The following is a 57,671-nucleotide window of genomic DNA, read 5'->3' on the forward strand; positions in this document are numbered from 1 at the left end:
CATTATACAAAAAAATATCCATCCTCTGGAATGCCCATATCCAAATTATTTTTAACAATTATATGGGCAATATGCCATTTTGCTTTCTTCTTTATCCAACAAGTCGCTGAAATTTTTGCCCCTCTTTTGCTCCTCATCGGTATTGTCTGGAAAATATTACCCAGCTTGCTGCGCTCTGCGGTTGGCATGGTCGATGCAGCAGACCCCCAAATACGGGATATGGTTGGGCGCGGCACAGAATTGATCCCATCCTCCTTAACCGTTGCAGGTCATACAATTTCTGCATCCTCTTTGATTTTTGATGGTTTTTTGCTTATTGGTTTGACTGCACTTTGTGCAACCATTACAGCCTTTTTGGGAAGACGTTTATAAGTTCTCTGATCTTAAAACAAAAAGAAAATTAAAGCATAGCGAATGATTCAACTTGATGGCGTCAGTTTAAACTATAAAAACGATATTACTTTGTTGGATAATGTTGATTTACATATTCCTCAGGGGGGTTTCTGCTGGCTGACAGGTCCATCAGGGGTTGGAAAATCGACCTTGCTACGGTTGTTGCACCTTGAAAAAAAACCAAATGCAGGTCTGGTAACAATTTTGGACACGCCCACTAATCATGCACGCAGATCAACAATCTGTCGGTTAAAGCAACGCATCGGGATAGTCTATCAAGATTTTAGACTTATTCCGAATTTAACGGTTTTTGATAATATCGCACTGCCTCTACGCTTACAAAATATCAATGAAAATACTGTCCAACGTTCAAATGCGCGCATATTAGAATGGATTGGGCTAGAACATAAAAAATACACCTATCCCAAAACGTTATCAGGGGGCGAACAGCAACGCGTTGCGATTGCGCGGGCTGTCATCCATAGACCTGATTTATTGCTTGCTGACGAACCCACAAACGCTTTGGATGAGTACCAAGTCAAGCGTCTTATGGATCTGTTTTATGATTTGAATGATTTAGGGTGCACAATTATCATGGCAACCCACAATGACGCATTAATTCGCCAATTTCCTGCGACACGTTTGAAATTGGAAAATGGACAATTATGGATCAGTGATGCTGTTTAAATATAAAACATCAGATGGCTTAAAGCTGCACCGTGCATTGCCAGGTCAATTTTTAATTCCCCTAGTTGCGGCAATGACTTTCCTTGCGGCTTTATCGATCGCTGGGGCATATGCCAGCCAACAGCTTGCCAAAAGATGGAGTGCTGGAGCAGCATCGACGATTATTTTACAAATACCAATGCCAAATGAGGCATTATCTTTATCTTCTAGCGATCAAATACCCCCACAACCCGCACTCGCAGCAAAGACGAAAATACAAAGCATTCTTGCATTATTATCAACCTCTAAAGAACTTAATTCATTTCATCAAATGACTGACAAAGAAATTGATGAATTACTCGCCCCTTGGTTACACGAAACTATTCAATCATTTGCTTTGCCTATTCCAGCAATTATTGAACTGCATTTAAAACATGATCCCCCGCTATCACCCAAATTGGAACAAACTTTAAAACAAACTGTTCCTGATATTTCAATCGAGCAAAGTAATTTTTGGAACCAACGATTAAATGCTTTGGCTAACAGTTTACAAACAAGTGCTTTTTTATCCTTAATCATTGTTATTTCAGTCGCAGCAACGGTCATTGCATTATCGACCAAAACTGGATTGATGCAATGTAAACAAACCATTGAAATTCTGCATAATCTTGGCGCATCAGATGCTTATATTTCTTTTCGATTTGCAAATAGAAGTGCTTTTTTGGCGAGTGTTGGTGGAACAATAGGCAGCCTTTTCTCTGTTCCTTTATTGTTATTTTTAACCTATCTATGTTTACCTTTTAGCAGTGATCCCAATTGGCAAGCCCTATCCAATGCCAGTTGGTTTTATTTTCTAATCACAACACCTTTTCAACTTTTTGGGCTTTTTATTCTACTGCCAATATGCAATTATTTGATCGGATGGATGACCACTACTATGATCGTTTACTTTTGGCTAAGGCGTTTAACGTAAAACATGGATAAGCCACGCTTGCAATCAAAATGGATTATTGTATGGGGAATCGTAGGAATTTTTCTTGTCTGGGGCTTTGGTTTTATTGTTTTTGTGATTGATACATTGACGTATAATCCTTCTATCCCCAATGCACAAGGAATCGTTGTCTTAACTGGTGGGGCAAAACGCATTGAAAACGCAATTAAATTATTACAATCCAACCATGGCAAATATTTATTAATATCTGGGGTACCCCCCACGACCCATCTGGATGATATAGAGAGAATCCTGCCGTTCTCTTTAACGCAACATGACCGCGATCACATTACATTGGGACATAATGCGACCTCTACGATGGGGAATGCAATTGAAACCGCAGCTTGGGCGCATTATTACCATCTCGATTCTCTTATTATTGTAACCTCTAGCTATCATATTCGCCGTGCAATCGTAGAAATGCAAAGTTTATTAGAAAATGTTAAACTATATCCTTATGTTGCTCGCAATGATAAAAAAGAAACTTTATCTCACCTACACTCTATGAGATTACTATTTCTTGAATATAATAAATTTCTTGCTGCCTATACAGGTCTGATACATACAACACGTCCCAAAGAAGATTTCTTGAAAAATACTCCATAAAAAGCTGATTTTTGATGATTTTAATTCGTTCTTTTCTTTTTTCTATCTATTTTATCACATTAACCATTTTCATGGGCATTATTGCTTTTGCTATTCGTTTTATAGCAAAGAGACATGCGTTGGTGTATGCTCAATTATGGACACGCCTTTCTTTGGGCGGACTGGAAAAAATCTGTAAGATTTCCACTCAAATTATAGGTCGAGAAAACCTTCCCCAGGACAAATCCTTTTTGATCGCCTCTCAACATCAATCAGCATTTGATACATTTATATGGATGAATCTGCTAGACCGCCCCGCATATATTATGAAAAGAGAACTCACTCGTATTCCTTTGGTGGGTCCGATGTTATTGTTATCGGGAATGATCCCGCTGGATCGACAAGGTGGCGTCAAGGCTTTAAAAAACTTAATCCAAGATTGCCAAAAAGCTGTTAATGATTTCAGACAAATCATCATCTTTCCAGAAGGAACCCGCACCGCCGTTGGTGAAAAAGTAAAACTACACGCAGGCACCGTTGCAATCGCAAACCAATTAAATTTAAAAATTGTTCCTGTCAGTCTTGACTCAGGTTATTGCTGGCCAAGAAATTCATTTTTTAAATATCCAGGAACAATCCACATTGTCATTCATCCCGCCATTACCGATACAAGCAATCGTAAAGAAACGTTGGCTGCTATTGAACGCAGTTGGTCTAGGTTGGAATCGCAGTGAGTAACCCTGTGGATAACTTTGTGGGTCTTTTAATAAAGATTCTGAAACTCAGAGTCGTCGGCTAATTCAATCGATTCTATACAACCCTTGATTTTCTCTCATTTTACAACAGTCAACAAAAAAAAATATTTATTTATTTTCTTGATTTTTTACGAATCTCTCTTGTGGATTTTTTAAAAGATCGAATCTATTATTTATAAAATTTTGAATTTCATATGATTAATCACAGTAAACGACATTTATTCATCCATAAAAAAACATTCTATAGAAAACTGTTTTTTCTGGGGATAATATCTCTTTTCTTTTTATTTACATATGTATCTTTACAAACCTATTTAAAACAAACAATAAACCAATATTTAATCGATCAACAAAATATTTTAAAAAAACGAGGATTATTATTGAAGTTTCAGCCTGCCACTGTCTCTAAATGGACAATATGGCCACAAGTAATGATTGATTATCCAACGATACAAAAAGATATTTCCTCCCCTTCGCCACCAATTCTTTGGCAAGCCAGACAAGCAAATATTTCATATTCTTTATTACATCCTTCAAGCATTTCAATCCATCTTGATGGAGAACAGCTTATTTGCACCTTTGATAATTCAAACCAATGTTTTCAAATTCATAGTACGACTTGGAATATCTATACACCTATCTTAGGAAAGAGTTCACAAAGTTCATTTTCCTTACAATGTGATGACATCTTTTACACCAGCCCCTCATTATCCTCAGAAATAATTCAATCTCTACAATTTAAAAATTTACGATCCCAGTTGCATTGGAATGTTCAAACGACACCTCAAGAAAGTCTGGCTTTCTTAACACTTGATATTCAAGAAATTACTGCAACTATTACCAACTTACCCTCACAAAAACTGCAAAATACGCATATTCAAGCAGCACTTGTTCAAGAATCCAATCATTTATACAAATTACTTGTTCAAAATGCTGATTTAAGTTGGAATCATTTATCCATCAATTCCACAGGAAAATTCTATTTACCCTTACCTCAAATCCTTCCAACGGGGGAGTTATCACTTTATTTAAATGGCATTAATCAAGCAATTTACGAACAATTATCCTTTTTAAAATGTTGTGCTAAATTACAACAAGAACTCTCCCAAACTTCACTCCCATCACAAATTCATTTAACACTCTTGATTCGTGATGGTGTGTTGTATCTGGGAGCCATTCCTTTACATGCAAATTGGTATAATGATCTAAAGATGCTCATCGACCATTATACAAAATGATCTTTTGCCTTACGAAACATCGTAAATTCATCAACATTTTTTGCCAATAAAAAGGGATTCGTTTTCTTTTCTTCCAACAGCGAGATGGGTAATGTAGGCAAATATTGAGATCTGAGTTGTTTTACCTTCTCTACCCTATTTTTCAACGCTATGTTTTCAGAGATCACTGAGGTCGCAAAACGTCCATTATCAGCAGTATATTCATGCGCACAATATACCAAAGTATCCTCTGGTAAATTCACCAACTTTGCCAGACTATGATACATTTGTTGAGGGCTTCCCTCGAATAAGCGTCCACATCCCATACTAAATAATGTATCACCTGTGAATATCACTTTTAAATCAGGAATATAATAACAAATTGAACCCAGTGTGTGACCGGGGGTTTCTATAACCCGAATGTCATCTATCCCATCCAAAGAAATAACGTCTCCGTCTTGGACCGTTCGATCGACATTTGGTATTTTACTGACCTCTTTCAAAGGGGCATATATTTTACAGTGGTACTTATCTTTTAACGCCGCAATGCCGCCAATATGATCGTCGTGAAAATGGGTAATTAAAATCGCTTGTAACGATAAATCTCGCTCTTGCAAAAATTTTAAAACAGGATTTGCATCGCCTGGATCAACAACAATTGCTTTTTTGCTCTTTTCATCAATCATCAACCATGCATAATTTGACTCATAGAAAGAAATGGGTTCAATAATAATAGACATGCTTTCTCCTTATTTTAACCATTATCCTTTTTTAAACTAAAATTCACTCTTCAGGAAAAGGTTGCAATGACCTACGACTTTAATTCTATTCTAACCGATCCATGTCAAAAAAAACAAGGAATTGCAATCTATCTTCAATACAAATTATCTCTATTATGGCCTAATTTATATGGCTTATCCCTCTTTACATTGGGACAAACCCCCTCTTTGATCCCAACGAATGCTTGGTATCCTCAGTATCATATTCATGGGATATTAGATTCTTTTCCCTCTAAGAATTTAAAATCTCTATATAATCAAAATCAAAATATATGTCATTTATCTATTGATTCGTTTCCTTTACAAGCATGCAGTATCAACCGTATTTTGTATGTACATGATGCCAGAATGTCCAAGGAACAGTTTGGTTTGCTCCTGCGCTCATGCTGGGAAACCTTGGAAGATCATGGAAAGATTATATTACTCTTACCAAATAAACTTGGATGGTGGTCGGTTATTGATAATATTTCTTTTCGATACAGAAATGCTTTTTTTGTTCAAAAATTAAATATTGTCTTAAAACAACATATGTTTCGTATTAATCATTATGAACGTGTTTTATATTTCCCCCCTAAAATAATGAATTCTGTTTCGTTAAGAACAAACAAAATACTTGAATTTACAGGATTATTCTTTGTTCCTTTCTTGGGGGGGTATCATTTGATTGAAATTGAAAAAAATCTTTATGCACCAATTACAGTGGCACCTTTGAAAAAAAACTATATACTACAAAGCAAATCATCGAAATCCAGTTTGAATTTAAAAACTTCTAACTGATTTAAGAATATCACGTCCAAAAGGTTACGTTTACATGTCTATTTTAAAATCGATTCAATCCAGTATGTGCAAACCACATCCTGCCAGCCACCCTTTCCTCATCATAGCAGCCACTGTATCTATCTTGGGTCGTTTGACAAAATGGCGCCTTACCCGTTTCATTGGTAAGCTTGGCTTACTTTGTTTTGGATTTGTTTGGTATTTTTTCCGTAATCCAAAGCGGGTCATCCCTACCGAAGAAAATGTAATTATATCCCCTGCGGATGGTACTGTATCAGCAATCGATTGTATCATGCCCCCTGCGAATCTGGGAATGCCGGAAAAGCCTGTTTGGCGTGTTTCTATTTTCTTATCTGTATTAAACGTACATTTACAACGTATTCCAGCCAAAGGCACCGTGACTAGCCGGGTATATATCAAGGGGAAATTTTTCAATGCCTCTTTGGACAAAGCATCTGAACATAACGAGCGTAATGCTATTTGTATGACATTACCGAATGGTCAACAATTAATTGTTGTTCAAATTGCAGGGCTTATCGCACGTCGAATCGTTTGTAATGCCAATGTTGAAAACCAATATGAAGCAGGCGAAATTTATGGGTTAATCCGTTTTGGATCTCGTGTTGATTTATATTTACCTGAAAACTGCATACCAACCGTGCAAGTTGGGCAAACTATGATTGGTGGTGAAACCATTGTCTCTAAATTCTAAAACACCCAAATCATTATCTCTACGTGCGCGACGTAATTTAATATTACGTCAAAAAATACGCCCCAGAGTCAAAGGAATATCCTTTAACCGTATCATTCCTAACCTTTTGACAATGCTGGGATTATGCGCAGGTCTAATTGGTATCCGCAGTGCGATTCATGGCGATTTTGACAAAGCGGTCATTGCTATTGTAATCGCTGCTTGCTTTGATGGTTTAGATGGGCGTATCGCGCGTTTATTACGAGGAACCAGTCGCTTTGGTGCAGAGCTGGACAGTTTAGCTGACTTTTTATCTTTTGGTATCTCGCCTTGCTTTATTTTATATATGTGGGCATTACAAGATATAAAAAGTGGTTATGCTTTTGTCCCTTGTGCAATGTTTGCCGCTTGTATGGCATTAAGACTGGCTCGTTTCAATGCATCCTTGGAAGACAAAGACAATCCAAAATATGCCAGTAATTTTTTCACAGGTGTCCCTGCACCTGCGGGTGCTGGAATTGTTTTATTCCCTGTATTCCTCGGGCTTGAGGCAAATAAGCTGCAATGGGATTTTTTGATTCATATTGCACATTCTGAAATCTTAACCATTATTATGCTGGTCACCACTTCTTTCTTATTGATTTCGACCATTCCTATTTGGTCATTTAAGAATTTCAAAGTTCCCACAGCCTATGTCTTACCATTATTCTTGGGAACATCAATTTATGCAACCGTATTGGTTGCAGACCCGTGGGGTACTTTTGCATTTAGTGGCTTACTCTATTTATGCACTATCCCTTTGAGCTATCGGAGTTTTCGTCTATTAAGGGCGGATGCCGAGGCTCTTCATAAAGAGGCGAGTGAGGAGGACGAGGAAGATTCGACTCAGACTGCGGACGAAGCCCCAACACCCCCAATAACCCCACCATAATCTGTTGAGGTGCTGGGGGGCAACCTTCGATTTTCAAGATACAATCTTCCCCTCCAGTACTTTCTTTTAAAACCGTATAATTTTCTTTAAACACATTCCTATTCATTGCACAAGCACCAACCGTAACAATTGCTTTTGGCTCTGGCATTAATTCCCAATTTTTCTCTAAATACGGGATCATAGAACGGGTTAACACACCAGTAATCAATAAAATATTCGCAATGGCTGGATGATCGACAAAGGCTAGTCCGCTGGCTGAAATATCAAATGCTGCCCCTCGTAGTGCATTTATCTCTAGAATACAACCATTACAATCCCCACAAGGCACCGGAAAAAGATGTAAAATCTGATTGGTATGACCTGTTTTTTGATCTAAAGGTTTTATTTTTCCAAAAACAGAGTCAAATAATGCACGTATAACAGCCATTTCTTAACCTTTTATAGATCAACACCCGTTGATAAAATCCCAAAAGAGGATCGAATAATAGATTGGTTTTCCCAGAGTTCATCTTGCAAAATATTTTGTAATACATAGGCTTGATTAGCAGCTGGATCACGAATAAATATATCCTTAATAATCCCAGCCTCTACTTTGATATAGTACCACAAATCCCCTTGCACACCTTCGCATACTCCTATTCCCTCACCATATAATGTTTCAACAATGATGTGCTTATCTTGAACAGGAACATCTTCTTCAACATCTTGCAGAATGGTTTCAATAATTTGTAAGGCATTATCAATTTCTTGAAAACGTAATTGCATGCGTGCATAAACATCCCCACTGGTAAAAGTACGAGGCGACAACCATTCCAAACGATATTCAGGCATATATCGACGAATATCGACATCACGCCCAGACGCACGACCGATAACCCCGCCAATATTAAACTGAATGGCTTGTTCTGTACTTAATACTCCAACATCTTGCAAGCTCTCTATTAATCCTGGAAAACCATGCATCAATTTATGCGCTTCATTGCATAAATATTTCACTTTTTGTGGCAAGGTTTCTGCTGCTTCGCCCTCCATCTCATCAATCGAACGAACTGCACCAGGAAATACACAATCCATTAACCACCGATGCCCATAATAATGCGCACTCCAACGCATTAATAATTCGCGTGCAATCTCACATCGAGATGCAATTATTCCAATACCTAATTGACGAAATAATTGAGATAAATAGAGCAAATATGCAAGGATTTTAGAAAGCTCTGATAAAATTACCCGTTTGCGTAATACCCTGACTGTTGGCATAAATTGTGCCATATCTTCAATAGCATGTGCAAATGCAATTTGATGTGCGATACTATCGACCGCGTTAATACGACTAATTTGCGGTAAAACATCCAAGACATTTTTATTAATCAAATTGGATAAAATACTACGATGGGTATAACCATATAAAGATTCTGCTTTTATAATTTTTTCACCCATCATTGCAAAACGCCACAAAGACGGTGAAAAACCATGACAGGAAGAAGGATCAATCGTTGCAAATTCTCCACCTTGTTCAATAATATCAGTCGGCAGCTCGTAATCATATTGCTCTGGTGGCCAACTTGTTGGGGCATGTTTAGAAGATAACGGCCAAGTATGTTTCCACATTCCACGATCTAACCATGGACGCAAATCAACTGCATTCATTGCTTCTTTGCCCCATAATTCCCAAATCATACGTTCATAAATAATCGCTGCTGGGCGAATTTGAGAGATTGCTAAATAACGATCGATTGAAAAAGCAACCCTGACCCCCAAAGGACGAAACCCATTCTCAAGAAACAAAATATTGATATCATTACCACTGCACCACATCGCAAGGAAAATTAAACGATCCAGTGGGAGTTTTAAAACAACTTCCCTCCATTCATCTTCTTCTACTCGAAAAAAAAATTTACTCTCTCTTTTGTGCTTTTTAATTAAATCCGCAGCTTTGGTATGCGTCATTAACGGTGGATCAGATTCACTCATAACCCACCATGATGTTTGATAAATTCAAACGAAATTTGATAAAGCCAACTTGATGTCAAGAAAGGAAGTATCAATGTTTGCACAATAATAATGCTCAGAATTAATTGTATTTCTTTATTAAACATTTCTGGAGAAAAAAATATAGTTCTGCCTTTTTGAAACAAAATATATCCTCTGATCAAAAACAACCCAATAATAATTACCCCAACAACTGGCATCGTTTGCATTAAATAAGCAAATAACACCACACAAGCCAAAAAAATACCAATAGGAGGCAATCCAGATAATGCCAACATTACCCACCCCTCACATGCTTCCTGATTATTTCTTTGCTTTTGGCTCATCATATATCCCAACGGTGCAAAAATAACCAATGCCATCATAAATAAGCAAGCGCTGTAAAACCCCTCAACATGATTAGCAAAAATACCTCCTAAAATACTCATGGCAATTAAGAATATAGAACTAAGGCACAAAGAAGATCGTTGACGGTTTTGTTCATTAATGATTACGAAACATAAACTAATGACTACTAAAATAATTAACAAATTTGCAGAAGGTTGATAATTAGGAAGCTGATATAATCTTAAAAAAGTAGCAATCGTTGACACAGAAAGAATAAAAGACCCAATGCCTCCCAAGATCAAAGGCAGTTCCATAGTCAACCCTAGAAAAAACATAGACATTGGAAATAAGCCTGCAATCAAAACAAGGCTTAAACTTAATAAGACACTGCTAAATTGTGCCAAATAAGGTGCATTATCAATTGGAACCGACGCAAGTAAAAATGCTGAAACCACAGCCATCATTGCAAATAATAATACTAAACGAAAATATCCCCAACCTGCTTTGACGCTGCTGCCACCTTGTATCAGCATACATCCCAACATTAACAACGCTGCCAATACGACAATGAACAATAAAGCAATAAAAAGATTATTAACCCCAACTGCTAACATCGAGACCGCAATTAACGAATGGAATAATAATAAATTCCACAATGATCTTTTATCTTCTTTGGCAAAGAAAAGACTTCTGGGTGCCCAAAATTTTAATAAAATCGTTGATATCCCAGCACCAATCGCAATAATAAAACGTAAAAAGCGAGTTAACCCGTCACTGCTCCAAACAACAGATAGGAAAAAATCATCTACCAAGCAAGCCGAAGCTGCTGTGATAAAAACTAAAATAATTGAAATAACAAAATGGCATTTTGCTCTAGTAGCTTGACCTTCACATGCAAAAATACCCGCCATTCCAACCAAAGGCCAAATGACGCAACCCCAATATAATAATTTTGCAAGATCATTTATTGTTTCCACAATTAGAACCGCCCTAATCTAGAAACAACAATACAAGACATTAGTAAAAAAACACTGTAAAACAGAGCCAATGCAATAAAAGCCATTCCTTGTCCATTCAAACCAACAACCAAAGATAATGCATTTAATGCACATGCTACTCCCATAATTTGTCCACCAACTGTTTTCCCTAAAACACTATACACCATACCTATTAAAATAATGGATAAAACAATACCATATTCCAACCGTGGTAAAGACGGAGGTAAAATATATACAATCAATGAAACCATTAAAATAACAAAAAACAGCCCTGCAAATAACTCTTTAAAAGAGCGAGGAAAAGATTGTCGCCTTAAAATAATACTTAAAACAACTCCAGACACAAATGATAAGACCATACATCCTAGAGTAATTTGGGGATCAAGCGCGTTTTCTTTTCCTGCCAATAAGCAAAAAATCGTTAATATTGCGTGAGAAAAACTTTGAGCAGAAGGATGAGATACGCCACCAATTGTTGCCAGTAATAAAATACTTATAAATAAGGAAAGCCACATGTTTACTCTCCACTTAAACCAGCAAAATATAAAATAATAGCCAAGAAACTTAAGACAACTGCAATACCAACACGATAAATACCACTTGAAAACAGCAATAAGCTACGCATCATTGCCAATACAAAACACTCAGCAACAATTTTAGTAACCCAAGCTAGAAATCCAAAAGGAACGGCACGCAACCAATTCTCAAAATAATGATCGCCAAATTGCAAAATAGCCAAACTTTGTGGCCATAGAAATAGTGCTATTAAGGATAACCAAACCAAAAATTGCACATCATTCGTATAAAGCAGCAATCCTCTATCTGCACCACCAAATCCATCCATCCCTTCTCTTTGGGAAAAATTAGGCATATCCCAAACAACAAATAACAAAGAAAAAGCCACAACCAGCAAGGGACAATACGCCATCAAAGGAATTTCACCAAATTGATGGAAAAAGATCACCACAACATCCAAAAATGTGCTGCCTGTAATAAAACGAATAATCGTTAAAACAAAAAACAACACGGGAAGAAATAATAAATTATCAACCAGCGTTGTTTGTAATAATTTCAAGCTCTTCAAAGAATCATATCGCAAAGACACTAAGAAAAAGGATACAGGGATCATCATTAATAAAGCAATAATTAATAAAAAATCAGAAAAAGAAGCAGTTACCATCCCTACCGTAAAAGTAGGCACCATCAAAGCTGCAATAATCACTGCCCCTAGCGCTATAAAAGGTAATAAAGAAGTGTATGAATAAGTAATGGTTAAAAAACTGGATAAACGTTTGATATTAACAGAATAGATTTCACCCCAATAAAACCAAAAAGGAACAACAGGCAACCCTTGTATCTTTGCCTCTAACCATTTTTGAAACCCCATTACCGAGGGAGCCAAAAATAAAACCATCAATAAATGCAACAAAGTGACAACAAAAGTTAATAACCAAAACATCATTGTAATCACCGTGCAATCATACCAATAGAAATAAGAATAATTGCGATCATCATCAACATAAACATATTTTGATATTGCCAAACAAAAAGATTAATATGATGCACACGTCTCAAACAAATTTTCTTTAATCGTAGCCAGTTTTTACAAATTGTATAATTAATAACAGAAAAGTAATGTATAAATAAAAAACGTCTTTCTAACATTGCTTGAAAACTTGCTTGTCCAAATGAAAAACTCGTTTCCTCTACAATAATGGGACGATTTATATTAGGTCGTGAATTAGAATCCCTTAATAATAAGGTTGGTGCTTTTCTTCTTTCTTTACGTGCAACCCACCCTATCATTAATACAATACCAATAAATACCCCTGCAACCAGCCAAGGCGTGAATGAAATATGGGATGTAGAAATCGTGAAAGTAAAAAAATTATCAGATGCCTCAGAGACACCCATGACATTGCTTACAACAGAACGTGCCAAGATAAAAACGCAGCCTGGTAGTAACGAAATCATAAATAAAGCAGCAATACCTATTTTTATCTCTGCAAACGATTTTAATGAAAAATAATTTGATAATTCCAATAAAGATTTTTGTAAAGACTGCACACCACCTGTTAAAATTAATCGTATCCATCCCAATAAAGAAACAATTAATATAACGGCATTTAACCCAAGAATACCTGTTGTTAATAGCGTATTCGTTAAATGATGCCCTGCTGGCATGGTTAATAATAATTGCAGATTGCCCCACAATATTGCAAAACCAGCAAATGGAGGAAAACCTGATAACAAAAAACTTAAAAGTAATAAAGAGATCAAAATTGATGAAGGAATAGATTGTTTTTCCAACTGTGTTCTTTGATAATCTTTTAAAAAACCCGATAATAAAAAAACAAAACTAAATCCTATAAACTGAATAAATAAGCCAAAATACAGCACATCATTAGAAAATGGAATCCATTGTTGTTGTCCAGGAACCATAAAAGACGTGATAATTCCGACGGTTTGCACAAGAACAGCATTACCCAATATGTATAAACAGCTAATACGTTCTTGCAAACTTTTGACAACCAAACTTTGCCACCCAGCATAACAGGCTGCAATAACGCCCATCATTATTACAAGAAAGGATAACCAAAAAGTTTCACTTTTTCTACCTAAATCAATATAAAATCGTAATAATAAATACATCCCTGCCATCGATAATAACAGATGCATAAAATTATAAACGACATCTCCTTTTCCTTGCCGCGCAACATTCATACGCCACTGGCTCAAAGGGGCAAATCCCATAAAAACGCTACCTACTAATAATACAAAAAATAATATAATAGGGGGGAAGCTAATCTGTCGTAATATTTCAAAGGATAAATAAACAAAATTCCCCTGTACTCCTACTTGCACAGGCAATAAAACAATTACAATACATAAACTGGCTAGTCCAATAAAAGGAACAATGGTTTTCCCTATTGAAAGACCATAAGTCATCATCATTAAAATGGATAAAAGACCTATAAATAAATATAGATTTCCTGTTAACAGCAACAATAACGTATTCACATAAGGCAACAGAAAATAATGAGAAACGCCTAGCTCTCGCCTAAAAAAAACAAACAATCCACCGCATAAAAAAAGGCAAAATAAACAAAAAGAATTTAATGAATCAAGATAAAAACTAAAACCAAATATTTTATTAATAATTGGCAAAGATAAATTTGTTGTGGATAAATAAAAAACTGAATAAATAAAAGTAAGGATACAACCCACAAAAGATCCTATCAAAGGAACATTCTCTAAACCTGTTAAAGAATACCCTCGATAATATCGTTTAGCGGCGATCCCACCCTGTAATCCCATCAACATGACGATTAACAATAATAAACAAAGAATAAAAATTGACAGGATCTTATTCCTTTATCATGGATAAGCGATAATTTGATATAAATATAAAATGAAGTGTTTATTCACTAGCGTAAAATACCAAAGAAAGAAACAAAAAAGCACAAAATACTATTTTCCGCCTTGTTCCCATCCTTTATCGGTTTGCTTCCAATAGGTCAGCTCATGACCTTCTTGCTTTAAAAACCGCCACCGCTCTCGTGCTTGTTGCACTGCGTGTTCGTCATTACCATCAAATAAATCAAAAACACGTTTAAAAGAAGATAGTGAAATAGAGGACTGCCCTTTTACAATAAATAAAAAAGCAGCTTCATTAAGATTTTCTTCGGACACCGTTAACCATATTGGTTGCCACTCAGGAGAAATATCTTGATGTCTAGAAGTTTGACACCCATGCGGCAGCCACACAGGATGCGTAATACGCCATAAAGCCTCTGTTAGGTTTTTAATCTGTTGGTCATCTTTACACAACACCAACCCATGCTCTTTCACCTGCATCGTACGTGTTAACAAAGCAGGTAATGCTTGTTCCACACTGGTCTTGGTTAAATGATAAAAGCCAACAGAGGCCATATTAATAATCCTTAGGCTTCGTAATGTTCTTTAATCAATTGGTTTAACAAACATACACCAAAAGAGGTTGCACCTTTGGGACCATTATCTGTTCCTTTGCCAGTATAAGCTGTGCCAGCAATATCCAAATGCACCCAAGGAGTTTTATTTACAAAGCGTTGTAAGAATTGAGCTGCGGTAATAGAACCACCATCACGACCACCTATATTTTGCATATCTGCGAATTGTGCATCAAGAGCTTTATCATAAGCTGGTCCCATTGGCATACGCCATACTTTCTCACCAATATCATTCCCAATGGTTGATAGGCGTTCTGAAAGCTCGTCATTATTAGAGAATAAACCAGCATATTCATATCCTAATGCCACAACAATCGCACCAGTCAATGTTGCAAGATTAATCATAAAGCGAGGTTTGAAACGATCTTGAGTATACCAAAGAATATCTGCCAATACCAAACGTCCTTCGGCATCTGTATTTAACACTTCAATCGTTTGACCAGAAGCACTGGTGACAATATCGCCTGGACGTTGTGCGTTGCCAGACAACATATTTTCAACCAAACCAACAACCCCAATAACATTCGCTTTGGCTTTACGTGTCGCCAAGGTTTTCATTAACCCAACAACTGTCGCAGCTCCAGCCATATCCATCTTCATGTCTTCCATACCGCCTGCTGGCTTAATAGAAATTCCACCAGAATCAAAAGTAACCCCTTTTCCTAAGAATGCTACTGGAGCCTCTTTATCTTCTGGATTACCTTTCCATTGCATAATAACGGTTTGAGGTTCAGCATCACTGCCCTGAGCCACACCTAATAATGCACCAAAACCTAGCTCTTCCATTTTCGCTCTATTTAGGATTTCAATAGAGACACCTAAGGCTTCTAACTCTTTAATACGTTTAGCAAATTCAGGAGGTGTTAAATGATTAGCAGGTTCATTCACCAAATTTCTGGTTAAATAAGATCCTTCTGCCACCGCAGAAATATTACTCCAATCTTTTTGCGCTGCCTCAAAATCAGAGGTTAATATTTGAATTTCTTTTAAATGTTTTGCATCGGTCTTTTTATTTTTTTCAGTGCAATATTTATTAAATTCATACACGCTTAATAATGCACCCAAAGCAAAATAAGTCGAATATTCAGTAAAATCCCAATCGGTCATCATTGTTAAAGCAGTGGTTTTATGTTGCAATGTTTTTGCTGCCACACCGCCAGCTTGACGCGCTTTGGCAATAGAGAAATCACCTTGCTCGCCCAAACCAACAATCACAACATGGCTATATTCTGCACCTGGGGCAACCAATTTACAAACTTGCCCTAACTTCCCTTTATATTCCTCTGCTGCGATCGCACGTGTTAATGCATCACCCAACGCTTTGTTTATCACACGAAAAGAATCACTTTGTTCACCATTTTCAAACGTAAAAAGAACAATATCCCCTTTTTCGGGTTTCTTTAAACTGGCAAAGCTAACTGTTGGTATCATCATTATAATTCCTTTATTTTTAAAAAATATACTTGATTAAATTAATATCGATTATGCCCACTATAACAAAAATATCCAACATGGAAATTAAAGAGCAAAAAAAATTACCTTTCTTTTAATCGTCCAATATTGAAACAAGATCGGTCATATAAAAAACTACCATTATAAAATGGTAGTTTTACGTCATAAAAATCATATAAAATCATAAGATCAAATGAACTTATACACCATATTTAGCTGTAAAGTCAGCATCAGACATACTGATGTAAATAATGCCTTCGATGAATCCCACAATCAACGGAATACCAGTCCAACAAAACAGTAAATACAAAATCCCCAACCCCACTTGTCCTAAATAAAATTTATGAATACCAAGACCTCCCAAGAAAAAAGCAAACAAAGCAGCTGCCAATCTTTTTTGCGACATTCCTGCGATATTGGGATTCGTATTCACATTTATATTGCTAGGATTAGAGTTTGAAGTAACATTTGGATTGACATTATTGCTTATTACTTTTTGTGCTGCACCGCAATGAGGGCAAAAAGAATCACTTTCGTAAATTTGTTTTCCACAACCTCTACAATAAACCATATCATTATCCGTCATTAACCCACTTCCCTGTAATTTTTATTGAAAATACATTTATTTATATTATCATTTTATTTATATTTTTAAGCAAAACAAAAATATCGAACCTGCTATTTCTAAATTTTAAATTTAGCGTTCTACCAACGAACTATATAACCAATTTGAAGCATTTATACGCCTACAAACTTATATTCACATACACAGATGGAAAATCCACGTGCACGAGAGAAGACAACAGCTTCACCTAATCTAATATTCATTTATAATAGTAACCTAATCAAATGCAGTTTCTTTATATAAACAGATTTCACATCTAGCAATAATATCTATGCAGAAAAGTTATTTAACTTTGTTGCATCCTATAAATATCTACTCACAGTGATATTTTTGATATATTCTCTAAATGCTAATTGAATTATAAAAATAGAATCCACTTTACATGTGACCAAATTTCTCATCTTGACGCTCAATCAAATGTTCTTCATTTAGGCTCAAATTTTACAATGCACCCTTTTTCTGACCAACAATTAATGGAATTGGCAATTGACTTGGCAAAACAAGCCACAATTCTTATCAATGAAATCCGTGAAAAAGGGTTAATTATTTCCACAAAATCAGACCTCAGCCCAGTAACGCAAGCAGATCAAGCTTCGGAAACACTTATTTTACAGGGCTTACGCAAGGCTGTTCCCTCTATCCCCATTATTGCCGAAGAAGAAGCATCCGAAGGTATTCACACGCATATTGGCTCTGAATTTTGGCTGGTTGACCCTTTGGATGGCACCAAAGGCTTTATCCGAGGCAGCAAGAATTTTACCATTAATATTGGTCTTGTTCGTAATCATAAACCTGTCTTGGGTGTGGTTGCTCTGCCCGCTTATCAAGAGATTTTTTGTGGTATTGTTGGTAAAGGAGCTTGGCGAATAGATAAAAATGGAAAAACACCTATACATGTCAGCACTATTCCTACGAATGGTTTTCGTATTATTACCTCGCATAATCACGTAAATGACCCTCAACTAAGCAAAGCATTGCAAGGATTTCCAACCTGTTCGATCAACGCAATGGGGTCTGCTGCAAAAATTCTACGCATTGCCGAGGGAAAAGCCGATTTGCATTTTCGCTTTAATTCTATTATGGAATGGGACACGGCTGCACCTCAAGCAATCCTTGAAGCGGCTGGCGGATATTTACGAGATTTTGATAACCGACCTTTACAATATGGCAAAGAGGGATCACGTATTCCCCCTTTCTTTTGTTCTGGTACATTGATTAATAATTATTTAAGTAATTTGAGTGATTAATTTCTGATGACTTTTTTATTTTCTGATTCACTTTCTGACATTCAACGCGCAGCCACCATTATTAATCATGGTGGTGTGGTGGCATTTGGCACAGAAACTGTTTACGGATTAGGAGCCGATGCAACCAATACACAGGCTGTAGAAAAAATTTACCATGCCAAAGGTCGTCCCAGTTTTAACCCTCTGATTATTCACTTCGCTGATTTGGAGCATGTGCTTCAATTTGTTGAAAAGACTGAACTTGCTTATGAACTTGCATTAAAATTCTGGCCAGGTGCTTTGACATTGGTCTTAAACCAAAAAACAAATAATCCCATTAAAATCAGTCCTGTCGCGACTGCTAATTTATCAACCATGGCAGTGCGCATTCCAAATACAAATGTAGCAAGACAGCTCATCAAGTTTAGTAAAAAACCAATTGCAGCACCTTCTGCCAATAGCTCTGGGAAAATCAGTCCCTCTACAGCTCAACATGTATTCCAAGAGCTGAACCATAAAATTGATGCCATTATTGATTCTGGTCCATGTCAAGTCGGTGTCGAAAGCACTATTCTTGATTTAAGCCATGATACCCCAACCCTGTTACGTCCAGGGGGTATTGCGTTGGAACATTTAACTTCTATATGTGGAACAATAGAGATCAGCCATCCCATAGAAACTAAAATCATTGCGCCTGGACAGCTCAGTTCGCATTATGCGCCTTCTCTACCCGTTCGTTTAAATTGTAACCATGTTGCACCTGATGAAGCATTGCTTGCTTTTGGTTCCCCAATAGAACATACTAGCTTGTCTAAAAACTTGAGTATCACTGCTAATTTAGAAGAGGCTGCACAGAATTTGTTTGCATATTTACGTGAATTAGATGCAAAAGGACAAGCATTAGGATTAAAAGGAATTGCCGTCATGCCCATTCCCCAAGTTGGATTAGGATTGGCGATTTGTGACAGGTTAACCCGTGCTGCAGCACCCAGAACAATATCATTAAAATGAACGCAAAAATAGATCCAAAAGAGTTAAAAGTCCTTGCAGATATCTTGGCATTGGTTTTAGAAGATCAACCTGGACAATCTGCAAATGCGCTAGAGGCAATTAAAAAAAGAGCAAAAAAAGATACGATTACTGGTGGGGCATTAAAAAATCTATTTAAACATATCGCCAACGATCCCCCTTCTCAAAATAATACCAACGATTTTCAAAATAAAAGTTATGCAGATTCTATTGAGTTGATAAAGGCTCGTTCTCACGTTGCAAACCTGACCCATAATATCACGCAACTCGATATTGCTATTCGTGCTTTAAGAAGACAAAACGAAGCCTTGAAATCAGAATTATTACTCACACAACGTTCAAGAGCCGAATTGCAAACTGAACTTCATACTAAGTCGGACAGATTTCCTTTTAAAACAGCGACGATTATTATTTCTGTGTTATGCGGTTTATTTTTTGGAATTGCGGGGACTTTGGTTGTTAATTCTGCTATGTATCAACCTTATCAACCTGATAATACAACTTACCTTCATTAATGGATTAATTTTATGGATATTAACAGCTTTATTCATGACCTGACCTCTATTGTCGGTTCACAAGGAATTATCACCAATCCCAAAGATACCGAAACCTATAACACTGATTGGCGACAAATCTTTCAGGGGAATAGTATTGCTGTATTAAGACCACAAAACACTCAAGAAGTCGCAGATATTGTTAAGTTATGCGCCCAATATGATGTTGCCATTGTTCCACAAGGGGGAAATACAAGCCTTGTCGGCGGTGCCACCCCATCAGAACAAGGCAATCAAATCGTATTAAGCCTAAGCCGTATGAATAAAATCCGTACTATTGATACGATTGATTCTACTATGACTGTGGAAGCGGGTGTTATTTTAGAAGAGGCGCAAAACGCTGCTAAAAACGCAGGATTATATTTACCGATTGTGATTGCGTCTCAAGGTTCTGCCCAAATTGGAGGGGTTATTGCAACCAATGCTGGTGGCAATAATACTCTTCGATATGGCAATGCCAGAGAATTTGTTTTGGGTTTAGAAGTCGTTACCGCTGATGGTCAAATCTTACACAATTTACGTCGCCTCAGAAAAGATAATACAGGCTATGCATTAAAGCAAATCTTTATAGGATCAGAAGGAACGCTGGGCATTATTACGGCTGCTGTTCTACATTTACATCCTTACCCCCGCTCTACCGAAGTTGCTTTATGTGCAGTTCCAGATTTACAACATGCCTTACGCTTATTGCATCTATTTAACAATTATAATCCTGCTGCGTTACAAGCATTTGAATATATTTCACAAAAAGGCATGGATCTGGTTTGTCAACATTTTCCTGAACTCCATTTCCCACTTGAAACAAAAGCACCCGTCTATATTGTCGTAGAGCTAGCTATTCCCGCACAAGGCGATGGATTAAGAGAACTCTTCGAAACTGTCTTAGAAAAAGCTTTTGAAGAAGAAATTATCCTTGATGCTGTTCTTGCCGAAAGCGAAACACAAAGGCTCAATCTATGGCGGTTTAGAGAAGAACAGTCTGAATCACAAAAACTTTCAGGAGCGAATATTAAAAACGATGTCTCTGTTCCCATTCCTTCTATTCCTGAATTTATTGAACGTGCAACCCAAGCATGTGAAGATTTATATCCCGGAATACAAGTTGCACCATTTGGGCATCTAGGGGATGGAAATATTCATTTTAACTTGGTACAGCCAGAGAATGGGGATGGTAAAGCCTTTATGGACAAAAGCCATGAGTTAATGGATGCTGTTTGTGCAGTTGTTTATGATTTAGAAGGTTCTTTTTCTGCGGAACATGGGATTGGACAGTTGAAAAATTATATGATGCCTTCTTGGCGTGGTGGCGCAGAGCTAGCGCTTATGAAAAAAATTAAACAAAGCCTAGACCCTAAAAATATTTTAAATCCTGGCAAGATTTTTCCGAACTAAAACATAATCATAATAATGTCTTAATCTAAAAGATATATGATATATCATGTATAATTGGTTTCTTTAAAATGAAAAGTTTTTACCATTGATATAACAACCTGATGGTAAAAACTCTCTATTTCGTTACTTAATTTACAATTCTTATTGTCTTTTGAACCATATTAATAGTAAAGAAGAAATATCTAGGGAACAAAGTGGGGTAATTTCAAATGCGTTTATTGGCTTCCTTGCGTCTCCCTATGTTTGACCGCTATATTTTACATCAATTATTGATTGCGTTAGTGGCCACAACAGGAGGGTTGGCAGCACTCATTTGGCTTACGCAATCGTTACGATTTGTGTCGCTTGTGGTTGATAGAGGTCTGTCTTTAGGGGTATTCCTTGAGCTCACTGGACTATTAATCCCCTCTTTCGTTGCGGTTATTTTACCTATTACGACTTTTGTTGTCGTGCAATTTATTTATCACCGTTTGGCTGGGGACAGAGAAATCGTTGTCATGAGGGCAGCGGGAATGTCATCATTTGCTTTGGCTAAACCAGGAATGATCTGTGCGCTGATTACAACAATTATGTGCTATTTGCTCAATATATGGATTGTTCCTGCTGCCTATCACTCTTTTCGGAAAAATGAATTTAAAATCCGAAATAAAATGGCAGCCTTCATGTTACAAGAAGGTGTTTTTACCAATATTTCAAATAATTTAACCGTTTATATCCGTTCAAAAGACCATAATGGTGTCTTAAAAGGCATTTTAGTAGAGGATGCTCGACAACCAGATAATAAAGCCACCATTCTCGCTGAAAGCGGAAATATCGTTATTATCAATGATAAACCCCAAGTTGTTTTGTCAAATGGCTCTCGTGAAGTCATTGATAAAAAGACTGGTCGTTTAAATGTATTGAATTTTGAACGCAATACGATTGATTTATCTTCAAACAAAGAACAAACTGCTCGCCTTAAAGATGCCACCGAAATGTCTTTGCACGAATTACTTCATCCCAATGCTCAAGAAGTCTTTGATCGTGATTATGGAAAATTAGCGGTCGAAGCACATCGACGATTAACCTCACCATTAACGATCTTCTCTTTTACCATGATTGCGTTGGTCAGTGTATTAAGAGGAAGTTTCGCGCGATATGGTAATATTTTGCGTCCGCTTAGTGCCATTTTTACCATTGTTGGATTAATGTCTTTGATTTTAATTATTCAAAATGTTGCAACAAGAAATATGATCTTTATTCCATTCATATGGGTTGTAGCAATTGCCCCAGGAATTATTGCATCTTGTGTTCTCTTTATACCGGAATTTAAAACGAAAGATAACAAACCTGTCCCCTTATCTTCTTTACAAAGAGGCAGGTAAAATATGTTTTCTGCACGCACAATTTCAATTTATATTGCAAAACAATTCTCTTTTGCGTCGATATCCATGATCCTTGCTTTAACGGCATTGGTATCCTTGTTTGACTTTATCGATTTATTGCGCCGGGTTGCGACCAAACCCCACGTATCGACCAGTGTAGCAACCTCTATCGCGCTTTATCATATCCCCAATTTTTGTATGCAAATTTTGCCATTTGGTATCCTTTTAGGAGGGATTATTTGCTTTTGGAGATTGACCCGATCTTCCGAGTTAATCGTAACCCGTGCAGCAGGGATTTCTGCTTGGCAATTCTTAACTGCACCGGTAGTGTGTGCTTTTGGGCTAGGATTATTTTCTATTATGATAATTTCTCCTATCTCTTCGAGCTTGTTTCGCAAAGCAGAAATCCTTGATCAAACTTATTTAAACACAAGTGGTGGAAAATTATCGAACCTTTCAAGCGGCTCCTTATGGGTTCGACAATCAGATCAAGGTTTGGATTATAAAGGTGTTGCAATTTTACATGCGCAATCAGTGAAAGTGGAGAAAAATGTCCTGCATATGACAGGAATCAGCATTTTCAGACTTGACGATAATGACCATTTACTGGTTCGTATTGAATCGCCTTCGGGATATTTGGAACATCAACATTATTGGGTCTTGAACAATGCACGATCTATTAAACCAGACAAATTACCTGTCAATTTAGGAACGATTAAATTGTCAACAAATCTGTCACTATCAAATATAGAAGAAAGCTTTTCATCCCCTGACACGTTGTCCTTTTGGTCACTGCCAGAGTTCATACATCTGTTAAACGAATCTGGCTTTTCATCGATCAGTCATCGTCTGCGCTTTCAATCCTTATTGGCACAACCTTTATTAGCCAGCACAATGGCTTTGGTTGCAGCAGGCTTTGCAACACGTTCAACACGCAGAGGTGGCGTTGCAAAAATGATCGGCTCAGGAGTGGCTGCTGGTTTTGCCTTGTTTACCATTTCAAAAGTCGCTGAACAATTTGGGGAGTCTGGTGCTTTACCAGCCCTTATTGCTGCATGGGCTCCGACGGCTGCTGGGCTTTGTTTGGCTATATCTCTTCTTATTCATTTGGAAGACGGCTGATGCGTAATTATTCTTCACCTTCACTCTTTAAAAAATTAACAAGAAAGATTGCTCGTAAAAACAAGCATAAAACCTTGTTATTAATCAGCTTTTTTAGCGGTTCGATTGGAACTATCGGTTTACTTGTAGACCAAAATGTATTTGCACAACAGCAAATACAAATTGCCAAATCTAACATTGGTAAATCGAGTGGTGCGCCTTTTTCAGAAAAGGATCCTATTACTTTCCAAGCTGATAATGTTTCTTATAATTCCAAAACTGGAGAGGTCACATGGGCTGGAGATGTTCATATATGGCAAAATGACCATGTCTTGCGTGCTGACAAAGTCACCTACAACCGCACCACCAATATTGCAACAGCCAGTGGTAATGTATCTATGGTTGAACCTGATGGGGAAATATTATTTACCCAACACGTGCAACTTGGCGAAAATATGCGTGAAGGGGTAATGGATCAAGTTTATGCATTGCTTGCGGATAACGGTAAGCTTGCTGCAAATGGTGCACGACGTACAGGTGGCAAAGTACATGATTTCAGCCGATCTGTTTATACCTCATGTCCTATTTGTGAGAAAAATCCTAAAAAAGCACCTTTCTGGCAATTACGCTCTTATCAAGCTATTCGCGATATGGAAAATCAACGTATTGATTTCTCTGATACATTTATCGATTTCTTTGGTATTCCCGTTTTCTATATGCCGTTTTTCTCTATTGTTGATCCTTCGGTAAAGCGTCAAAGTGGTTTCTTAATTCCTAGTATTAATTTTAACAGTAAATATATCGGTGCTTATACAACAATTCCTTATTATTGGGCCATGAATCAATGGTCAGATTTGACCTTAAGTCCTTTATTTGCAACCAAAACAGGTCCTCAACTGAGCGCGGTCTATAGAGCACGCTTCAATCAAGGTATGTTACGCGTTGAAGGTGGTGTTGCAGATGATACTGCCAACAAACACGACTGGACAAATGCTTGGGGAGATAAAGTCAAAAGTAATGGCCACGGAGCCCAAGGGTATTTATTCTTAAAAACAGAATGGGCATTAAATGAGAATTGGCGTTATGGTGCCAATATCAATATTGCAACGTCTGCTGATTATATGCGTGACTATCGTATTAATGGGTATGGACAGGATACCTTAAACTCTAATCTTTATTTAGAAGGTTTTGGAGAAGGTGCTTATTCTAAAGTTACCATGCAGGGTTACCAAGGGCTAAATCGTGGTGTTATTAACGATTCTGACTTACCTTTTGTGTTACCTCGATATACATATAGTTATTTTGGTCAACCAGATGCACTTGGTGGTCGTTTCTCTTTTGATACAACAAATTTTGTTGTTTACCGTCCTACTGGTACAAATGACCAAAGAGGTCAAGCCTCTTTAAATTGGGACAGGCCTTTTGATACCAATATCGGTCAAAAATGGTTGGTAACGTTGCATGTCGATTCCAATATTTACAGATCGACGCATCTCTATCAACAACCTCTTTATTTAGATAAAAATGGCACGAACTTTGCTGGACAAGCATTACCAACATTAGCAGTCAAAATGAATTGGCCATTCCTAAGACAGTTCAAATTAGGCGACACAACAGGAACACAAGTTATTGAACCTATTGTTCAACTGATTGCTGCCCCTCATTCCAAAGGTGGACGAAATTGGGCAATGCCAAATGAGGATAGCTTGGCATATGAATTTTCTGATACAACCCTTTTTGCGTTAAATCGTTTCCAAGGAACAGATCGTTTGGATGGTGGCGCCAGAGCAAATGTTGGTATTCACGGCAATTGGGCATGGAATGGTAAGCAAGTTGATTTCCTAGTTGGTCAAAGTTATCAAGAACATGTGACCAAAAACCTCCCGAGAAATTCAGGGGTGAACCGCCATATGTCTGATGTTATTGCTCGTTTAAGATTTGCACCAACACAATATTTCGCAACAACAGCCAGAACACGCATAGACCCATATAGTGGGGATATTACCTATGGTGAAGGAATCTTTAACGCCGGTTTCAAACATTTTGGGATTAATGGTGGATATATTTATGAACCTATTACGCCATATTATTATTATTTCGGAAATCCTTTTACTGCACAAGGTCCATCAAGTTTATATGATCGTAAAACAAGTGAGCTAACCTTAGGTGCTTCTACAGATTGGGAGCATTGGCATGCATCTGCTTTCGGACGACGCAGCCTATCAAGAAAACAAAATGTCTCAATCGGTGGAAATGCTGGTTATAGAAACGATTGCTTCAGCATGGATGTCATCTATCTTAAACAATATACAATGATTAATGGTGATCAAAATAGCGATACCGTTTTATTCATGCTTACCTTTAAAACACTTGGAACTTTTGGGATTAACGGATAATGTATAAAGCGCATAGATTTTCTTCTATATTCTCTCAATATAAATCAAATATTTGCTTAACGATGGTTGGTACGCTGTTAATTTCAATAGCTCCTATTGCAATGGCGTCAGAACATAAAAATTATCCTTCCTCCTCCAGTGTCAACTCCCAAGCTATGGGCAAAGATTACTCTATCTCTAATGCTCAAGACAATGCCGAAAGCAAGATTATCGCAATTATTAACGGTAATCTTTTAACCCAAAGAGATGTGAATAACAGGGAACAATTATTCCAATTGACCGCAGGCATCCGTTTAACCCCTGATGTTTTGCAACGGATGCGCCCACAATTAATCAAACAACTGATTACTGAACGCTTGCATACTCAAGAGATGCTCAGAAGAAATATCAATATCCCCCCTGAACAAATTGCAGAAGCAATTGCAGATATTGAAAAACGGAATGGCATGCATCCTAATGCTTTAAGAAACCAACTCTCGTCTGATGGTGTATCGATGAGTACATTAATCGACCAAATTCGATTACAATTAGGATGGAGTAGAGTGCTTCAGCAAGAGCTTGGAAGCCAAAGCCGAATTACAGCCCAAGAAGTAGAACAAAGACAAAAAGCCCTCAAACAAGAAGTTGGACAACCAGAATATCTTCTTAACGAAATCTTTATTCCTGTTGAAAATGCACGTCATCCAGAACAAGAGTTACAATTCACCAAAACAATCATTCAACAACTTAGAAATGGCGCGCCCTTCCCCATTGTTGCAGCTCAATTCTCTCAAGCACAAAGTGCTTTACAAGGGGGAGCTTTGGGATGGGTACAAAAAGATAATCTTGACCCAGAAGTGGCTTCATTAGTCAGCAAAATGCCTATTGGCGCAATTTCTAATCCTATTCAGGTTGCTGGTGGTTATATTATTGCAATGCTTAGTGGTAAACGTACTATTGGTAATGAAATAGGAACGTTAATGACGATTCGACAGGTGTTTCTTCCATTCTCATCAAAATTAAATCCAAAGAGTCCGACCCCGCAGCAAATCAGCATATTAAATCAAGCCAACCAATTAAAAAACTCTTTACATACCTGCCAACAAGTTGAAGAAGCAAACCAAAAAGCAGGAAGTACCCGCCCTTCTGATCCTGGTCCAATGCAACTAGAGCGCATGAATCCAGAAATGGCAAATGTTTTACAAGGATTACAACCAGGACAAGTCAGCAAACCATTGGTTTCTATTGATGGAATTGCCTTGATTATGGTTTGTACTAAAGAAAAGAAAAATATTGCCGATATTTCAGCCAGTGAAATTGCAAACCAACTTTTAAGCCAACGTGTTGAGCAAATTTCTCAACAGTTAGACCGCGACTTACATCGTCAAGCCATTATTGAAATGCATAATACGTCCAATGACTCAACAACAAAACCCACTTCCCAGCCTAAAAGAAAGCATAAATAAGTATAATCTCCATGCAAAAAAATCATTGGGTCAACATTTTCTATTAGACCCGATGATAAACCAGCAAATTATTGCTTTGGCTGGAGATCTAACCAATAAAAATGTGATTGAAGTTGGACCTGGTCCTGGTGGTTTGACAAGAGCTTTGTTGGATAGTACTGCTCGTAAAATCATCGGGGTCGAAGTCGATCAGCGTGCTTTACAATTACTTCATGAGTTACAGGAATTTTATCCTGATCGCTTACAAGTTATGCAACATGATGCGTTAAAACTAGATCTGACTACTCTTTGTGAGGCTCCTCGTCAAATTATTGCTAATCTTCCTTATAATATTGGAACTTCTTTACTATTAGGTTGGTTAAAGCAAGGGCAGCAATGGAAACGCATGACGTTAATGTTCCAACAAGAAGTTGCGGAACGTATATGCGCAGCCCCTAATACAGAATATTACGGACGTTTATCTGTCATTGCACAATGGGTTGCTGAATGTGTAATTGTCAAGCGTATTCCTCCAGGTGCATTTGCGCCACCACCAAAAGTTTATTCAGCTGTCATTAATATTATCCCTAAAGCAGAGCAACCCACTCCAGAACTTTTTAAAGCAATGGAACACGTTACTGCTGCTGCTTTTGGACAAAGACGTAAAATGTTAAAAGGCGCACTCAAAAATATTGGTGGGGAACAATTACTTGCTTCAGCCAATATTGATGGCACAAGAAGAGCTGAAACACTAACAATAGCAGAGTTTGATCAACTGGCTCGCTTGCACCATAGGATCAACGCTTAACGAGATAATTCCTTTTCGGCTTGAAACATATAATCCCTAGTTATCGGCAGATTGTCTATGGTCGGGCTGATCTGTAACTGGAAATTCATGTGATTATGATAGTAAAAAGAAAGCTCGCAAGAGGATAAATAAAAATCAAACATCCGATAGAAACGTTCATCATACATTTTTATAATAATTTTTTTTTGTGCCTCTACCCTTTCGCGCCATAATTTTAATGTCTTGGCATAATGTAATCTTAAGATTTCACAATCAGTCACCCATAGACCACTTTTTTCAACAGCTGCAAACGCCTCACTTAAAGAAGGGGAATATCCTCCTGGAAAAATATATTTATTAATCCACGCATTTGTGGAACCAGGACCATCGGAACGTCCGATGGAATGTAAAAGCATAACACCATCAGATTTAAGAATTTTTTTAATATCTTGAAAAAATTGATCGTAATAATTCACTCCAACATGCTCGAACATTCCAACAGAAACAATACGATCATATTTTTCCTTTACTAATCGATAATCTCTTAATTCAAAATGAACTCGATGCTCTAACCCTTCTTCTTTGGCACGTTTTGTAGCAACGTGGAGCTGTTCTTGTGATAAGGTAATCCCCGTCACATTGGCATCGAATTCTTTGGCAAGAGATAAAGCCATTCCTCCCCAACCACAGCCAATATCTAAAATATAAAGTCCTGAGCGATCTAATTTTAACTTAGATGCAATATGACGTTTCTTTGCTAGCTGGGCTTCTTCCAAAGTTTCACTACCTGTTGGGAAATAAGCACAAGAATATTGTTGATCTTTATCTAAAAACAAATTGTATAAAGCACCATTGAGATCATAGTGATGCGCCACATTTTTACGTGAAGTTTTCAAGCCATTTAATTGTGACCAAAACCGCTTTCCAAAACGTAAAGCAGAAACAATTTTTTCACCAAAATGACCAGCAGCAAGATCATTTTGCAAGATTATGTTTAAGACATCATAGATTGAACAATTAATGGGTTTAATCGTTTCATTCATATATCCCTCACCAAAAGCAAGACTGGGATTGATTAACAAATGACGATATGTATCTGCTGTTAAAATCTCCATCGCAGCAACATCTTTGGCATTCATATCCCCATATATTCTTCGTCTTTTATCTGGAAAAATAACTTCTAAACGACCTTTTTTAATAAGTTTTTTTAGAATCGAATCTAATAATCCAGACATACATAACTCCTAATACATAAAGCCTTTAAATATATAAAAATATTCAACCGTAATTCTTTGTATAAGTATCTTATGTTTTATCAAAAATTTCAAATAAGTTATGATAATTTAATAAAAATTTAAAAATTATAAGGTAAAAACCATAAAAAAACGAGGGCATCATACCCTCGTTTTTCTTCGATAATATCAAAAATGCTTATTGTGCTTATTCTGCTTTGTCAGCAGCTTCTTCTACAACAGGTGCATTTTCCAACATTTCAGCATTTGCTTGTTCAACAGCACCCGCATCAACATGCGTATGTGCGGTTTCAACTTGTGTTGCTTCACCTTGTTCTTGACGTTCAGCTTCTTCGACTGAACGAGCGACATTCACTTTTGCATCCAAATGAACTTCTGGATGAAGTTGAATTTTTACTTGATACAAACCTAATGATTTAATCGGATGTCCGATTTCAACTTGCTGACGAGAGAAAGATACACCTTCTTTTGCAGCAGCTTCGGAAATATCACGAGCAGTTACAGAACCATAAAGGTTTCCACTTTCGCCAGCTTGACGAATAATAACCACTGATAAACCATGTAAACGTTCCAAGAGACGTTCTGCCTCTTCACGACGTTTTACGTTATGTGCTTCTAATTGACTACGTTCTCTTTCGAAACGTTCACGATTAGCAGCCGTCGCACGGATTGCTTTACCTTGAGGAAGCAAGTAGTTACGAGCAAAACCAGGTTTTACCTTAACGACATCACCCATTTGACCCAGTTTTTCTACTCTTTGAAGTAGAATAACTTCAGTTGCAGCCATAATCTCTTCTCCCTCAGTCTTGAACGTAAGGCAATAATGCTAAAAAGCGAGCACGTTTGATTGCCTGTGCCAATTCACGTTGTTTCTTTGCAGAAACTGCTGTGATACGACTAGGAACGATTTTGCCTCTTTCTGAAAGAAAACGAGACAATAAACGAATATCCTTATAATCGATCTTTGGTGCATTTGCAGATGAAAAAGGACATGTTTTACGTCTGCGATGAAAAGGACGACGAGCCCCCACAGCAATACGACGTGCAGCTGGATTTACTTGAGCTGTTTCTGACATGAATTAGACCTCCACTTCATCATCAGCATGATCAACAGAGAAATCACTGTTGTCAGAGCTAAGATCATCTTCTTCTATGGTTTTACGACCACTGTCGTAACGTCCAGATGATTTAGAAGAGCGATTGTTTGAAGAACGATCTGAACGATCTCTGCTATCATCCCCTTTACGAGAAAGAATTGCAGATGGTGCTTCATCAATCGCTTCAATACGCAATGTCATGAAACGAAGAACATCTTCATTCAAGTTCAATTGACGTTCAATTTCTTTGATTGTTGTTGATTTTGCATCAACACCCAATAGCATATAATGGCCTTTACGGTTTTTCTTAACACGGTATGCTAAGTTACGTAATCCCCAATATTCACGCTTTTGTACAGAGCCTTCTTCACTTTCGATCAAAGAAGCAACTCCATTAGCGATATCTTCAACTTGTTGTTGAGTGACATCATTACGTGCAATAAACACGCATTCGTATAATGGCATATTATCTCCCTTCGGCTGACTTCAACCCAATAAAATCAGTATAAACCTGATTATTCTTCCATCTTTTGGGTATAGCCAAGGCATAGCCGTAAAACCTTGGCAGGGAAGAACTCTTTTAAAACCATAAACCTATAAAAAAAGCAAGGGCTTATCCTATTTTTTTTTAAATTTTTTAGGAATAGGTAAGCTTAAAGCATCTGGAATATTCCAAAGCTCTGTTTCAACTTTGAATGGCTCGAAACCAGTCTTTTTATAAATTTGAATTGCTCGTGGATGATCCAAATTACACGTGTTAATACGCAAACAACTTGGGTTCTTCTGCCAAGCATGACGAACGGCTTGATGGAAAAAAGCTGTTCCCATTCCTTGCCCTACTAAATGCGGCATTAATCCAAAATACGCAATATTTACACTGGTAGACAACGTACAATCGAGTTCAAAAAAACCAGAAATAACATTTTCTGAATCTTTTAAAATATATACTTCAATTAATGGATCAGAAAATAACTGCTCCAAATACTGATCGGAAAGCACCCTGCGCATCCACCAACAACAGCTTCTTCCAACACTCCCATAAATATATCGATATAATGGCACAGGAACAAAAGACAATTTTTCCAAAGAATAGCCTACAGGTAAATCCAACAATTTTTGTGTTGGAAAATGGTCCATTCGTAAAAAAGTAATGGAAACCGTTACCGGTGTTGAGGGATGAATATTATTTAACACAGACATATCGGACAATAAAAAAAAGAAGAAGGCAATAACACCCTCTTCTTCCCTAAATCTATCAAAAATTACAACACAATCAATTATCGTCCAAGAAAGAACGCAATTTACGACTACGGCTTGGATGTTTCAATTTACGTAACGCTTTGGCTTCAATCTGACGAATACGTTCGCGTGTTACATTAAATTGTTGTCCAACCTCTTCCAACGTATGGTCTGTGTTCATTCCAATACCAAAACGCATTCTTAACACACGTTCTTCTCGTGGGGTTAGCGATGCCAAAACACGCGTTGTTGCTTCACGAAGATTGGTTTGAATAGCAGCATCCAAAGGAATAACCGCACTCTTATCTTCGATAAAATCACCTAAATGACTATCTTCTTCATCGCCAACTGGGATTTCCAAAGAAATCGGTTCTTTTGCGATTTTTAGAACCTTTCTGACCTTTTCCAAAGGCATGCCCAACTTTTCAGCAAGCTCTTCTGGTGTTGGCTCTCTACCAATTTCATGCAGCATTTGGCGGGATGTACGAACCAATTTGTTAATTGTTTCAATCATATGCACTGGAATACGAATGGTTCTGGCTTGGTCAGCAATAGAACGGGTAATGGCTTGTCGAATCCACCAAGTCGCATAGGTTGAGAATTTGTAACCACGACGATATTCAAATTTATCAACGGCCTTCATCAAACCGATATTGCCTTCTTGGATCAAATCCAAGAATTGCAATCCGCAATTCGTATATTTCTTAGCAATAGAAATAACCAACCGCAAATTCGCCTCAATCATTTCTTTCTTAGCACGCGAAGAATCACGTTCACCATAAGAAACGGTTGAGAAAACACGACGGAATTCACCAATAGGCAACCCAACCTTTTGAGAAAGTTCAGCTATTTCATCGCGACATTTATTAATATCTTCTTCATACCGCTCGACAAATAGCTTCCAATATTTTCCTGGTAAAGCACGAACGGCATCAATCCAATCAGGATTTAATTCATAGCCATGATATTTAGACAAGAAATCATCACGAGAAATTTTACATTTCTCTGCCATTCTTAAAAGACCACCCTCTAGGGTTGCTAATTTTTTTGAAACTTCTTTGAGTTGTTCAACCAAAAATTCAATTTTATTGCTTTGCAAATGAACTTGTTGAACTTCGATGATTAGCTTATTTCTTAAGTCTTCATATTCTGTTTCAAAAGCTGGTGTTAATTTTTCACCCGCTTGAATAACATCCAAACGTTGAACTTGTAATTGATAAAGTTTCGTATAAATTGTTTCAATTTCAGCAAAATGACTTAAAACTTCGTCTTTATATTTTTCTTCTAGTGCTGAGAGAGAGAGGTTATTTTCTTCGTTAGAACCTTCTCCATTTTCATCACTATCTTCATCACCTTCGTTTTCGTCAGTATCTTCATCATCATCGTCAGAGGTGCTTAAGGCACTGCCCATATCAGGCAAATCAGCTTGATCATATTCTGTTTGTGTTGCCTCTAAATCTACAATATCTCTTAGTAATATATCGCCTGCTTTTAATTGTTCATGCCAGCCAATAATTGCTTTAAATGTCAATGGACTTTCACAAAGCCCACCAATCATTTGATTGCGCCCCGCTTCGATACGTTTGGCTATGGCAATTTCGCCTTCACGCGACAAAAGCTCAACAGCGCCCATTTCACGCAAATACATACGAACAGGGTCATCCGTTCTTCCGGCGGTTGATTCTGTCGCAGCTACCGCAACTTCTTCATCATCGCTCTCGGCAGCTTCCCCTTCGGAGATATTGTTTTCTGTATCTTCTTCACTTGTATCTTCTTCACTTTCTTCAGATTCAATAATCTGAATACTCATTTCTGAGAAAGCAGCCATTACATCTTCGATTTGTTCGGAAGACATCTTATCTTGTGGAAGGATTGCATTCAATTCGTCAAGGGTTACATACCCTCTTTCCTTCCCTTTACTAATTAATTTTTTAACATCTGCAGATCTGACATCTAACAAACTGGTGTCATTATCACGATCATTTGCATTTCCTTCACTTTTACCTGCTGCTTTTATAACCATTTTCCGCCTCAAAGAATAAATAGCTTACTACCAAATAGCACTATTTCTAAATATTAACAAATCACCATAAATAAATAACACAAACCTATATAGACTCTCTTAAAATTGACTTTCTTAAAGACCCTTAATCACTTTCTTGAATTTACGCAGGGTTAGCGGAACAACTTTATAGCCAAAAATAATTTGTTATTACAAATGGTGTTTTATTAAAATAAATCAAGAGTTATATCAAAATTATTCTTAAACTTTTTTAATTTGTTCTTATGTATCAATCTCCCCACGTTTAACAGCATCCAAAGCATTGAGTCTAGCAATTAATGTCCGTTGATGTTCCTCGTCCGGACAATTAATCCAATCTTGTTGCGCTTGTGTAACTTGGTTTTCCAATTCATGAATATTTAACCATCCATAAAAATGCCACCATCGCTTTTCAAACTGTCCAAAATCATTAATTATATCGAAATTATTCTGGTTTAACAAGATTAAATTGGAATGGCGAACGATTTTTTTTGTTAAATCGATTACATTTCTCTCTTTTAAATATGAATGAATATCATCGCAATCAAGGGGAAAATCCAATAAAACTTCCCTTAAAATCGATAGTTCTTCTGGTAAATTCAGGCGACACAGCGCATCTTCAACACGTGAGATAATTTTTGGACAATATATTAATAAGGCAATTAGAATACACATTCGTTGGTATTCAACCTGATCTTTCTGCAATGCTGGGCGCACTAACTGCGTATTGAACTGATGGTTTTGCTTTTTTTCATAAGCCGATTGATGATTTGATGGTTTGTTTTTAGAGTAAAACTGCTCATAAAACCGATCCAACAACACTTTTCGATATTCCCGAGCCAAATTTTTATCTTTGATCTGTTCAGCAACCGATGTTAATCGCTGCCTTAATGCTGCCCTTTGCTCTGGAGAACGATTCGTCATTGCTTCAACAGACAAATTATACAACATATCACTAAGACTTTGCCGATGACGTATAATCTCTAAAAAAGCCTCTACCCCTTTATTTTGAATAAAACTATCTGGATCTTCACCATCTGGGAACGTAATAAAATTCAACGTTTGTTCAGGGGTCAAAATCGGCAATGCTTCTTCAGCAGCGTGTAACATTGCCCTGCGCCCCGCCCCATCACCATCAAATGATAAAACAGGTTGAGGACTTGCTCGCCATAATAAAGCCAATTGATCTTGGGTTAGAGCGGTTCCCAATGGTGCGACCGCACCATGAAACCCTGCTTGATACAAAGCAATAACATCCATATAGCCTTCAACGACCAATATGGTATTAAAAAGTGGATCAATCTCTTTACGCGAAAATACAGACGTCAAATTATTCAGTCCAAATAACACACGGCGTTTTGCAAATAACGGTGTTTCTGGACTGTTTAAATATTTAGGTTGACCTTCTCCAACAATACGCCCACCAAACGCAATCACACGCCCTCTGCGATCACAAATCGGATACATAACACGATTAAAAAAGAGCTCTCCTCCCCATTGACCATCTGCTTGCCTTCTTAACAAACCAGCCTCGCCAATCATTTCCAAGGGGTAATTCTTAGCTTTAAGATGCTGAATGAGCCCACCACGTCCATCACCAGACCAACATAAACCAAAATGATGAATTGTTTGCTTGGCAATCCCCCGATTCAAGAGATACTCTCGAGCTATTTGGGCTCTATTGGTTTGAAATTCAGATAAATAATACTCATGTGCCACTGCCATAAGTTCATATAAATTATGTCGTTGTTCTTGACGTTGTTTTTGTTGAGGCGTTTGCTCTGGCACTTCTATTCCTGCCAAAGAAGCAAGTTCTGTGATGGCTTCGTTAAAAGTGCGCCCTTCACTTTGCATCACAAAAGAAATGACATCTCCATGCACACCACAACCATAACAATGAAAATGATCGTCATAAATATAAAATGAAGGCGTCTTTTCCCCATGAAAAGGGCAACACGCCTTCCAATGGCGACCTGATCGGGTAACTTTTACTTTTCTTGATATAATACTATGTAAAGGGATACGTTGCCGCAGCTCCTCAAGAAAACGCTGATCAAACGCCACAAATCACCTGTTAATTAAGAAAATTTAGCTTTAATTAATGGACCTACTTTAGAAAAATCTAGTACCGTACCATAATATTCTTTTAAGAACGCCATGACTTTACCCATTTCTTTAACAGAAGAAGCCCCTGTTTTCTCAATCGCTTCATCCACAACCTTTGCAATGGCGGCATCATCAAGTTGAGCTGGAAGGAAAGATTCAATCACTGCGATTTCACTTTCTTCTTTTTCTGCTAATTCTTGGCGGTCTGCTTGTTTATACATTTCCACTGATTCGCGACGAGATTTAATCATGCCTTTTAACATTGCAATGATTTCATCTTCCCCGACAGCGTCAATCCCTTTTGGACGCGCATTAATATCCAAATCTTTCAATTTGGCACCAATCATTCGTAATGTTGATACTTTTTCAGCTTCTTTGGCTTTCATTGCCACTTTAAGCTCTTCTTTAAAACGCTCGCGTAAATCCACAATATTCCTCCAATAATAATTAAAAGATTTTATAGCATGACTTTAATCAGGAATAAAATTCCCACAATAAAATTTTATAAATACTCTGGGAATTTTTTTCCCAATACTTTATATATAGTATACGACATTCGTCCAGCAAAGGACATAAGGACATGATGGATATTGATACAATTATTTCTCGTCTTGGGGGGATTGAAAACGCCGCCCGCATTACCAAAGTCAGCACCGAGGCTATCCGCAAGTGGAAACAAGCCCGTGCCATTCCATCCAAACATTGGGCAACTATTATTCAAGAAACGGGTCTAACATTGTCTGATTTACAACCAAATGAACTTTCCGATTCTACTCCTCATACCTGCCCCGCAGGTGCAAATGCCGTCCTTCTATTAGAGGACGGTACTTTTTTATGGGGAATCGGATTTGGGGCATTTTCCTCCAAAGATAATCTTTCTATTGGCGAAATCTGCTTTTCCACCAGCATGACTGGATATCAAGAAACATTAACTGATCCCTCTTTTGCTGGGCAACTCATTACCTTTACTTTTCCTCATATAGGTAATGTTGGCACAAATATTGACGATAACGAAGCCAATAAAATTGTCGCCAAAGGACTGATTGTTAAGCAACAAATTACGCAACCAGCCAGTTGGCGATCAACCAGTCCATTACAAGACTGGTTAAAACAACAACATATCTCTGGGATCTGTGGTATTGATACCCGCAGTTTGACCTTGCGCATTCGTGACCAAGGCCCACAAAATGCTTTATTATATTTCCCAGAAGATGGCATCTTTGATATTCCGTTCTTACAAGAACAAGTAAAGGCATGGCCTGGATTACAAGGGATGGATTTAGCTCAAGAAGTCACTTGCTCAGAATCTCATCAATGGAAAAAAGGTGTTTGGCATTGGGGTGATGAAACCTCACCTAAACCTAGCAAAACATATAATGTCGTTGCGATTGATTATGGTGCCAAACATAATATTTTCCGTAACCTTGTTGAAGTTGGCTGCAACCTTACCATTGTTCCTGCCACGGCTTCCACTGCGGAAATCCTAAGCCATAATCCTGATGGTGTCTTTTTATCCAATGGTCCTGCTGATCCAGCGGCAACCGCACATTATACCGTGCCTGTCTTAAAAGAATTATTAGAAAAACGCATTCCTATTTTTGGAATTTGTCTTGGACATCAGCTTCTTGCCCATGCTTTAGGCGGTAAAACTTACAAAATGGATCAAGGACAGCGCGGTGCCAATCAACCCGTTAAAGATTTAAAAACAGGCAAAGTTGAAATTACCAGCCAAAATCATGGTTTTGCTGTTGACCCCAAGAGCTTACCTTCTGATGCTCATGAGACACATATTAATTTATTTGATGGGTCTAATGAAGGCATTGCCTCGGATAAATATCCTGTATTTTCTGTGCAATACCATCCCGAGGCCAGCCCCGGTCCCACCGATAGCCATTATTTATTCCAACGTTTTGCGGAATTAATGGATCAACACTCTCCTAACAAAAAACAATAAGGTGTTCCTATGCCTAAACGGACAGACATATCCTCTATTATGATTATTGGTGCTGGACCGATTGTGATCGGTCAGGCATGTGAATTCGATTATTCTGGTGCTCAGGCTTGTAAAGCATTGAGAGAAGAAGGCTATCGTGTGATTTTGGTCAATTCTAATCCAGCCACAATCATGACTGACCCTGACATGGCCGATGCGACTTATATCGAACCGATTACCCCAGAAACCGTTGAGAAAATTATTCTTAAAGAAAAACCCGATGCAATCCTACCAACAATGGGTGGGCAAACTGCTTTGAATACAGCCATGGCGTTGGACAAATCTGGATTCCTAATAAAACATAATGTTGAGTTAATTGGTGCCAAAGCAGATGTTATTGATCGTGCTGAAGATCGTTTAAAATTCCGCGAAACAATGGAAAAAATTGGGATTGAAAGCCCCCGTAGCACCATTGCTCATACGATTGAAGAAGCTAGAGAAGCATTAAAATTCACAGGGCTTCCCGCTGTCATTCGCCCTTCTTTTACCCTAGGTGGTTCAGGTGGTGGTATTGCTTATAACAAAGATGAGTTTGAGCAAATTGTTACCTCTGGTCTAGACGCATCTCCTACAACAGAAGTTCTGATTGAAGAAAGTATTTTAGGTTGGAAAGAATTCGAAATGGAAGTTGTCCGCGACAGTGCGGATAATTGTATCATTATTTGTTCTATAGAAAATATTGATCCAATGGGAATTCATACAGGAGATTCAATTACCGTTGCCCCTGCATTGACGTTAACTGACAAAGAATATCAACGTATGCGTGATGCATCGATTGCTTGTTTACGTGCCATTGGAGTGGATACAGGTGGATCAAACGTGCAATTCGGGTTAAACCCTGTTGATGGTCGTATGGTTGTTATTGAGATGAATCCTCGTGTATCTCGTTCTTCTGCATTGGCTTCCAAAGCAACGGGCTTCCCAATTGCTAAAATTGCAGCAAAACTTGCTATTGGCTATACACTCGACGAATTAAAAAATGATATTACCAAAACAACCCCTGCATCTTTCGAACCTACGATCGATTATGTTGTTGTAAAGATCCCTCGTTTCACTTTTGAAAAATTCCCTGGCACACCTGCATTACTTAGCACCAGCATGAAATCTGTTGGAGAAGCAATGGCAATTGGTCGTTCTTTCCCAGAAGCGTTACAAAAAGGGCTTCGTTCAATGGAAATCGGGCTTTCTGGGCTTGATCCTGTTGAAATCCCTGGGGATGGCGATATTGATTCATTCCGTGGTGCCCTTTCTCAACCACGCCCGAACCGTATTTTAATGGCAGCACAAGCCATTCGTGCAGGCATCTCCTTGGAAAATATTCATGAAGCCTGTCGTTTAGATTTATGGTTCTTGCGTGAGCTTGAAAAAATCATTCAGGTTGAGAACGAAATTCAAACCAATGGTTTACCAAACGATACCTATCAATTAAGAGCAATTAAAGCACTTGGGTTCTCTGATAAACAGCTCGCTCTATTAACCAATAAAACTGAAATCGAAGTCGCACACCATCGTAACACCCTTAATGTTGCACCAGTTTATAGACGCATTGATACTTGTGCTGGTGAGTTTGCTTCTTCTACCTCTTATATGTATTCTACTTATGAAGGCAGCTTCAATGCACCAGTCTGTGAAAGCAACCCAACCGATCGTGAAAAAATCATTATCTTAGGTGGTGGTCCTAATCGTATCGGACAAGGCATTGAATTCGATTATTGTTGTGTGCATGCTTCTTATGCGCTCAGAGAGGCTGGCTATGAAACGATCATGGTCAATTGTAATCCTGAGACTGTCTCAACAGATTATGATACTTCTGATCGTTTATATTTTGAACCATTAACCAATGAAGACGTGATTGCTTTAATCAGACGCGAACAAGAAAATGGTAAAGTCAAAGGATGTATCGTTCAATATGGCGGACAAACCCCATTAAAACTTTCCAAAGCATTGGAAGATGCAGGCATACCTTTATTAGGCACACCTGCTGATGCGATTGATTTAGCCGAAGACCGCGAACGTTTCCAAGTATTATTACAAAAGCTTGGATTACGCCAACCTTCAAATGGTATTGCTCGTAATGGCGAAGAAGCTGAGAAAATTGCCGAGCAAATTGGTTATCCCGTTGTTATTCGCCCCTCTTATGTCTTGGGTGGACGGGCAATGGAAATCGTTTATGATAAAACGAGCTTACATCGTTATTTACGCGATGTGCTGCAATCTGCTGGTATTGATGTTACCTCTGGTCCATTATTGATCGATCAGTATCTTAGCGATGCTATTGAAACCGATGTCGATTGTCTGGCTGATGGTGAGGATGTGTATGTCGCTGGTGTTATGGAACATATTGAACAAGCCGGCATCCATTCTGGGGACAGTGCTTGCTCTATTCCTCCCTATACTTTGGCTCCTTCAGTTGTCACTGAGCTTAAAGCACAAACATCGACCTTAGCCAAAGCCTTGGGCATCGTTGGATTGATGAATGTTCAATATGCCATAAAAAACAATGAAATCTTCATCTTAGAAGTCAATCCTCGTGCGTCCAGAACGGTTCCTTTTGTAGCCAAAGCTACGGGTGTTCCAGTTGCAAAAATTGGTGCAAGAGTCATGGCGGGCGAGAAGCTAAAATCTTTTAATCTCAAAGAACACTCTTCTTCTGGTCATGTGGCTGTCAAAGAAGCCGTTTTCCCATTTGCACGTTTCCCGAATGTTGATATTATTTTGGGTCCAGAAATGCGCTCTACGGGTGAAGTAATGGGTATTGATACATCCTTTGAACGCGCTTTTGCCAAATCTCAATTAGGTGCTGGCGTTACCTTGCCATTATCTGGCAACGTATTCCTTTCTGTTCGTCATAATGATCGTGTTTCTTTACCTTCAATAGGACGTAAACTAACCGAGATGGGCTTTACCATCCTCGCAACCAGAGGCACAGCAGAAACTTTAAAACAAGCTGGAATTGAAGCAAAAATCGTCAATAAAGTGCTTGAGGGTCGTCCTCATTGTATTGACGCCATCCTTTCAGGAGAAGTTCAACTGATTATCAATACAGTTCAAGGGGCACAAGCCACCGCAGATAGTTTTGATATTCGCCATTCCGCGTTAACGCATGCTATCCCTTATTATACGACAATGGCTGGTGCAATGGCTGCGGTTCATGCAATTTCCGCATTACGTGCTGGACAATTAGACGTAGCCCCTTTACAATCATATTTTAAACATTAGAATATATGAAAGAATAACATCTATCGCTTTATATAACAGATGTTATTCTTTCATTACTTTGCTTGCAACACATCATTTTGTATCCGCCTTAGAAATACGCTACCACACATAATATTTTACTGTATAAACTATTGCAATTTAGATATGATTACACAATCTAATGGCTAGCTCTATTTATATATTTTGATCTGAGAATATTAAAAGGAAATTTCCATGCCTAATTTTGATAGAAAAGATCTCACACATTTTCTGGGTAAGCAATTTATTTTTACTTATGACAATGGTTGGAATTATGAACTTTATATCAAAAACGAAAACATCGTCGATTATCGCATTCATAATGGTCTTATCGGGCAAAAATGGGTTAAAAACCAACCCGTGCATATTGCTAGGATTGCTGCAGAAATATGTAAACTCTCTTGGACGGAACCAACGGGAACCAATGTCAGTATTGTTATCAATCTCAAAGACAATTTGTATCAAGGAACCATATTCTTTCCACGTTGGATTTTAAATCATCCAGAAAGGACCAGGGGCTTTCAAAACGATCAACTCCCTTTGATGGAATTTTATCGTGAAGCTGGTCCAACTTATCCAATTGAAATTATTAATGAGTTTGCCAACATCACTTTCACAAAAGATCGTGGCATTAATAACGAAGAAGTTATTAATTGTGCCTCTGATGAATTACCAGCAGATTTTCCAAATAATTTAATTTAATATTACCCCCCCCCTCAATCTACAAGATGATGATAAAATAATTGTTATTTTGTAGATTGTATAGTTTGCCAAAAATGGGGTAAAAATATTTCCTGCACCACGACCATGTACGTATCGTTATAGAATCTTGAGCGCCTTGCCCACAAGTTATCGCAAAACTGTTGAAAAGGTAAAAGTTTTATCGGATATTGTGTCACTTCTATCTCAGATCGATTAAAACAATCTTGCTCAAACAATATCGAACCAAGAGATTTTGTGCCAATATTGGTTAATGCGTTCATATTGCTTTGATTATTTTTATTACAAAGAATAATACTTCGTGCATAAACCCAAGGGATATCATTCCCTTTCAAGATCACTTCCCTGACCCACTGTTTTTGTAAAGAAGATATATTTAAATAGTTATATTCATCTTGTCTTAACATTTGTAAGGTCTCGGACACGATTTCAAGAGAAAAAGCATTTTGACTAAGTTGTATTAGGCGTTCGGTCAAAGAACCTTGATTGAATAACCAGTCAAGCTCTATATCAGAAAACCGATTTGATGACTGGGAGTATGTATGCCAAGTTAGTTGGGTCATTACGAAAATCTCATTTTAATTTAGCAACATAACTTGGCAAATCCCATGTACCACCTAGAGTAATCATGCGACACATTCCTGAGTTGCCATCATATGTTTTAACAAAATTTTCGCCATCCCATACCCACGATATACGAGATATACAATCGCCAAGCCCTCTACCCTTCATATAAGACTCAATGATGTTGCTCTTTTTGAAACCGTTTTTCAGTGTCATATCCCCCAAAGTCGTTATTAATTGAGGTTTATAAGGCTGTTGTTGTTGAATAATCCAATAACCATATCCTTCATTATAAGCAGCTCGCCAACATAATCCGCTGACCAACAGGCGTTTATGAGATAATACAGCAACAACTTGAGGTTCAAATTTCCCTAAATCCGTATCCCCTTCAGTTAATAATTGACAATAATTATCATCTCCTAGCTTTTTACCACTAGGGAGTTCTTTTTTTACGGCATCCCAATCAAGTTTGCTCTGCCACAACTTAGGGTTTTCTGTTGGGATAGGTTGTTGATGGATAATAGGCATAGGCAAGGCTGGTAAAACATCCTCCTCTGATTTTATTCCTTTTTTTATTAAGGCAGATGAGGTTCCAACACGTCCTTGCACATCATCCATTTTTAATAAGGTTGCTGCTGCTCCATTACCAGACAAGACCCACTCCTTATTCCCACCAACAAAAGTAATTTTCGAAGTCCCTTTGAGCGCTTTAATTAAAGCCTCTGTTTGGAATTTATTCAATGAATGAACACTAATTTTTTCATCAACCACTTTGCCAATTGCACCATAAGAATGATTATCTATATTCAAAGTAATGATATCAGGTTCATTAATAGCATCACCATCATAGGAAATATCTGAAAATTTCACTTTGGCTGTTACCTCTTGCCCCATACCAGCCTTTCTGGTTAACAAAACACTCACACGATTCAAAGCATCTTCAACAGAATACCCTGCGGCACGACAGGTACGCGTATTATCACACACAATTTGCCAGTCTTTATACTCAAAAATTGGGTATGTGATCCCATCAGCATAAGCAAATGAACCAAACCCTATTCCCAAACCAATAAGTCCCATCAATCTTATATGCTGCATCTTTTATAATTCCGCTCTTTTATCTATTTTTAAAAATATATTTCATATTTATTGCACACTTAATATAAAAATAGCGACAAAAAATATTGCAAACATCAGGGAATCCCGATCCAAAATAATTAAAAGCTCTTAAAGATCACAAATTATTTGAATCAAAAATTCAAACATTAGATGCTATAAGAAAATATATGCTCTGTGTTTTTCTTTTGGTTTCCCTTTATAATATTATAACTGAGGATAATCAGATTGCTGCGACTGAACGTGAATTAATGTCGTATGGAGCAGGAGCGGTTGGTATACTGGTGGCTGTGTAGGGGGAGTTATATGCGGACTATTTTGTGTGCATAGAGCAGCAGTTACAGGCAGTTTTCTAGTTATCTATCTGATGGATTCTTATATTAACGTGTGACATGAGTGTATATTAAAGCAGATTAAATAATATTTTGATACTCAATACTTTGTTTCAGTAGAAAGTTATTTATTATTATACTGATTTTCGCTATAGTATCTTCTTGTTCGTTTTTTAAAGGATAGTTAATCTTGCAAAAATTTCCAATGACGGCACAAGGGCTTCAACGTCTGGAAGAAGAGCTTCGTCGCCTTAAAGATAAAGAGCGCCCTGAAATTATTCGTGCAATCGCAGAAGCACGCAGCCATGGTGATTTATCTGAAAATGCAGAATATGACGCTGCTCGTGATCGTCAATCTTTTACTGAAGGACGTATTTTAGAACTTGAGCAAATCATCTCTTCTGCACAAGTCATTGATCCATCAACACTTTCTGGGAATTCTGTCAAATTTGGTGCCAAAGTGTTATTGGTTGATGAAGAAACTGACAAAGAAATGACCTACCAAATTGTCGGCGTTCACGAAGCAGACATTAAACAAGGCTTACTTTCTATTTCATCCCCATTGGCAAAAGCCTTGATTGGAAAAGAAAAAGGATCAACCGTTTCCGTTCCTGCACCAGGTGGAGACCGCTCTTACGAAATCCTTGATATAACTTATGGTGCCTAGGTCTGGTTTAAAATAATGCTTTCTATTAATGATATCTATGCCGCCGCAGAACGAATCAAAGGTCACGTTACACGTACGCCTACAATTGCTTGTCAATCTTTGTCAAAAAGAGTTGGTGCAAACCTCACACTTAAACTTGAGAACTTGCAATCTGTAGGATCTTTTAAAGAGCGCGGTGCTGCCAATCGATTGGCTTTGTTGACTGAAGAAGAGAAAAATCGTGGTGTTATCACCGTTTCTGCTGGAAATCATGCTCAAGGGGTTGCTCGTCATTCACAATTAATGGGCATTGATGCCATTATTGTCATGCCCAAATTTACCCCTGTTGCTAAAGTCAACCGTACTGCTGCATGGGGCGCAAGAATTATTCTAGAAGGCGATGATTTTGCCCAAGCCTCTTTATTTGCTGATGAACTGGCTGCCAAAGAGGGACGTATTTTTGTACATCCTTACGATGATCCAGCCGTCATGGCTGGACAAGGAACCGCAGCATTGGAAATCTTTGAAGATGCTGGTGAATTTGACTATTTGCTTGTTCCCGTTGGTGGTGGTGGATTAATTGCGGGATTTGCGATTGCAGCGGCTGCGCTACGTCCTTATACCAAAGTCATTGGTGTACAAAGTGAACAATTTTTTTCCTATTCAATGACACAAAATAAGGACTTGCCTGTTTTAGGAGGTGCCACCATTGCCGAAGGTACTGCGGTTCGCAAGCTAGGACATTATCCGTTCGAAGTTATCAAAAAGCATGTGCATGATATTATCTCTGTTCCTGAACAAGCCATTGAAGATGCCATCACGTTAACCGCTGAACATGCAAAACAAGTAACTGAGGGTTCTGGAGCCAACGCTTTGGCTGCCATTTTGACTTATCCAGAACGGTTTAAAAACAAGAATATTGCTTTCCCTATCAGTGGTGCCAATATCGATACCCGTATTTTAGCTAATACATTGTTGCGTACTTTGTTACGTGAAGGTCGCTTATTAAGATTACGCTTTTTTATTCCTGATCGCCCTGGTGTGTTAGCGGATATATCGCATATTATTGGTATAGAACTGAACGGTAATATTATCGAAGTTTCTCACCAACGGCTTTTTACTACCTCCAGCGTCCAATCAGCCGTTTTAGAAATTATGATTGAAGCACGTAGTGCCGAACATTCCCAAGAAATTGTTGAATGTTTGCAAGCCAAATATAAAGTCGAAAGAGTTTGATTTATTCAAATAAATAGAGTTGTTAACTTATAAACAGCTCTATATTTTATATGATAGCACGCAATGTTATTTAAAAATATTTTTAGTTATACCCTCATAATTTTATCCATAACTTGCATGATACCTTTGCAAGCAAAAGCTCAGGCAACTCAGTTCAAAACGCCTTTTTTTGAAACAGAAAAATTTAAAATCTATATAGAAGATTCCTGCCCTTTATATGCCAATATTTGTGACAATGTGATTTACACTGGTATTAATAAGAAAAACCAACAAAAAATTGTAATAAAAGGTAACACACTCAATGACAGCCCTTCATATAATTTCAAAGGGTATTCTTTTATTAATAAAAACTACACATATACCCTATCCCCTTCAACTGATCCAAAAAATCTAGATACTTGGACGTTAACCATTATTCAAGAAAGCAAAAATGCTGCACCAAAAACGGTTTTACAAGAGAATGGTAAGTGGAATTATGATAAAAGTGATGTTTATGAATCAAAAACGTATAAATTCTTTTTACTAAATGATTGTATCGAGGGAAATGTCAGTTGTAAAGGCATGAAGATGAACGTCATTAATAAACAAAATAAACGTCAGATCGTCGTAAATACAGAAACAATGAGCCGCCCTAGCAATTACGATTTTTTGGGCTATATCATGACCAGCGGTATGTTACATTATAATTTAAATTTAACATTTGTCACTAAACCCTCTTTAGATGTTACACCTATAAAAAACGCTAGTGAAAAAGTCTTTTCAGAAGATTTAATTGAAAAAGAATAAAGGTTTAACTACAAAAATTTTATATATTCGCTTAATATAAAAAGGATAAATCTTGATAAGAAATATATAATTATTACTGTGATAATAAAAGAAAAAACAACTCCAGCCATTACTATTTCTGTTTTGGTTAACTTACATATTATCACATACAATTACAATGATATCTATAATCATTGTAATTATGGGTAATAAACAACCTACTAGCATGACTGTTGATATTAAAATAATGATTTTAAGAATATTGCTATTATGATGTTCTTGTAACGCTAATAGTGTAGATATTATTATAAACCAACCAAATATTACGAAGTATTTTTCAGTGATTTTATAAAGTAAATTTAAATATTTATAATTTTTTTTCCAACTAGCCGCTATTTCTTTTTTGTTTTTTTGTTTTTAAGTTCAATTAATCATCCATGAGTAAATTGCTTTTTAAAGCATCTTTAACAGAAACAACATTACATTTATCAAATTTCTGCCCAAAAATCAATTAACAAATCTGCACAATGCACAATGGTTAATAATTCATCATCGTCATAATCGGTATATTTGTCGTATATTCCAGAGTTATATACAGCCTCAAAAGAGAGCGACATTACTTCAGCGCACTCTTCTATTAAAGATGGTAACTTAAACTCATCGGGGTCTGATAGGGGGACAATTAATGTCGGTAGAAACTCGTTATTTGACCAAAATATACTCTTATATCGAGAGCATATTTCATAAATTGTATTACGCCACTTTTGACATCTTTGGCTAGATATTCCAAAAGTCAATTCATCACGATGTTCACCAATAATCACAATCATAATCTGTAAGAATTAATCGCCATGATTGGATTGAGTTTCTGGCTGATTGCTAATCAATCCAAATCCTCTTTGAAAATATCCTAACCCTTACACATCTTCTTTTTTAAATTTCAAAGAAACCCCGTTAATACAATATCGCTCGCCTGTTGGTTTTGGACCATCAGGAAAAACATGCCCCAAATGGGCTTTGCAATTTGCACAATGAACCTCTGTCCTGACCATATGATGACTGTGATCTATTTCTGTTTCAATAGCGCCATCAATGACGGTAAAAAACGCTGGCCAACCACAACCGCTATCATATTTCATATTTCCATGAAATAATGACGTATGACACCCTGCACAAAAATACGTTCCTGAACGTGTTTCATAATTGAGTGGACTGCTACCAGGTGGTTCCGTTCCGTGATCGCGCATTACCCTTAATTGTTCAGACGATAAATTAGAGACCCATAAAAACTCTTTTTTTGATTGCTGCACCATTGCCATTTACCTTAATGTTATTTTGAATGTTAAAATTCACCTTACCAACTCATAAAAACATTTCTTCATTTTACAGAAAAAATTCACAAGCAATGTCTATTATTATGTTATAGTCGTATCCATAATATTCTTATTAGTTCATTCTACAATGCACATTATAAAACATTTATTTGATTTTTTACTTGTTTCAAAGAAATAGGATATAAAAATGACTCAAAACAAATATCGCCCAGTCATGTTAACCATTCTTGACGGGTTTGGATATAATCCAGAACACAAAAATAATGCGATTGCAAATGCAAATACTCCTAATTTAAATTATTTATTAAAAGAATGCCCCCATGCTTTACTTGAAGCAAGTGGCGAAGATGTCGGTTTGCCTGAGGGGCAAATGGGTAATTCAGAAGTCGGTCATATGGGTATTGGTGCGGGTCGTATCATTATGCAAGATCTACCAAAAATTGGCAAAGCCATTAAAGAAGGTTCCATTCTTCAAAAACCACTCATGATCGATTTTATCGAAACCTTAAAGAAAAATGGCGGCACATGCCATTTGCTAGGACTATTCTCTCCTGGTGGGGTTCATGCGCATCAAGATCATGCTGTTGGTTTGGCGAAATCTTTACACGCAGCAGGCATCAAAGTTGCATTACATATCTTTACCGATGGTCGAGATACACCCCCTGAATCAGCCAAAGAATTTGTTACAGAGGCTTTGAAAGAACTTCCTCAAGCAGTAAAAATTGCAACCGTTTCTGGACGCTATTACGCAATGGATCGTGACAAACGTTGGGATCGTGTAAAAAAAGCCTATGATGCGTTGATTTCAGCTGAGGGTCCACACAAAACAGATGCATTATCCACCATAACAGATTCTTATAACGAAAAAATCACTGATGAATTTATTGTACCGACTGTTATTGGTGATTACCAAGGAATGCAAGATGGTGACGGTATTTTATCCTTTAATTTCCGCGCAGATCGTATTCGTCAATTAATGGATGCATTCCTGTTTCCTGATTTTGACGGATTTATCCGCTCAAAAATAGTTAAATTCTCCAAAGTTTTGGGAATGACCCAATATAGTGACGTGCTTGCAAACTATATGGGGGTTTTATTTCCACCAGAATCCATAAATAATGTCTTGGGTGAAGTGGTTTCCAAAGCTGGATTAAAACAACTTCGTTCTGCTGAAACAGAAAAATATCCTCATGTTACCTATTTCTTAAATGGTGGTCGTGAAGAACCGTTCCCTGGCGAAGATCGTATTTTGGTCAATTCTCCCAAAGTCGCCACATATGACTTACAACCTGAAATGTCAGCTCCAGAGCTGACCTCTAAAATTGTTGATGCTATTAATAGTCAAAAGTATGACTTGATCGTTGTCAATTTTGCAAACCCAGACATGGTCGGTCACACAGGAATGCTTGATGCCGCCATCAAAGCTGTAGAAGCCATCGATAAAGCATTAGGTGAAGTCGTCAAAGCCATCAAACAACAAAACGGTGCTTTGATTATTACAGCAGATCATGGTAACTGTGAAATTATGGTTGATCCAGTCACCGGCGAACCGCATACACAACACACACTTGACAAAGTTCCAGTGATCCTTGCAGGCGTTCCTGGGGTGGAATTACGTGATGGAAGATTAGCTGACTTGGCACCTACTGTATTACACTTGTTGAATTTGCCTCAACCCGAAGAAATGACAGGCAAAATATTAATTAAAGACTAAAACGAGGATTTTCTGAAAAAGTCGACGCAACATCCCCTTTTCTATTCCAAACGATTTTCTAAAATCGTTTTAAGGGGGATCTGCGTCTTTTTCTTTTCCTCGATTATATTTACTTTTAATAATTCTACTGCTCAAGCAGAAAAACCCACATCAGCCAAAGAAGCCTTACAACAAGCAAAAGAGGCTCAAAAACGATTACAGCAACAAAAGCAACAAGCCACAACAGTATTAAGAGATTTAAAACAACAAAAAGAAAGCGCTATTAAAAAGGCTGCTGAAGATCGAAAAAAAGCAGAAAGCCTTAATAATGAAATGCTCAAAGCAACCCGCGCGTTACAAGAAACAGAAACAAAATCAGAAAAGCTGGCAGAACAAATTGAACAATTAAAGAAACAAGTAGAGGTTTTAAATCAAAAACTTCAAGAAGAGTCTAAACATTTTTCTAAATTCTTGCCTGTTATTGAACGACTTTCTTTGTATCCAACTGATACATTGCTTGCGGCACCGATTAACTCTTCTCGTTCAACGCTTGGTTTGTCCATTATTAAAGGGATCTCAGCTCAGCTAGAACAAAAGGCAAAAATTATTCAACAACACAAAAAAGAGCTGAATGATTTACAAACAAAATTAGCTGATAAAACCACACAATTAGAGAATTTGCATAAAGAGCAAGAAAAGCAAAGAGACCAGCTTGCCAATGCGACCAAAGAAGCCAGAGCCATTCAACAACGTTCAGCATCAACAGCATTTAAAATCTCTCAAGATGCTGCCAAAGCGGCTGCCAAAGCCAATAACATTAATGATGCGATTCAAAAGATTACCGCTTCGAAAATAGCCGCTGAAAAACGATTAAAAGCAGAAGCCCTCGCGGCAGAACGTGCACGCAATCAAGCCAAAGCAGAGGCTGCTAAAAAAGAAATTAAAACAGTGACCCAAAACAATGATGGTCCAGGTCTCAGCACATCAAGCAGCAAAGGTGCGCCCGTTGCTGGTCGTATCGTTTCCTTGTGGGGCAGCACAACCGATACTGGACCCGCACAAGGAACAACCTATGCCCCACAATCCATGGCTTCCGTCCGTGCACCTTGTAGTGGGCAAGTGGAATTCGCCAGTTCTTTTCGTGGATATGGTCAGATGGTTATCCTAAATTGTGGGAAAAACTACCGCTTTGTTTTAGCAGGAATGGGTGCATTGAATGTGGATGCAGGACAAAATGTCAGTAAAGGCGTGATGATTGGACGTATGCCCGCATGGTCAGGCTCCTCTGGTGCAGGACGTCCAACCTTATTCGTTCAATTGCGCCGTGGGGAACGCACGATCAACCCTTCCCCATTTTTATAGATCGCTTTTTTTCTATTTTTATACTAGAAAAATTATAAACAAAGATTAGAATGATATTTTTACTTTTTGTCATTTACTTTAATGCTCCCCCCATAAGGGATAGATTGTCAGGAGAAAATCAGCATGAAGTTCCGTAAAGGGCTGCTTGTAGGTACTGCTTTTTTAATCGCTGGTGTTGGGCTTGGTTCCCAGCTTAGTCAATGGTCTTCTTTTTCTAATCATAGTTTAGTGGTGCAAGCGCTTGCTGAAGAAGTAAAAAAAGATCAAACTAACGCTGATAAAAGTGCCGAAACATACCGTTTATTAACTCTATTTGGGGATGTATTCGAACGTGTTCGCGCAAATTATGTAGAACCTGTTTCTGATCGTGATTTAATTACCAATGCACTGAATGGTATGTTAACAGGTCTTGACCCGCACAGTTCTTATATGACTGAAAAACAATATCATAATATGGAAATCCAGACCAAAGGCGAATTTGGTGGATTAGGACTGGAGGTTCAAGAAGAAGACGGTCATATCAAAGTGGTTTCCCCTATTGACGGAACCCCTGCTGCTCGTGCTGGGATCAAAGCTGGCGACTATATTATTGCCATTGACGGAAAGAATATTGATGGAACGCCATTAAATACAGCCGTTGATAAAATGCGTGGGAAACCCAACACCCCTATTACCTTAACGCTGTTACGCCTAAAAACGCCAAAGCCGATCAAAGTCACCATGACGCGTGAAATTATTCATATTCAGGTCATTAAATCCGCTTTATATGGCAAAATTGGCTATATTCGTATTTCTCAGTTTAACGAAGAAACTGAAAAAGGCATGTTGAAAGCCTACGATAAATTACAAAAAGAAGCTGGCGGAAAGTTGGCAGGGCTAATTATCGATCTTCGTAATGATCCTGGTGGGTTATTGGATCAAGCCATCGCCGTCAGCCGAGACTTTATCAAAGAAGGTGCTATTGTTTCAACTAAAGCCAGAGATCCCAAAGAAAATCACCGTTGGAATGCATCAGGCAAAGATATAACCAATGGTTTACCGATCGTTGTTTTAACCAATGGTGGTTCTGCGTCCGCAAGTGAAATCGTATCTGGTGCCTTACAAGATCATCGTAGAGCGATTATTCTTGGGGGAAAAACCTTTGGTAAAGGATCAGTGCAATCCATTATGCCAATCCCAGGTAATGGCGCAATTCGTTTAACCATTGCACGCTATTACACGCCTTCTGGTCGTTCAATCCAAGGACTAGGAATCACGCCTGATATTCCCGTTCAAGACAGTTATGATGAACCAGAATTCAGTATTCGTGAAGCTGATCTAGATCATATTATCAAGAATGAAGGGGGAAACAAAGAAAAGCCAGTCGTCAGAAATGATCTCCCTGCGATTGCGACTTCTATTCCTAAACAACCCCCTAAAAACTGGCCTAAATATGATTACAGCAAACCCGCAACCGACTTCCAATTACAACAAGGGTTAAAAGTTGTACGTTCTATGGCGGGTCTGCCTGTTGAAAAAGATACACCTATTCCTGAAATTAAGCCTGATCCCGTGACACATCCTGATGTTTTGAAAAAAAACAAGCCTACTACTAATCCTCCTAAACCTGCAAATGAGAACAACCCTGCTGATAACAAACAACAGGCTCCTCAGACCAAGCAACCTGCTGTACATTAATTAAAATAGGATAGCATATTATGACTGACCTTTCTTATCGTCCCAATGTTGCTGCAATTATTTTTAACCCTCAAGGGAAAATCTTTATTGCACTTCGACATGACTTGGCTAAGGAAGGGATTTGGTCATTTCCTCAAGGTGGCATCGATATTAATGAAAATCCTCGTGAAGCAATCAAAAGAGAGCTTGCTGAGGAAATTGGTACCAATCAAATTGAAATCTTAGAAGAATATCCAGAATGGCTTTCTTATGATTTTCCTCCTGATGTTCTCCTCAATCCATTAAAAAGGAAATATAAAGGACAAACTCAGAAATGGTTCGCCGTCCGTTTTGTTGGTAAAGATGCAAATATCAATCTTGATAATGATGTAGAAAAAGAATTTGATGCATGGAAATGGATTGATATCACCGAGTTACAAAATATCAAAACAGGATATAAACATGATATTTATCTTAAAATATCAGAATATTTTAAGAAATACGCACAAATTTAATCTTAATTCTAATTATTGATTTTATAAAAAAGACATTCCCTTAAAAAGGAATGTCTTTTTTATGGCTATTTTTGTTTTTTCTTTCTAGCTGTATATCCATCCAATAAAAAGCAAATGGGTACAAACGCAAACGCACAAAATCCAACAATCATAAACACATCATTATAAGCCAAAATCGCGACTTGTTTTTGAAAATCTTTATATAAATATGTCATTGCAACATTCGCTTGTTCTTGAACCGCATATCCTGCTTGTTGAGCAGCTGCCTTCATGTGCGCCAAATATTCATTGAACGGTTGATTCAGTGGACTCATTGTATGAACAATGTGGGCTTGGTTAATCTGCCTCATATTTGTCACCAACGCCGTCGCCCCAGAAATACACAATGCCCCCAACACATTTCGAACCATACTAAATAATGCCGAAGCATCCGCATTATATTTAGCAGGAATAGTCATAAAAGCGATCGTAGATAAAGGCACAAACAAAAACGCCAAACATGCTGTTTGCGATATCCGATATAAAACCAAATGATTAAAATCCAATGTTGGGGTTAAATGTGCAGAAATAAACATTGATGTCCCCATCCAGAAGAAACCAAATGCAATGACATATCGAATTTGTACAAAATTAATTAACCGCCCCACCAAAGGAATTAAAAATACAATGACAATTCCTCCAGGGGTCAGAACCAAGCCAGACAGAAATGCCGTATATCCGATAATTTGTTGTGAAAATTGCGGAACAATAATCGCAGAAGCATATAAGCATCCACCTAACCCAGCCATTAAAATGCAACTTACTGCAAAATTACGATCTTTGAATGCTCGTAAATCCACAACGGGGTCTTTGGCTTTTAATAACCAAAAGATGGCACCGACAATGCCAACAACCGCAAAAAATGCCAACCAACAAATCGCTGTTGAACCGAACCAATCCGCATCTTCTCCACGATCAACCATGACTTCTAAACACGCCAGCCCAACCGTAATAAGAGTGAGTCCAATGACATCAACACGCTCTTTGCGTTTTTTTGCCCAAGGTGGATCCTCTAGTAACATCATCACAGCAAAAATCGTCACGATCCCAATCGGAACATTCAAATAAAAAACCCAACGCCAAGAGTAATTATCTGTAATCCATCCCCCTAACGAAGGTCCTAAAATAGGGGCCACAATAGTCGCCATAGCGGTTAAGCCAAAAGCCGCCCCTCTTTTTTCAGGTGGAAAGATATCTAAAATAATTGATTGTTGATTAGGTTGCAGCCCACCTCCGAAAAAGCCTTGCATGAGTCGAAATATAATTAATTCCCCAAGACTGCTCGCCATACCACACAGAAAAGACGATAACGTAAACATCCCAATACAAATAAGGAAATAGCGTTTGCGTCCCAAAACACGTCCCAGCCATCCAGAAATCGTCAAAACAACAGCATTCGCAGCCAGATATGACGTCAAAGACCAAGTTGCATTATCATAAGTTGTGGATAATGTTCCCGCAATATGAGGCAAAGATACATTCACAATCGTTGTATCTAAGACCTCCATAAACGCAGCAAGCGTGACAACGATGGCAATCAACCATGGATTATATTTAGGTTTCCAAGAACTACGGTCAACCCCATCATCTGTAACGACCATTTCGCTCATTTTGTATATACCGTCGGAACAACAGACAATCCAATCGCAAGCGGAATCTTAGGGTCTAATCCTTTATCAATTAAAATTTTAACAGGAACACGTTGAACAATTTTAACATAATTCCCTGTTGCATTTTCAGGGGGGAACGCGCTGAATACTGCCCCTGTTCCAGCCTGAATGGAATCAACATGCCCTTCTAAATCAAGGAAAGGATAAGCATCAACTTCAATCTTCGCTTTTTGCCCAGGACGTATATTGGTGATTTGCGTTTCTTTATAATTCGCAACAACCCAGACTTCTGGCTCTACAATTGCCAATACAGACTGGCCTGTGGTGACATAATTTCCTTGCTCAATATTCCGTTTTGCAATCCAACCATCATGAGGCGCTCTGACCTCTGTCCAACCTAAATTAAGATCTGCTTGCCTTAATTTTGCTTCCGCAGCTTCCAAAGCACCTTTTTGCTCTTCAATTTGGCTGTTGCTGGTTTGAATATTGGCTTCTACCGGTTCTGCTATTAATAAGTTACCTTCTGCTTTAATTATCTCTGCTTTGGCTTGATCGTAAGCCGCTGTAGAATAATCAATAGCTTGTTGAGTCGTCGCTGCTTTGACAATACTATGTTGTCTTGTATATTCTGTTTTCGCTTTAAAAGCCTGAGACTTGGCAACACCCAAATCCCCTTGAGCGACTTTCAGCTTACCTGGATAATTCTTTTTAGCAACTTCCAACATATATTGCGATGCAATATATTGCCCTTGCGCGCGAATTAGACTGCCTTCTGCTTCTTTCTTAGCCGCTTCATAGTCCCTAGGATCAATTTTAAATAATAAATCGCCTTTATGAACAAACTGATTATCATTAATCAAAAGATCGGTGACATATCCATTGACATGTGGTGCAATATAAACAATTCGCCCAGCCGTAAACGCATCATCAGTATCAATATCGTGGCGCGTTAACCACCAATATATACCCGCACAAACAATCAAGACTAAACTGATTCCGATAATTAAAATCTTTTTAAAAGAACCGCCCTTTTTCTTTGCTGAATTGTCCACCGCTGAAACAGATTCTTGATCTGTTTCATCCTCTTTGTTTGCCATTGATTTTCCTTTTAAAAAACTGTCATTTATTTTAATAAATAGTCTATATAGTTAACGATTTAAATCTTGTGTTTGCACCAAACGTGCATATAACCCATTATAACCCATCAGCGTTTCATGATCTCCGCACTCTGCCACTAAACCATCACACATGACAACAATTAAATCAGCAGAACGTACTGTTGATAAACGATGCGCAACAATCAAAGTTGTTCTTCCTTTGCGCAGCTTTGCCAACGCTTGCTGCACCATATATTCGCTTTCTGTATCCAAAGCACTGGTTGCTTCATCCAACAATAATAAACGAGGGTTACGCAACAAAGCCCTTGCCAAGGCAACACGTTGTCTTTGGCCACCTGAAAGCAGCTGCCCACCATATCCTACTCTGGTATTCAACCCTTGAGGTAAATTATGAACAAATTGATTAATTGCTGCCCCTTCCAAAACCTCATCTATTTCCGCCCTAGTCGCATCATGTTTCCCAATCAGAATATTGTCTAAGATCGACATATCAAACAATAAAGGATCTTGTGGAACATAGGCAATGGCAGAGCGTAACTCAGTCATAGCAAGATCACGCAAATCAACGCCGTCAAAAAGAATACGTCCTTTTTGCACATCATGTAATCGTGGAATAAGCGTTAAGGCTGTCGATTTTCCTGCACCAGAAGGACCAACCAATGCAACGGTTAAGCCAGATGTGACCTTAAAATCTAATCCTTGCAATCCAAGTTGACGACCTGGATGAATGAAATACACATCTTCAAATTGCAGTTGCCCTTGTCCCTCTGGTAATGAAACGGTATTTATTTTATCTTTGATTTCAATTGGGTCGTCAATCATATTAAAAATACGATCTAAGCCAGAAATTCCTTCTTGCATAGCGGCATTCAAAGAACCCAATGCCCGTAATGGACGGGCTGCCAATAACAATGCTGCCACAAAACCAGAAAAATCCCCAAGCGTCGCCCCCCCCATAGCAGCACGCCAACCAGCAAATCCCAGAACCGCCGCAACAGCTGTCCCGCCCAAAACTTCCATAATGGGATCGACCCTAGCCCTACCACTAATAATTTTTAGCGTCGCATTATAAAGCTGATCAAAGGATTGCCCCGTCCGCTCAATTTCCCGTTGCTCCATCCCGTAAACACGTACGGTTCTGGATTGTGCAAAAGTCTCGTTTAACAAAGCAGCTGTTTTACCAATTTGCTCTTGCATATTTCCCGAAGCGCGGCGAACTTTTTTTCCAAGTTTTTGAATAGGAACAGCAGCAATCGGATATAATAACGCTGCAATTAAACTGAGCTCCCAATCCATATAAAACATGGAAGCGATTAATCCAACAACGGTAATACTATCCCCAAAAGCATTGACCACCCTAATCATTGCTTCACGGATAGACAAGGCATCTGTCGTAAAACGAGAGGCTAATTGTGCAGGGGCTTCTCTTTCAACTTTGGCAATATCGGAATACACTAGATGTAGAAACATCTTTTTCTGCAAGCCACGAATCACAACCAAGACCAAACCTTGAATTGCAAGCGTTTGACCATATTGCGATGCTGCTTTGGCAGCC

At 37.9% G+C, this 57,671-nt stretch carries 52 protein-coding genes and 1 pseudogene (2 of these 53 running past the window's edge); 28 read left to right on the plus strand and 25 right to left on the minus strand.

The genetic code is table 11. The features are described from left to right. From QJV33_RS03410 to QJV33_RS03435, 6 genes are all read left to right on the plus strand, one after another. Positions 1–372, plus strand: partial view of a hypothetical protein gene (locus tag QJV33_RS03410; protein ID WP_281462006.1) — the 3' portion only. The gene continues 63 nt to the left of window position 1, outside the view; only the last 372 of its 435 coding nucleotides appear in the window; its start codon lies off the left edge, out of view; its stop codon occupies positions 370–372. A gap of 42 nt (positions 373–414) precedes the next feature. Beyond that, positions 415–1,080 carry a cell division ATP-binding protein FtsE gene (locus tag QJV33_RS03415; RefSeq protein ID WP_281462007.1) on the plus strand — a complete coding sequence of 222 codons (666 nt, stop codon included), beginning with the start codon at positions 415–417 and terminating at the stop codon, positions 1,078–1,080. Next, positions 1,070–2,032 carry a cell division protein FtsX gene (locus tag QJV33_RS03420; protein ID WP_281462008.1) on the plus strand — a complete coding sequence of 321 codons (963 nt, stop codon included), beginning with the start codon at positions 1,070–1,072 and terminating at the stop codon, positions 2,030–2,032. The genes QJV33_RS03415 and QJV33_RS03420 overlap by 11 nt, the downstream gene beginning before the upstream one ends. Before the next feature lie 3 nt (positions 2,033–2,035). Then, a complete protein-coding gene (locus QJV33_RS03425; protein WP_281462009.1) occupies positions 2,036–2,656 on the plus strand; it encodes a YdcF family protein in 621 nt (206 codons plus the stop codon). A 14-nt stretch (positions 2,657–2,670) separates the two neighbouring features. Continuing rightward, complete coding sequence (locus QJV33_RS03430) at positions 2,671–3,369, plus strand: lysophospholipid acyltransferase family protein (protein WP_281462010.1); 699 nt, start codon at positions 2,671–2,673, stop codon at positions 3,367–3,369. A 401-nt stretch (positions 3,370–3,770) separates the two neighbouring features. Next, the gene (locus tag QJV33_RS03435; RefSeq protein ID WP_281462011.1) at positions 3,771–4,628 is read left to right on the plus strand and encodes a DUF2125 domain-containing protein; all 858 of its coding nucleotides are present in this window, start codon (positions 3,771–3,773) and stop codon (positions 4,626–4,628) included. Here QJV33_RS03435 and gloB read toward each other — a convergent pair. Beyond that, the gene (gloB, locus tag QJV33_RS03440; RefSeq protein ID WP_281462012.1) at positions 4,616–5,347 is read right to left on the minus strand and encodes a hydroxyacylglutathione hydrolase; all 732 of its coding nucleotides are present in this window, start codon (positions 5,345–5,347) and stop codon (positions 4,616–4,618) included. The genes QJV33_RS03435 and gloB overlap by 13 nt on opposite strands. Before the next feature lie 66 nt (positions 5,348–5,413). Here gloB and QJV33_RS03445 point away from each other — a divergent pair, with 66 nt between their 5' ends. Genes QJV33_RS03445 through QJV33_RS03455 form a run of 3 tightly spaced genes read left to right on the plus strand, consistent with a single transcriptional unit; the run spans position 5,414 to position 7,785 of the window. Continuing rightward, complete coding sequence (locus QJV33_RS03445; RefSeq protein ID WP_281462013.1) at positions 5,414–6,163, plus strand: hypothetical protein; 750 nt, start codon at positions 5,414–5,416, stop codon at positions 6,161–6,163. A gap of 34 nt (positions 6,164–6,197) precedes the next feature. Further along, positions 6,198–6,875 carry a phosphatidylserine decarboxylase gene (locus tag QJV33_RS03450; protein ID WP_281462014.1) on the plus strand — a complete coding sequence of 226 codons (678 nt, stop codon included), beginning with the start codon at positions 6,198–6,200 and terminating at the stop codon, positions 6,873–6,875. Beyond that, the gene (locus QJV33_RS03455) at positions 6,847–7,785 is read left to right on the plus strand and encodes a CDP-alcohol phosphatidyltransferase family protein (protein ID WP_408869647.1); all 939 of its coding nucleotides are present in this window, start codon (positions 6,847–6,849) and stop codon (positions 7,783–7,785) included. The genes QJV33_RS03450 and QJV33_RS03455 overlap by 29 nt, the downstream gene beginning before the upstream one ends. Positions 7,786–7,828: 43 nt before the next feature. Here QJV33_RS03455 and QJV33_RS03460 read toward each other — a convergent pair. The 9 genes and pseudogenes from QJV33_RS03460 to QJV33_RS11980 all read right to left on the minus strand — a co-directional run. Continuing rightward, positions 7,829–8,212 (minus strand): annotated as a pseudogene (locus tag QJV33_RS03460) (NADH-quinone oxidoreductase subunit B family protein); the annotation flags it as partial. Between the two features lie 11 nt (positions 8,213–8,223). After that, complete coding sequence (locus QJV33_RS03465; RefSeq protein WP_281462015.1) at positions 8,224–9,759, minus strand: NADH-quinone oxidoreductase subunit D-related protein; 1,536 nt, start codon at positions 9,757–9,759, stop codon at positions 8,224–8,226. After that, positions 9,756–11,081 (minus strand): hypothetical protein, encoded by a 1,326-nt coding sequence (locus QJV33_RS03470; RefSeq protein ID WP_281462016.1) that lies wholly within the window; start codon positions 11,079–11,081, stop codon positions 9,756–9,758. Before QJV33_RS03470 ends, QJV33_RS03465 begins: the two co-directional genes overlap by 4 nt. A gap of 2 nt (positions 11,082–11,083) precedes the next feature. Then, a complete protein-coding gene (locus tag QJV33_RS03475; protein ID WP_281462017.1) occupies positions 11,084–11,617 on the minus strand; it encodes a hypothetical protein in 534 nt (177 codons plus the stop codon). Positions 11,618–11,619: 2 nt separating this feature from the next. After that, a complete protein-coding gene (locus tag QJV33_RS03480) occupies positions 11,620–12,564 on the minus strand; it encodes a hypothetical protein (protein ID WP_281462018.1) in 945 nt (314 codons plus the stop codon). Positions 12,565–12,569: 5 nt separating this feature from the next. Further along, positions 12,570–14,426: a hypothetical protein gene (locus QJV33_RS03485; RefSeq protein WP_281462019.1), complete on the minus strand. Its 1,857-nt coding sequence runs from the start codon at positions 14,424–14,426 to the stop codon at positions 12,570–12,572. A 147-nt stretch (positions 14,427–14,573) separates the two neighbouring features. Continuing rightward, complete coding sequence (locus QJV33_RS03490) at positions 14,574–15,035, minus strand: DNA polymerase III subunit chi (protein WP_281462020.1); 462 nt, start codon at positions 15,033–15,035, stop codon at positions 14,574–14,576. An 11-nt stretch (positions 15,036–15,046) separates the two neighbouring features. Further along, entirely contained in the window at positions 15,047–16,525 is a 1,479-nt protein-coding gene (locus QJV33_RS03495) for a leucyl aminopeptidase (RefSeq protein ID WP_408869664.1), read from the minus strand. Positions 16,526–16,745: 220 nt separating this feature from the next. Next, the gene (locus QJV33_RS11980) at positions 16,746–17,132 is read right to left on the minus strand and encodes a TM2 domain-containing protein (RefSeq protein WP_346771127.1); all 387 of its coding nucleotides are present in this window, start codon (positions 17,130–17,132) and stop codon (positions 16,746–16,748) included. A 485-nt stretch (positions 17,133–17,617) separates the two neighbouring features. On the opposite strand from QJV33_RS11980, the gene cysQ reads away from it, so the two are divergent. The 9 genes from cysQ to rsmA all read left to right on the plus strand — a co-directional run bounded on the left by cysQ (position 17,618) and on the right by rsmA (position 28,465). Further along, positions 17,618–18,418, plus strand: coding sequence for a 3'(2'),5'-bisphosphate nucleotidase CysQ (gene cysQ, locus QJV33_RS03505; protein ID WP_281462022.1), 801 nt, complete (start codon positions 17,618–17,620; stop codon positions 18,416–18,418). Between the two features lie 6 nt (positions 18,419–18,424). After that, the gene (locus QJV33_RS03510; protein ID WP_281462023.1) at positions 18,425–19,408 is read left to right on the plus strand and encodes an L-threonylcarbamoyladenylate synthase; all 984 of its coding nucleotides are present in this window, start codon (positions 18,425–18,427) and stop codon (positions 19,406–19,408) included. Beyond that, positions 19,405–19,941 (plus strand): hypothetical protein, encoded by a 537-nt coding sequence (locus tag QJV33_RS03515; RefSeq protein ID WP_281462024.1) that lies wholly within the window; start codon positions 19,405–19,407, stop codon positions 19,939–19,941. Before QJV33_RS03510 ends, QJV33_RS03515 begins: the two co-directional genes overlap by 4 nt. Before the next feature lie 12 nt (positions 19,942–19,953). Further along, positions 19,954–21,372 (plus strand): FAD-binding oxidoreductase, encoded by a 1,419-nt coding sequence (locus QJV33_RS03520; RefSeq protein WP_281462025.1) that lies wholly within the window; start codon positions 19,954–19,956, stop codon positions 21,370–21,372. Positions 21,373–21,581: 209 nt separating this feature from the next. Further along, entirely contained in the window at positions 21,582–22,736 is a 1,155-nt protein-coding gene (gene lptF / locus QJV33_RS03525) for an LPS export ABC transporter permease LptF (protein ID WP_281462026.1), read from the plus strand. Positions 22,737–22,739: 3 nt separating this feature from the next. Continuing rightward, positions 22,740–23,858 carry an LPS export ABC transporter permease LptG gene (gene lptG / locus QJV33_RS03530; RefSeq protein ID WP_281462027.1) on the plus strand — a complete coding sequence of 373 codons (1,119 nt, stop codon included), beginning with the start codon at positions 22,740–22,742 and terminating at the stop codon, positions 23,856–23,858. After that, the gene (locus tag QJV33_RS03535; protein WP_281462028.1) at positions 23,858–26,233 is read left to right on the plus strand and encodes an LPS-assembly protein LptD; all 2,376 of its coding nucleotides are present in this window, start codon (positions 23,858–23,860) and stop codon (positions 26,231–26,233) included. Before lptG ends, QJV33_RS03535 begins: the two co-directional genes overlap by 1 nt. Beyond that, the gene (locus tag QJV33_RS03540; RefSeq protein ID WP_281462029.1) at positions 26,233–27,678 is read left to right on the plus strand and encodes a peptidylprolyl isomerase; all 1,446 of its coding nucleotides are present in this window, start codon (positions 26,233–26,235) and stop codon (positions 27,676–27,678) included. The genes QJV33_RS03535 and QJV33_RS03540 overlap by 1 nt, the downstream gene beginning before the upstream one ends. After that, positions 27,629–28,465 (plus strand): 16S rRNA (adenine(1518)-N(6)/adenine(1519)-N(6))-dimethyltransferase RsmA, encoded by an 837-nt coding sequence (gene rsmA / locus QJV33_RS03545; RefSeq protein ID WP_281462030.1) that lies wholly within the window; start codon positions 27,629–27,631, stop codon positions 28,463–28,465. Before QJV33_RS03540 ends, rsmA begins: the two co-directional genes overlap by 50 nt. Here rsmA and QJV33_RS03550 read toward each other — a convergent pair. The 8 genes from QJV33_RS03550 to QJV33_RS03585 form a co-directional block, all read right to left on the minus strand. After that, positions 28,462–29,679 carry a class I SAM-dependent methyltransferase gene (locus tag QJV33_RS03550; protein ID WP_281462031.1) on the minus strand — a complete coding sequence of 406 codons (1,218 nt, stop codon included), beginning with the start codon at positions 29,677–29,679 and terminating at the stop codon, positions 28,462–28,464. The two genes, rsmA and QJV33_RS03550, sit on opposite strands and share 4 nt — an antisense overlap. Positions 29,680–29,884: 205 nt before the next feature. Beyond that, positions 29,885–30,484: a 50S ribosomal protein L9 gene (rplI, locus tag QJV33_RS03555; RefSeq protein WP_281462032.1), complete on the minus strand. Its 600-nt coding sequence runs from the start codon at positions 30,482–30,484 to the stop codon at positions 29,885–29,887. Positions 30,485–30,497: 13 nt separating this feature from the next. Next, positions 30,498–30,773, minus strand: a complete 276-nt coding sequence (gene rpsR, locus QJV33_RS03560) for a 30S ribosomal protein S18 (protein ID WP_271789288.1) — start codon at positions 30,771–30,773, stop codon at positions 30,498–30,500. Positions 30,774–30,776: 3 nt separating this feature from the next. Beyond that, positions 30,777–31,259 (minus strand): 30S ribosomal protein S6, encoded by a 483-nt coding sequence (gene rpsF / locus QJV33_RS03565; protein ID WP_281462033.1) that lies wholly within the window; start codon positions 31,257–31,259, stop codon positions 30,777–30,779. Between the two features lie 153 nt (positions 31,260–31,412). Next, positions 31,413–31,994, minus strand: a complete 582-nt coding sequence (locus QJV33_RS03570) for a GNAT family protein (RefSeq protein ID WP_281462034.1) — start codon at positions 31,992–31,994, stop codon at positions 31,413–31,415. 73 nt (positions 31,995–32,067) lie between these two features. Next, positions 32,068–34,056: an RNA polymerase sigma factor RpoD gene (gene rpoD / locus QJV33_RS03575; RefSeq protein ID WP_281462035.1), complete on the minus strand. Its 1,989-nt coding sequence runs from the start codon at positions 34,054–34,056 to the stop codon at positions 32,068–32,070. Between the two features lie 261 nt (positions 34,057–34,317). Further along, complete coding sequence (dnaG, locus tag QJV33_RS03580) at positions 34,318–36,138, minus strand: DNA primase (protein ID WP_281462036.1); 1,821 nt, start codon at positions 36,136–36,138, stop codon at positions 34,318–34,320. 14 nt (positions 36,139–36,152) lie between these two features. Continuing rightward, positions 36,153–36,608: a GatB/YqeY domain-containing protein gene (locus tag QJV33_RS03585; RefSeq protein WP_281462037.1), complete on the minus strand. Its 456-nt coding sequence runs from the start codon at positions 36,606–36,608 to the stop codon at positions 36,153–36,155. 152 nt (positions 36,609–36,760) lie between these two features. Between QJV33_RS03585 and carA the strand changes: the two genes are divergently transcribed. The 3 genes from carA (at position 36,761) to QJV33_RS03600 (ending at position 42,112) form a co-directional block, all read left to right on the plus strand. Beyond that, positions 36,761–38,134 (plus strand): glutamine-hydrolyzing carbamoyl-phosphate synthase small subunit, encoded by a 1,374-nt coding sequence (gene carA / locus QJV33_RS03590; RefSeq protein ID WP_281462038.1) that lies wholly within the window; start codon positions 36,761–36,763, stop codon positions 38,132–38,134. Positions 38,135–38,143: 9 nt separating this feature from the next. Further along, entirely contained in the window at positions 38,144–41,392 is a 3,249-nt protein-coding gene (gene carB / locus QJV33_RS03595) for a carbamoyl-phosphate synthase large subunit (RefSeq protein WP_281462039.1), read from the plus strand. Positions 41,393–41,605: 213 nt separating this feature from the next. After that, positions 41,606–42,112, plus strand: a complete 507-nt coding sequence (locus tag QJV33_RS03600; protein WP_281462040.1) for a phenolic acid decarboxylase — start codon at positions 41,606–41,608, stop codon at positions 42,110–42,112. Between the two features lie 44 nt (positions 42,113–42,156). Here QJV33_RS03600 and QJV33_RS03605 read toward each other — a convergent pair whose 3' ends face one another. Beyond that, complete coding sequence (locus QJV33_RS03605) at positions 42,157–42,693, minus strand: chorismate--pyruvate lyase family protein (protein ID WP_281462041.1); 537 nt, start codon at positions 42,691–42,693, stop codon at positions 42,157–42,159. A gap of 10 nt (positions 42,694–42,703) precedes the next feature. Beyond that, positions 42,704–43,792 (minus strand): DUF1176 domain-containing protein, encoded by a 1,089-nt coding sequence (locus QJV33_RS03610; protein ID WP_281462042.1) that lies wholly within the window; start codon positions 43,790–43,792, stop codon positions 42,704–42,706. Positions 43,793–44,332: 540 nt separating this feature from the next. Here QJV33_RS03610 and greA point away from each other — a divergent pair. The 3 genes from greA (at position 44,333) to QJV33_RS03625 (ending at position 46,810) form a co-directional block, all read left to right on the plus strand. Further along, the gene (greA, locus tag QJV33_RS03615; RefSeq protein ID WP_281462043.1) at positions 44,333–44,809 is read left to right on the plus strand and encodes a transcription elongation factor GreA; all 477 of its coding nucleotides are present in this window, start codon (positions 44,333–44,335) and stop codon (positions 44,807–44,809) included. Positions 44,810–44,824: 15 nt separating this feature from the next. Further along, positions 44,825–46,024: a threonine ammonia-lyase gene (locus tag QJV33_RS03620; protein ID WP_281462044.1), complete on the plus strand. Its 1,200-nt coding sequence runs from the start codon at positions 44,825–44,827 to the stop codon at positions 46,022–46,024. 63 nt (positions 46,025–46,087) lie between these two features. Beyond that, the gene (locus QJV33_RS03625; RefSeq protein ID WP_281462045.1) at positions 46,088–46,810 is read left to right on the plus strand and encodes a hypothetical protein; all 723 of its coding nucleotides are present in this window, start codon (positions 46,088–46,090) and stop codon (positions 46,808–46,810) included. A 467-nt stretch (positions 46,811–47,277) separates the two neighbouring features. Here QJV33_RS03625 and QJV33_RS03630 read toward each other — a convergent pair whose 3' ends face one another. Further along, positions 47,278–47,406 (minus strand): hypothetical protein, encoded by a 129-nt coding sequence (locus tag QJV33_RS03630; protein WP_281462046.1) that lies wholly within the window; start codon positions 47,404–47,406, stop codon positions 47,278–47,280. 300 nt (positions 47,407–47,706) lie between these two features. Next, positions 47,707–48,102 carry a peptide-methionine (R)-S-oxide reductase MsrB gene (msrB, locus tag QJV33_RS03635; protein WP_281462047.1) on the minus strand — a complete coding sequence of 132 codons (396 nt, stop codon included), beginning with the start codon at positions 48,100–48,102 and terminating at the stop codon, positions 47,707–47,709. A 208-nt stretch (positions 48,103–48,310) separates the two neighbouring features. Here msrB and gpmI point away from each other — a divergent pair, with 208 nt between their 5' ends. The 4 genes from gpmI (at position 48,311) to QJV33_RS03655 (ending at position 53,349) form a co-directional block, all read left to right on the plus strand. Then, entirely contained in the window at positions 48,311–49,837 is a 1,527-nt protein-coding gene (gene gpmI, locus QJV33_RS03640; protein ID WP_281462048.1) for a 2,3-bisphosphoglycerate-independent phosphoglycerate mutase, read from the plus strand. A 312-nt stretch (positions 49,838–50,149) separates the two neighbouring features. Then, positions 50,150–51,178 (plus strand): murein hydrolase activator EnvC family protein, encoded by a 1,029-nt coding sequence (locus tag QJV33_RS03645; RefSeq protein ID WP_281462049.1) that lies wholly within the window; start codon positions 50,150–50,152, stop codon positions 51,176–51,178. A gap of 123 nt (positions 51,179–51,301) precedes the next feature. Then, on the plus strand, positions 51,302–52,855 hold the full coding sequence (locus QJV33_RS03650) for a S41 family peptidase (protein ID WP_281462050.1): 1,554 nt from the start codon (positions 51,302–51,304) through the stop codon (positions 52,853–52,855). Between the two features lie 20 nt (positions 52,856–52,875). Beyond that, on the plus strand, positions 52,876–53,349 hold the full coding sequence (locus tag QJV33_RS03655; RefSeq protein WP_281462051.1) for an RNA pyrophosphohydrolase: 474 nt from the start codon (positions 52,876–52,878) through the stop codon (positions 53,347–53,349). Positions 53,350–53,414: 65 nt separating this feature from the next. On the opposite strand, the gene QJV33_RS03660 is transcribed toward QJV33_RS03655, so the two are convergent. The 3 genes in view from QJV33_RS03660 to QJV33_RS03670 are tightly spaced (at most 51 nt apart) and all read right to left on the minus strand, a layout consistent with a single transcriptional unit that may run on beyond the window. Beyond that, positions 53,415–54,998, minus strand: a complete 1,584-nt coding sequence (locus tag QJV33_RS03660) for a DHA2 family efflux MFS transporter permease subunit (RefSeq protein ID WP_281462052.1) — start codon at positions 54,996–54,998, stop codon at positions 53,415–53,417. Beyond that, positions 54,995–56,095, minus strand: coding sequence for an HlyD family secretion protein (locus QJV33_RS03665; RefSeq protein ID WP_281462053.1), 1,101 nt, complete (start codon positions 56,093–56,095; stop codon positions 54,995–54,997). Before QJV33_RS03665 ends, QJV33_RS03660 begins: the two co-directional genes overlap by 4 nt. Before the next feature lie 51 nt (positions 56,096–56,146). Next, on the minus strand, positions 56,147–57,671 hold the 3' portion of the coding sequence (locus tag QJV33_RS03670; protein WP_281463381.1) for an ABC transporter ATP-binding protein. Its footprint extends 188 nt past the window's final position; the window shows 1,525 of its 1,713 coding nt (coding positions 189–1,713); its start codon lies beyond the right edge, outside the window — the gene reads right to left on this strand; its stop codon occupies positions 56,147–56,149.

This window comes from Commensalibacter nepenthis, from assembly GCF_029953305.1.
In the GTDB taxonomy this organism is placed as follows: Bacteria; Pseudomonadota; Alphaproteobacteria; order Acetobacterales; family Acetobacteraceae; genus Commensalibacter; species Commensalibacter nepenthis.

Excerpts from the sequence above, each read along its gene's own strand:
- QJV33_RS03415 (WP_281462007.1), top strand. The coding sequence starts at position 415 with ATGATTCAACTTGATGGCGTCAGTTTAAACTATAAAAACGATATTACT.
- QJV33_RS03420 (WP_281462008.1), top strand. The coding sequence starts at position 1,070 with ATGCTGTTTAAATATAAAACATCAGATGGCTTAAAGCTGCACCGTGCA.
- QJV33_RS03425 (WP_281462009.1), top strand. The coding sequence starts at position 2,036 with ATGGATAAGCCACGCTTGCAATCAAAATGGATTATTGTATGGGGAATC.
- QJV33_RS03430 (WP_281462010.1), top strand. The coding sequence starts at position 2,671 with ATGATTTTAATTCGTTCTTTTCTTTTTTCTATCTATTTTATCACATTA.
- gloB (WP_281462012.1), bottom strand. The coding sequence starts at position 5,347 with ATGTCTATTATTATTGAACCCATTTCTTTCTATGAGTCAAATTATGCA.
- QJV33_RS03445 (WP_281462013.1), top strand. The coding sequence starts at position 5,414 with ATGACCTACGACTTTAATTCTATTCTAACCGATCCATGTCAAAAAAAA.
- QJV33_RS03450 (WP_281462014.1), top strand. The coding sequence starts at position 6,198 with ATGTCTATTTTAAAATCGATTCAATCCAGTATGTGCAAACCACATCCT.
- QJV33_RS03465 (WP_281462015.1), bottom strand. The coding sequence starts at position 9,759 with ATGAGTGAATCTGATCCACCGTTAATGACGCATACCAAAGCTGCGGAT.
- QJV33_RS03475 (WP_281462017.1), bottom strand. The coding sequence starts at position 11,617 with ATGTGGCTTTCCTTATTTATAAGTATTTTATTACTGGCAACAATTGGT.
- QJV33_RS03480 (WP_281462018.1), bottom strand. The coding sequence starts at position 12,564 with ATGATGTTTTGGTTATTAACTTTTGTTGTCACTTTGTTGCATTTATTG.
- QJV33_RS03485 (WP_281462019.1), bottom strand. The coding sequence starts at position 14,426 with ATGTTGATGGGATTACAGGGTGGGATCGCCGCTAAACGATATTATCGA.
- QJV33_RS03490 (WP_281462020.1), bottom strand. The coding sequence starts at position 15,035 with ATGGCCTCTGTTGGCTTTTATCATTTAACCAAGACCAGTGTGGAACAA.
- QJV33_RS03495 (WP_408869664.1), bottom strand. The coding sequence starts at position 16,525 with ATGATACCAACAGTTAGCTTTGCCAGTTTAAAGAAACCCGAAAAAGGG.
- QJV33_RS11980 (WP_346771127.1), bottom strand. The coding sequence starts at position 17,132 with ATGACGGATAATGATATGGTTTATTGTAGAGGTTGTGGAAAACAAATT.
- cysQ (WP_281462022.1), top strand. The coding sequence starts at position 17,618 with ATGCACCCTTTTTCTGACCAACAATTAATGGAATTGGCAATTGACTTG.
- QJV33_RS03510 (WP_281462023.1), top strand. The coding sequence starts at position 18,425 with ATGACTTTTTTATTTTCTGATTCACTTTCTGACATTCAACGCGCAGCC.
- QJV33_RS03515 (WP_281462024.1), top strand. The coding sequence starts at position 19,405 with ATGAACGCAAAAATAGATCCAAAAGAGTTAAAAGTCCTTGCAGATATC.
- QJV33_RS03520 (WP_281462025.1), top strand. The coding sequence starts at position 19,954 with ATGGATATTAACAGCTTTATTCATGACCTGACCTCTATTGTCGGTTCA.
- lptF (WP_281462026.1), top strand. The coding sequence starts at position 21,582 with ATGCGTTTATTGGCTTCCTTGCGTCTCCCTATGTTTGACCGCTATATT.
- lptG (WP_281462027.1), top strand. The coding sequence starts at position 22,740 with ATGTTTTCTGCACGCACAATTTCAATTTATATTGCAAAACAATTCTCT.
- QJV33_RS03535 (WP_281462028.1), top strand. The coding sequence starts at position 23,858 with ATGCGTAATTATTCTTCACCTTCACTCTTTAAAAAATTAACAAGAAAG.
- QJV33_RS03540 (WP_281462029.1), top strand. The coding sequence starts at position 26,233 with ATGTATAAAGCGCATAGATTTTCTTCTATATTCTCTCAATATAAATCA.
- rsmA (WP_281462030.1), top strand. The coding sequence starts at position 27,629 with ATGACTCAACAACAAAACCCACTTCCCAGCCTAAAAGAAAGCATAAAT.
- QJV33_RS03550 (WP_281462031.1), bottom strand. The coding sequence starts at position 29,679 with ATGTCTGGATTATTAGATTCGATTCTAAAAAAACTTATTAAAAAAGGT.
- rplI (WP_281462032.1), bottom strand. The coding sequence starts at position 30,484 with ATGGCTGCAACTGAAGTTATTCTACTTCAAAGAGTAGAAAAACTGGGT.
- rpsR (WP_271789288.1), bottom strand. The coding sequence starts at position 30,773 with ATGTCAGAAACAGCTCAAGTAAATCCAGCTGCACGTCGTATTGCTGTG.
- rpsF (WP_281462033.1), bottom strand. The coding sequence starts at position 31,259 with ATGCCATTATACGAATGCGTGTTTATTGCACGTAATGATGTCACTCAA.
- QJV33_RS03570 (WP_281462034.1), bottom strand. The coding sequence starts at position 31,994 with ATGTCTGTGTTAAATAATATTCATCCCTCAACACCGGTAACGGTTTCC.
- rpoD (WP_281462035.1), bottom strand. The coding sequence starts at position 34,056 with ATGGTTATAAAAGCAGCAGGTAAAAGTGAAGGAAATGCAAATGATCGT.
- carA (WP_281462038.1), top strand. The coding sequence starts at position 36,761 with ATGATGGATATTGATACAATTATTTCTCGTCTTGGGGGGATTGAAAAC.
- carB (WP_281462039.1), top strand. The coding sequence starts at position 38,144 with ATGCCTAAACGGACAGACATATCCTCTATTATGATTATTGGTGCTGGA.
- QJV33_RS03600 (WP_281462040.1), top strand. The coding sequence starts at position 41,606 with ATGCCTAATTTTGATAGAAAAGATCTCACACATTTTCTGGGTAAGCAA.
- QJV33_RS03605 (WP_281462041.1), bottom strand. The coding sequence starts at position 42,693 with ATGACCCAACTAACTTGGCATACATACTCCCAGTCATCAAATCGGTTT.
- QJV33_RS03610 (WP_281462042.1), bottom strand. The coding sequence starts at position 43,792 with ATGCAGCATATAAGATTGATGGGACTTATTGGTTTGGGAATAGGGTTT.
- QJV33_RS03620 (WP_281462044.1), top strand. The coding sequence starts at position 44,825 with ATGCTTTCTATTAATGATATCTATGCCGCCGCAGAACGAATCAAAGGT.
- QJV33_RS03625 (WP_281462045.1), top strand. The coding sequence starts at position 46,088 with ATGTTATTTAAAAATATTTTTAGTTATACCCTCATAATTTTATCCATA.
- QJV33_RS03630 (WP_281462046.1), bottom strand. The coding sequence starts at position 47,406 with ATGTCGCTCTCTTTTGAGGCTGTATATAACTCTGGAATATACGACAAA.
- msrB (WP_281462047.1), bottom strand. The coding sequence starts at position 48,102 with ATGGTGCAGCAATCAAAAAAAGAGTTTTTATGGGTCTCTAATTTATCG.
- gpmI (WP_281462048.1), top strand. The coding sequence starts at position 48,311 with ATGACTCAAAACAAATATCGCCCAGTCATGTTAACCATTCTTGACGGG.
- QJV33_RS03645 (WP_281462049.1), top strand. The coding sequence starts at position 50,150 with ATGCTCAAAGCAACCCGCGCGTTACAAGAAACAGAAACAAAATCAGAA.
- QJV33_RS03650 (WP_281462050.1), top strand. The coding sequence starts at position 51,302 with ATGAAGTTCCGTAAAGGGCTGCTTGTAGGTACTGCTTTTTTAATCGCT.
- QJV33_RS03655 (WP_281462051.1), top strand. The coding sequence starts at position 52,876 with ATGACTGACCTTTCTTATCGTCCCAATGTTGCTGCAATTATTTTTAAC.
- QJV33_RS03660 (WP_281462052.1), bottom strand. The coding sequence starts at position 54,998 with ATGAGCGAAATGGTCGTTACAGATGATGGGGTTGACCGTAGTTCTTGG.
- QJV33_RS03665 (WP_281462053.1), bottom strand. The coding sequence starts at position 56,095 with ATGGCAAACAAAGAGGATGAAACAGATCAAGAATCTGTTTCAGCGGTG.